The sequence below is a fragment of the Sphingobium sp. CECT 9361 genome (assembly GCF_918741285.1).
Taxonomy (GTDB): Bacteria; Pseudomonadota; Alphaproteobacteria; order Sphingomonadales; family Sphingomonadaceae; genus Sphingobium.
The window spans coordinates 1-57,128 of the sequence record NZ_CAKKNC010000017.1 but is presented as its reverse complement, the minus strand read 5'-3'; the positions used below and the strand labels follow the sequence as shown (position 1 = coordinate 57,128).

Genomic DNA, 57,128 nt, shown 5'->3' with positions numbered 1-57,128 from the left:
GGATACGCAGATCACCGTCGTCGAACCGGAAGGCTGGGACGATTTCGGGGAGTCGCTACGGCAGGGGCATATCGTGCCCGTCGGTCCCAATCCTCCGCCGACACGCTGCGATGCACTTCAAACGCTGCGAATAGCGCCGCTGACCTTCGACATCCTCCACGGGCGCGGCGCGACAGGGGTTGCCGTTACCGAAGCAGAGGTCGCCGCCGCCATGCGCCTCGCCATGACGTCGCTTGGCCTCGTGCTCGAACCCGGCGGCGCGGTCGCGCTGGCCGCCGTGCTGGCCGGAAAGGCGCAGGTCGATGGCACCACCGTGATCACCCTGTCCGGCCGCAATGTCGATCTTCCGACCTACGCAGCGATGATAGGCGCTTGATAAGCTGCCCACCGCCGCTAGTGTTGCGACCGTGAGCACGGCAGAGCCATCATCCGGCCCGGACGCGGCACGCAGCAAACTGATCGACGCGCTGCAGGCGGTCGCGCAACAGGATCGCGCGGCACTCCGCCAAGTCTACGATATGACGTCTGCGAAACTATTTGGAATTTGCCTGCGTATCTCCAATGATCGCGATGCGGCGGAGGACATATTGCAGGATGTGTATATCAAGGTGTGGAACCGCGCGGGGCGGTTCGATGCAGGGCGGGCCAGTCCGATTACCTGGCTGTGCGCGATTGCCCGCAATTCCGCCATTGACTGGCGCCGTGCGTCAGGCCGCGTGGCGACTGCGCCGGAAGAAGCCGCTTTCGCGATTGCCGATACCCGGATGCGTGCGGATCAGACTATCGAACAGGATCAGGAAACCACGCGCATCCATCAGTGCATCGATACGCTCGAAGAGCGGCAGGCGACGGCCATTCGCGCGGCATTCTTCGATGGGCTGACTTATGCGGACCTGTCGGCGCGTATGGACGTCCCCTTGGGGACGATGAAAAGCTGGATGCGTCGCGGCCTGCAGCGGTTGAAAGGATGCCTTGGCGATGACTGAGCCATCCGCCCCGATGACGCCCGAAGAACGCGATGCGCTGGCTAGTGAACTCGCGCTTGGGCTGTTGACGGGTGCGGAGCGCGCAGAGGCGCTGCGGTTGCAACTGTCCGACCCGGCTTTCGCTGCGGACGTGACGGCATGGGAGCGACGCCTCGCGCCCTTGCACCATGATTTTGCCGAACACCGTCCATCGTTGGAAGTCTGGGCAGGCATTGCCGCGCAGATCGAACCGAAGGCAACGGTGGCATCGGGCGTGACACGTCAATTGCGAGTCTGGCGTGCCAGCGCACTTGTGTCGGGTGCACTGGCTGCGTCGCTGGCGTTCGTTCTGCTCTTCCGCCCCCCGGCGTCGCTTCCTCCGCAAATCGTGCAGGCAGCACCCGCCAATCAGATGGCCGTTGCGCAGATGGTCGGACAGGGGAGCAATATGCTCGTCGCCGCGCGCTATGACGAGACGACCGCGCAACTCAACCTGCGTGCGGAAAATCTACCGCAAGGCGATCTGGCCCCGGAACTCTGGGTGATACCTGCAGATGGCAAGCCCCGTTCGCTGGGCATGATTTCCGCGAGGGGCACCACGCGCATGGCCGTCTCGCCCAAGATGCGGGCGATGCTGGAAAACGGAGTCACTCTGGCAATCACGATGGAGCCCGCTGCGACGGCACCTCATGCCGCGCCAAGCAGCGCGCCAGTCGCGGCAGGAAAGATTTCGATTATCTGACCGCCTCTGCATCCTTTCCCACTGTTCGCGCGTAACTGTGCAGCACCCGGCAAACCCGGCGTGCCAATGTAGGAAGGACGCCTCCCGTTATGAAAATCACCCTTTCAAAGCTATCCCTGTCCCTTGCCGGGGCCATGCTGCTCGCCGGCGGCACCGTCGCTTCGGCCAAGAACCCGATGGTCGGTGGTGCAGCAATGTATCCAACCAAGGACATCGTCGATAACGCTGTCAATTCGAAGGACCACACCACCCTCGTCGCAGCGGTGCAGGCCGCTGGTCTGGTCGATACGCTCAAGGGCGCTGGACCGTTCACTGTCTTCGCGCCGACCAATGCGGCCTTTGCCAAGCTCCCTACCGGCACCGTCGAAACGCTGGTGAAGCCTGAGAACAAGGCGACGCTGACCACGATTCTGACATACCACGTCGTCCCCGGTCGCCTGACGGCGATGGACATCGAAAAGCTGGCCAAGGCCAATGGTGGCAAAGCCATGCTGACCACCGTGCAGGGTGAAACCCTCTCGGTCGCCAAGGAAAACGGCGGCTGGTATCTGACGGACGCCAAGGGCGGCAAGTCGAAGATCACCATCCCCAACGTCATGCAGTCGAACGGCGTGATCCACGTTGTCGATACGGTTCTGATGCCCTGAACCTGATCGACGGATTTTCTACCGTAAGATTGCTGCGAGCCCGCCGATCATTCCCCCCGTCGGCGGGCTTTACGGTGATCAGAGTAAAAACCATCCGATGAGTCCGCCGATCTGAGCGACAAGGACCAGAAGTAGGTAGGTGGAAAAGGGTTCTTTTCGCGTTTTATGACGGAACATTTGCCTGGCTAACAATGCTCCCACCGATCCGCCGATAATTGCCAAACCCAGCAAGTCAGATTCCGCAATTCGGCGTCTACCGTTTATCGCTCGCTGCTTGTCTTGCCAGAAACGCAGCATCGTCCATGCGTTCAGTAACAAGAATGCCGGTATAATGGCCCACGCGCTCAGATGACGAGCTTTCGCAATGTCGCAATCATATCCGCCTCCGCTGCTGGCTTGTCGCGCCGGATGCGCGAGATACGCGGAAAGCGCATCGCCAGTCCCGACTTGTGCCGTTTGCTTTCATGGACCGAATCGAACGCGACTTCGAGCACCAGCGTCTTTTCCACCTCGCGCACCGGGCCGAAGCGGTTGACGGTGTTGCTCCGCACGAAACGGTCCAGCCCTTTGAGTTCCTCGTCGGTAAACCCGGAATAGGCTTTGCCCACCGGCAGCAATTCGCCATCCTCTGTCCAGCATCCAAAGGTGTAGTCCGAATAATAGGACGAACGCTTTCCATGCCCCCGCTGCGCATACATCATCACGCAATCGGCGGTCAGCGGATCGCGCTTCCATTTATACCAGAGGCCTGCGCGTCGCCCGGTGACATAGGGACTGTCGCGTCGCTTGAGCATGACGCCCTCGATCGCTGCGTCACGCGCACCTGCGCGGATTTCGCCCAAGGCCTCGAAATCCTTCGCGTCGATCACGGCAGACAGATCGAAACGTGACGGATCCAGTGACGGCATGAAGGCCTCCAGCCGTTTGCGCCGTTCCGTCCACGGCAGCGCCCGCAAATCCTCCTCTCCGTCGAGCAGCAGATCGTAGAGCCGCACGAAGGCTGGGAACTCACCCAGCATCTTGCCCGACACCGCCTTGCGGCCCAACCGCTGTTGCAAGGCGTTGAAGCTCGCCGCCGCGCCACCATGCGCCTCAGCGCCCTGTACATCGCCCTTAACCAGTAGCTCGCCGTCCAGCACGCCATGCCCGCTGAAAGCATCGGCCACGTCGGGGAAGCTGCCGGTGATGTCGTCACCCGCACGGCTGTAGAGCCGCGTCTCGCCCTCCGTGCCGACGATCTGCACGCGGATGCCGTCCCATTTCCATTCGGCGGCATAATCCTTCAGATCGACACTCGCCTCTTCCAAAGGATGAGCCAGCATGAACGGACGGAAGAACGGCGTACCTGCCGGATCGGGCCGGCCGCTCCGCCCTTCGAGCCAGTCGAACAACGTGGCGTAGGGCGGCGTTAGCGCGTGCCAGCTCTCCTCGATATCGTCGACCGGCACATCGAACGCCTGTGCCAATGCGGTCTTGGCAAGCCGCGAAGACACGCCGACGCGTAGCCCGCCCGTCGCCAGCTTAAGCACCGCAAACCGTCCGCTGATGTCGAGATGATCCATCATTTCGGCCAGCATGGCGGATGCCTCTGCGCGTTTCACATTTGATAGCCGCTGCACGACGACATCCAGCGTCAGAGTGCCGTCATCGACATCCGCTGCATCGGACGAGGGCCAGAGCAGCGATACCGTCTCCGCCATATCGCCTACATAATCCCGGCTCATCTCATACAGCACCGGATCGACCCGCCCCCGGATCATTTCGCCAATGGCAGAGGATTTGACCGCTTTCAGGTCGAGGTTTCCGGTCAACGCCGCCAATGCCCAGCCTCGGTCGGGATCGACCGTCCGCTTCATATACTCGCCGATCAGCAGCAGCTTGCCATTGCGCGATGGCGTGTAGACCAGCCCATCGAGCAGTTGCGCAAACTCACGCATCGTCGTCATCCTCACGCCCGACCAGCGCCAGCGCGCGTGCCTTCATCTGGTGCATCTGGCACCAGTGAACGAGTGCCTCTTCCCGCCCATGCGTCACCCATGTCTCGGTCGGCGCGACTTCGCGGATCGTCGCTGTCAGTTCGTCCCAGTCGGCATGGTCCGATATCACCAGCGGCAACTCGACGTTGCGTTGACGCGCGCGCTGCCGCACCCGCATCCAGCCTGACGCCATGGCAGTGATGGGATCGGGCAGCCGACGGCTCCACCGGTCGTTCAGCGCCGAGGGCGGGGATATCACGACATGCCCACGCATGTCCTTCGCCGCGACACCAGCGGCGGGTCGCAATTCGCCCATCTCGACGCCGAAATCCTGATACAGCGCGCACATTTTCTCCATCGCGCCGTGGATATAGATGGCGTCATGATGCCCCCGCGCGCGCAGTTCGCAAATGATCCGTTGTGCCTTGCCCAGCGCATAAGCGCCCACCAGCACGCATCGCTCCGGATGGGCATGAAGTGCGCCCAGCAGCCGGTCCATTTCGCTCCCCGTATCGGGATGGCGGAATACGGGCAGTCCGAATGTGGCCTCGGTCACGAAGATATCGCACGGCACCGGCACGAAAGCGGGGCAGGTGGGATCGCTGCGGCGTTTATAATCGCCCGTCACCACTACCCGCTCGCCTGCATGTTCCAGCACGATCTGCGCTGAACCCAGCACATGCCCCGCAGGCACATAGCGAATGGTCACATCGCCCAGCGTGAACGTCTCGTCATAGGCCAGCGGGGTGCCATCCGCTGTCCCATAGCGCAGACCCATGATCGCCAATGTCTCGCGCGTCGCCCACACATGCCCATGACCGCCGCGCGCATGATCGGCATGACCATGGGTTACCAGCGCGCGATCACGCGGCTGGCTGGGGTCGATCCACGCATCTGCGGGGCGAACATAGATGCCGGTCGGGTGCGGCTCTATCCAATGGGGAACGGATGACATGCCCTCTCAAGATGGGAGAGCAATGTTAGGTTCCGCAAGAGGGGCTGGAATTTAGGCCGCCTCGGCCAGTTGCAATTCCATGCGTGACCAGATTTCCACCAAAGCCGACACCAGATCGCGCATCATCGCTTCATCATGCGCAGGACCGGGCGTAAAGCGCAGCCGCTCCGTGCCGCGCGGGACCGTCGGGTAATTGATCGGCTGCACATAGACGCCATATTCGGCGAGCAGAATGTCGCTGATCTTCTTGGCTTTGATCGGATCACCGACCATCAGCGGAACGATGTGCGTGACCGACGGCATCACCGGCAAACCAGCTTCGCTCATCAGATTCTTGAGCGTCGCGGCAGCCGCCTGTTGCCCGTTGCGCTCTTCGCTCGATGCTTTGAGGTGCCGCACGCTAGCCAGCGCACCGGCCACCAGCACAGGCGAAAGCGAAGTCGTGAAGATGAACCCGGGCGCATAGCTGCGGATCACGTCGATGATCATCTGATCGGCCGCGATATAGCCGCCCATCACGCCGAACGCCTTGCCGAGCGTCCCTTCGATGATCGTCAACCGATGCGCAACGCCGTCGCGATCCGAAATGCCGCCACCGCGCGGACCGTACATGCCCACAGCATGCACTTCATCGAGATAGGTCAGCGCATTGAATTCATCCGCCAGATCGCAAAACGCATCGATCGGCGCGACATCGCCGTCCATCGAATAGACGCTTTCGAAGGCGATCAGCTTGGGCGCTTCGGGGTCCGACGCTTCGAGCAATTCGCGCAGATGTTCGACATCGTTGTGACGGAACACCTGCTTCTCGCAGCCCGAATTGCGAATGCCCGCAATCATAGATGCGTGGTTCAGTTCATCGGAATAGATGATGCAACCCGGAAGCAGCTTGGCCAGCGTCGAAAGCGTCGCTTCGTTCGACACATAGCCACTGGTGAAGAGCAGTGCGCCTTCCTTGCCATGCAGGTCGGCCAGTTCGCCTTCCAGATCGACATGATAATGCGTGTTGCCGCCGATATTGCGCGTGCCGCCAGACCCAGCGCCGACATCGTGCAGCGCTTCTTCCATCGCGGAAACGACCTTGGGATGCTGGCCCATGGCGAGATAGTCGTTGGAGCACCACACCGTAATCGGCTTCGGCCCGTTATGGCCATGGAAGCAGCGCGCGTTGGGGAAATTCCCCTTGTTCCGCAAAATATCGATGAAGACCCGATAGCGGCCTTCACTGTGCAAGCGGTCGATAGCCTGGCTGAAGATATGTTTGTAGTTCACGGCGTCGTCCCGACTGCTGCATTGACTAGGGCCGCCGTTTAGACAGGGTGCGAGCGATTTACCAGCGATAACCGTTCGCAAAAGTGGGAGTTTTCCGATCACTCCAATCGTCCCGGCGCTTTATAGCGCGTCGATACGTGTTAATCCGTATGATAGCAGCGCAGGTCGCAACGCTTCCGTGTCGGCATCGACCCGCGTAAATACGGCGACGCCATCGGGCTGTGCGTCCGGCCATGCCTGTCCCTGAGTAAGATAGGCGATCCGCCGCGCGATGCCCGGTCCGCCATCGACGAAAGCCAGTTCGCGGGGGCTGGCGGCGCGTAGTTCATCCAGCAAAAGCGGAAAGTGCGTGCAAGCCAGCACAACAACGTCCATCCGCTCCCCGCCGGGCTGATCGAGCAATCCCGCCAAGGCATCGCGCGCCACCGCCGGATCGAGCGTCTCTCCTCGCAGCTTCGCTTCGGCAAGCGCCACCAGCGCCGCCGATCCGTGCCTCAGCACGGTACAGTCCGCGCCATGTTCCGCCGCCAGCCGATCCACATAAGGTTGGCGCACGGTGGCGTCAGTGCCAAGCACGCCGATGACGCGCTCGATTGATTGCTCGGCGGCGGGCTTGATCGCCGGGACAGTGCCCACCACCGGCACATCCAGCGCAGCGCGCACCACCGACAGAGCGATGGTCGATGCCGTATTGCAGGCGATTACCACAAGACGCGGGCGATAACGCTCGACAAGGCGACCGAGCAGCGCAGGCACCCGCGCCGCAATCTCCGCTTCGCTCTTCGTCCCATAAGGAAATCCAGCGGAGTCGGCAGCGTAAACGACCGGCATGGTTGGCAGGAGCGCATGGGCGGGCGCAAGAATCGACAAGCCGCCGACACCGGAATCGAAAAAGAGGACAGGGGCGTCAGGCGATACAGTCATGCTCGTTCAATTCCCTTGCCGGGCTTAGGAAGTCAACCGCGTGCCGATGGCGAACCCGTCATCCTGTGCGCAAAACGTGGAAACGCGACTTGCCCCTGCTGCGCTGCCGTTTATGATTGGGACGTACCAAGGGGACCTTTTCATGCCATCGCTCTGGCTCGCGCCAATTCTCTCTGCACTTGTCGGATATGTGTTGGGTTCGATCCCCTTCGGCTTGCTCCTCACCCGCTTTTCGGGCGCAGGCGACCTTCGTCAGATCGGGTCCGGCAACATCGGCGCTACCAATGTCCTGCGCACAGGGCGCAAGGGACTGGCGGCGCTGACGCTGCTTCTGGACCTGGCCAAAGGGGCTGGCGCAGTCGCCATCGGCGGCATGATCGATCCGGCGCACGGCACCGTCGTCGGCGGCGTGATGGCGTTCATCGGCCATTGCTACCCCATCTGGCTACGCTTTGCCGGGGGCAAGGGCGTTGCTACGATGATGGGCGTGGTTCTCGCGCTGCACTGGCCCAGCGGCCTGCTGTTCGCGGCCGTGTGGATCGGCGCGCTCCTGATCCTGCGCTGGTCCTCGGTTGGGGGCATGGCGGCAGCGATTAGCGCCCCTATAGGCGCGCTAGTAGCGGGGCATCCTATGCTTGCTCAGGCCTTCGCGGGAATGGCCGCTATCGTCCTGTGGCGTCACCGCGCCAATATAAGGCGACTGTTGGCGGGCACCGAGCCGAAGGTCGGCAAGAAGGGCTGAGATACGTTGGAGCATTCCCGTCTGGATAGCCTGCGCCTGATCCGCTCGGCGCAGATCGGTCCCATAACCTATCGTCAGCTCATCGCGCGCTTCGGCTCGGCCACAGCCGCGCTGGCGGCGATCCCGGATCTTGCCGCGCGGGGTGGAGGCCGCCCTCCGCGCTTGGCCGAACCCGCTCTCATCCTGCGCGAAGTCGAACGCACCCAATCCCTTGGCGCATTTTACGTCTTCATCGGCGAACCCGATTACCCGGCATTGCTGGCCGAAATGGAAACGGCCCCGCCCGCGCTCATCTATCGCGGCGATCTGTCACTGGCGAAGCGCCGTTGCGTCGGCATGGTCGGCGCGCGCAATGCCTCCGCTGCTGCCTGCCGCTTCTCACGGATGCTGGGGCAGGGGCTAGCGGCGGAGGGCGTCACCGTGGTTTCCGGTCTGGCGCGCGGCATAGACACCGCAGCGCATCAGGGATCGATCGATGGCGGCACGATCGGCGTCATCGCCAGCGGCATCGACATTGCGTACCCTCCGGAAAACGAAGCACTGCAGGAACAGGTCGCTCAGCGCGGCCTGCTCCTCGCCGAACAGCCGCCCGGCACCCAACCGCTCGCGCGCCATTTCCCCTCGCGCAACCGCATCATCGCGGGTCTTTCGGTCGGCACGGTCGTAGTCGAGGCAGCGCCGAAGTCCGGCTCGCTCATCACCGCGCGGCTGGCGGGGGAGGCAGGGCGTGACGTCATGGCGGTCCCCGGCTCCCCGCTCGACCCCCGTGCGCAGGGATGCAATCAACTGATCCGCGAAGGCGCGATCCTCGTGCAATCGGTCGCGGACATTTTGGAAGCCATCGGCCCCATCCACGGATCGATGTTCCGCCAGCCCTCCGATCCCTTCACCGCTGCGCCACCCGCCGACGCCAGCGATTCCGACCGCCGCCGCATCGTCGATCTGCTCGGCCCCGTCCCGGTCCCGGTCGATGAACTCATCCGCCAGTCGGGCATAGCCCCGGCGCTGGTGCAGACCGTCCTCCTCGAACTTGAACTGGCCGGACGTGCCGAACGCCATGCAGGCGGGCGCGTCAGCCTGCGCGAATGACCCATAATGGCCGCTTGACGGTTCTCAATTTCCACACCCAAACTCGCGCGTATACGTGAGAGAACGATTCAACAGGGGTTTTCGACAGCATCATGCAGCTTGTCATTGTAGAGTCGCCGGCCAAGGCGAAGACCATCGAGAAGTATCTGGGCGGGGATTTCCATGTCCTGGCGTCCTATGGTCACATCCGAGATCTGCCGCCCAAGGATGGATCGGTGAACCCCGACGACGGTTTTGCGATGTCGTGGGAAAATTACGGCGACAAGGCGCGCCAGTTGAAGGCGATCACCGATGCCGCCAAGCAAGCTACGCGCCTCATCCTCGCGACTGACCCTGACCGCGAAGGCGAAGCCATAAGCTGGCATGTGCAGGAAGTGCTGCGCGCGAAAAAGGCGCTGCCGCAAGTGGTTGACCGCGTAACCTTCAATGCCATCACAAAGGCGGCTGTGCTCGACGCCATGGCGCATCCCCGCGCGCTCGACGAGGATCTGATCGACGCCTATCGCGCCCGCCGCGCGCTCGACTATCTCGTCGGCTTCACCCTTTCGCCAGTGCTCTGGCGCAAGCTGCCGGGTGCCAAATCGGCGGGGCGTGTGCAGTCAGTTGCCTTGCGCCTCATTGTCGAGCGCGAACGCGAGATCGAGAGCTTCACCGCGCAGGAATATTGGTCCGTCTCCGCCGACATGGAGCAGGGCGGCGTAGCGTTCACCTCGCGCCTCATCCGCTGGAAGGGCGAGAAGATCGAGCGCCTCAGCATCGGCAAGGAAGGCGACGCACTCGCCGCCAAGGCCGATGTCGAAGCGGGCCGCTTCACCGTTCAGACGGTCGAGACCAAGCCGCTCACCCGCAATCCGCCGCCGCCGTTCACAACCTCGACGCTCCAGCAGGAAGCCGCTCGCAAGCTGGGCTTCTCCGCCAGCCACACCATGCGGATCGCGCAGCAGCTCTACGAAGACGGCGCGATCACCTACATGCGTACCGACGGCGTACAAATGGACCACAGCGCCATTTCCGCCGCACGCAAGGCGATATCGGATCGCTATGACGGCGGCTATCTTCCTGAAAAACCACGCATGTATCAGACGAAGGCAAAGAATGCACAGGAAGCGCATGAAGCCATTCGTCCGACCGAATTTACCCGCGACAAAGTCGGCTCCGGCGACCATGCGCGCCTCTACGACCTCGTCTTCAAGCGCGCACTCGCCAGCCAGATGGCATCCGCCCGCATGGAGCGCACCACCATCGACATGACCGACGGCAGCGGCAGCCACACCCTGCGCGCCACCGGGCAGGTCGTAATCTTCCCCGGCTTCCTCGCGCTCTACGAAGAAGGCCGCGACGATAGCGAAGACGAAGACGGCAAGCTGTTGCCCCGTCTGTCGCAAGGCGATGTGCCCGCGAAAAAGGCCGTCAACGCCGAACAGCATTTCACGCAGCCGCCGCCACGCTACAGCGAAGCGAGCCTCGTCAAGCGTCTGGAAGAGCTCGGCATCGGTCGCCCATCGACTTACGCCTCGACGCTCCAGACGCTCAAGGACCGCGACTATGTGCGGATCGAAAAGAACCGCTTCTTTGCCGAAGAAAGCGGACGCCTCGTCACCGCTTTCCTCGAACGCTTCTTCGAACGCTATGTGAGCTACGACTTCACGGCAGGCATGGAAGACGAACTCGATGACGTCTCCGGCGGCCGCGCGCAGTGGCAGGCCGTACTTGAAGCCTTCTGGAAAGACTTCAAGCCCAAGACGCTGGAAGTCATGGAGCAGAAGCCTTCCGACATCACCGCTGAGCTCGACAAATTCCTCGAACCCATGCTGTTCCCGGCCAAGGCGGACGGCACCGATCCGCGCGCTTGCCCGCTGTGCGCCGATGGCAAATTGTCGCTGCGCGGCGGACGCTTCGGCGCGTTCATCGCTTGCTCCAACTATCCGGAATGCAAATTCACCCGTAAATTCGGTCAGCCGGGCAGCGATGGCGCCGCCGATACCGGCCCCGAAGCGCTCGGCCAGCATCCTGAAACCGGGCAGGACATCATCCGCAAAAGCGGCCGCTTTGGTCCCTATATCGAAATGGGCGAAGGCAAGGAGGCCAAGCGTGGGTCGATCCCGAAGGATTTGCCCGATGGCGAACTGACGCTCGACTGGGCGGTGAAGCTGCTCAGCCTCCCGCGCACCGTCGGCGATCACCCGGAAACGGGCCTGCCCATCGTCGCCAATATCGGGCGTTTCGGGCCGTATCTGCTCCATGACGGCAAATATGCGCGGCTGTCCGGCACCGCCGAAATTTTCGAAACCGGCATGAACGCCGCCGTCGCGAAGCTGGCCGACGCCGCCAACAAGGGACCGCGCGCCGCCGGTGGTCGCGAACCGCTCAAGGTTCTCGGCAAACACCCGCGCAGCGAAGCGGAAATCAAGCTGATGGAAGGCCGCTACGGCGCTTACGTCACTGACGGAGAAACCAACGCGACGCTGCCCAAGACCGTCGACAAGGACCAACTGACGCTGGAAGAAGCCGCTCAACTCATCGACGCCCGCGCCGCCGCAGCACCTGCCAAGAAGGGCAAGAAGAAAGCAGCGCCTAAGAAAGCAGCGGCCAAGAAAGCACCCGCGAAGAAGGCCGCTCCTAAAAAAGCGACGGCACCCAAAAAGGCTGCCGTTACTTAACTGACCATTTCAAGCGGCCAGTTGTACCTGATTGCGCCCCTGGTTCTTGGCGCGGTACATGGCGCGGTCGGCGTGCTGCAGTGTTTCCTGGAAGGGGTGCACGCCATTCTGGGTGGCAACGCCTATGCTGATCGTCGGTGCTACGACCTGCTTATTGGGTAGTGCAATCTGCAGTTCACTGACGTTGACCCGCAGTCTTTCTGCCATGTTCAACGCGGTATCGATGTCGCAATTTTGCAGAAGAACGGCAAATTCCTCTCCGCCCAGACGGCCGCACAAATCGGTGCTTCTGGTGGAGGATTTAAGGGTCTCGGCCACCATTTGCAGGACTGTGTCCCCAACATGGTGACCGTATAAGTCATTGATGCTCTTGAAATTGTCGATATCTATCAGAAGGACGGCACCGAACGACGCTTTCGACCGCTCGGAAGCCCACCTTATAAACGTCGCTCTGTTGAGCAGCCCAGTCATTTGGTCGATTTCGGAAAGATGCTTGGCTTGGGCGAAGGCGGCTCGAAGCTCGGTATGTAACATCTGGTTTCGGTCGCCCTGCCGGATCAAGAGGTAACTCACCGGAAATGACACGACCAAGGGGCATGCTGCTCCGAAAATCCACCATTGCAGAGGTACATCCATTCCCGGCAGCCGCGAAAGAAGATACATCGCGATGAGCGTCGCCAGCATGGAAAAGCTGACGGCTATCAAAATGCGGATCGCAGCGGACATTTCGAAGGCGTAACGCTTCGAGGTAAATATCCGCTTACACTCTCGGTTACTCTACCCAATCCAGCCCGATATCCCGATACACGCTGCGGTCGTTTTCCCAGTCTTCCTTGACCTTCACATGCAGGTAGAGGTGCACCGGCTTCCCGATCAGCGCCGCGAGTTCCGCGCGCGCCTGCGACCCGATCTGTTTCAGCCGCTGCCCACCTTTGCCGAGCACGATGGCCCGCTGCGTCGGTCGTCCGATCAATATCTGCTGATGGATTTCCAGCGATCCATCGGGACGCTCGCTATACTTTTCCGTCTCGACCGCCGCCGCATAGGGCAGTTCCGCGTGTAACTGATGATACAATTGCTCCCGCGTGATTTCCGCGGCCAGCATCCGGTCGGTGGCATCCGACACCTGATCTTCGGGGAAATGCCACGGACCTTCTGGCATCATCTTCGCCAGGGCCGCCTTGAACTGCGGCAAGCCATCGCCCGTCGCGGCGCTAACGAAGAATATCTCCTCAAAACCCACGGCGGCATTCAGTTTTTCGGCATGGACCAGCAGCTTTTCCTTGGTCGCGATGTCGACCTTGTTGATGATGAGCAGCTTGGGTTCCTTGCGCTCCTTCAACCCTTCGACAGCACGCTCCAGCTTGGTGCCAAGGCCTGCCTTTCCGTCGATCACCAATGCGATCAGGTCCGCGCCCTGTGCGCCGCCCCATGCTGCCTGCACCATCGCCCGGTCGAGCCGGCGCTTTGGCTCGAAAATCCCCGGCGTATCGACCAGAATAAGCTGCGCATCCCCCTCGATCGCAACGCCCATCACGCGCGTCCGCGTCGTCTGCGCCTTTGGGCTGGTAATCGCGACCTTCTGCCCCACCAGAGCATTGACCAGCGTCGACTTGCCCGCATTGGGCGCCCCAACCACGGCGACAACGCCGCAGCGGGTTTGATTTTGGGCTGTCTCGTTCAAAATTCTAATCTCCGTTCGCCCTGAGCTTGTCGAAGGGCTTACTTCTCTTTGTGTCCGCGCGCGAGTGCGCTGATGAGCGGCCAGTCTTCCCGGATCAACGCCAGCTTCTTTGCACGGCTCCAACCCTTGATCTGCCGTTCGGCCGTTAGTGCCTCGTCGCGGCTGCCAAATGCCTGCGACCAGACCATTTTCACTGGCAACCTTGTGCTGGTATATCCCGGCAACTGGCCGGATTGATGCATGGCAATCCGCTTCTCCAGATCGTCTGTATGCCCGACATAAAAGCTGCGATCCGCGCAATGCAGCATGTAGGTCCAGAAAGCCCTGTCTGAAAATTAAAAGAAACGAGATCCTTCGACAAGCTCAGGATGAACCGCGGTAGGGGTCAGGATAACCGCTCCAGCATCGCCTTCGCTGCTGCTGTCTCGGCTTCCTGCTTCGATGTGCCTTCCGCCGATGCGTCGCCGACGCCGTGGATCGTCACCGTCACCGCAAAGCGCAGGTTGTGATGCGGTCCCGTCTTGCCCGTCATCACATATTCCGGCGGGCGGCGGCGGTTGGCGGCGGCCCATTCCTGCAAGGCGGACTTGGGATGCTTGGGCGCTGAGTCCTGCGTATCCACACGCCCCGCCCACAGCCGCCGCACGAGCGCCTTGGCATTGTCCATGCCTGCGTCGAGGAACAGCGCACCGATGATCGCTTCCATCACGTCGCCCAGCACATTGTCGCTGTCCATCGCGCCATCGTCACGCGCCTGCTTGCCGAGCACCATGTGTTTGGGAACGCCTACGTCGCGCGCAATTTCGGCGCAGGTTTCACCCGACACCAGCGCATTGAAGCGCCGCGAAAGTTTGCCTTCCGGCTCACCCGGAAAATGCTCGAACAGCCATTCGGCCACCACCACGCCCAACACACGGTCGCCCAGAAATTCCAGCCGCTCGTAATTCGCCGCCGCTGCGCTGCCATGCGTCAGTGCCTGCACGAACATATCCGGACGGGCAGGGGAGAGGCCGATCAATGCCTCCAGCCATGCCGCCGTATCGGGCCGCATCAGAAGCCTTCGCCGATCCGGTTCCACCGCGCTGCGGTGAACCACGTCCAGGGAAGCAGCCATTGCGCGCTGCCGTCGGTCGAGAAGACCGAGATCATCGCCCGCCCCACCAGATTTTCCTGCGGGACAAGGCCGATGCCGCCGCCGACTTCGGCGGGGAAGCGGCTGTCCGCGCTACGGTCGCGATTGTCGCCCATCAGGAACAGGCGCCCTTCCGGCACGACGACCGTATCGCGATTGTCCGCCGCGCCATCGGGATCGAGGTCGAGGACGTTGTAGCTTTTACCATTGGGCAGCGTCTCACGGAACTGCGGATAGCGGCACATGCGCGATCCGTCCTTCTCCCGCTCCTCGAACTGCACGCGATAGCAAGGCGAGGGATTACCGTCCTTTTCCGAAGCCGCTATCATGTTCGCCGAGGCCGGGATGACCAAGTCTGCCACCTTCACCTTCGGGATGGCCTGCCCGTTCAGGATGACCGTCCCACCCTGAACCGAGATGAGATCGCCCGGCAGGCCGATCACGCGCTTGATATAATCGTTGCTCTGGTCTGGCGGTGCCTTGAAAACGACGACATCACCGCGCTCGGGCTGAGAGGCAAAGATGCGGCCGGGGATTAAGGGGACGCTGAACGGCAGGCTGTATCGCGAATAGCCATAAGGCCACTTCGCCACCAACAGATAATCCCCGATCAACAGCCGCGGCTGCATCGATTCCGATGGGATGTTGAACGGCGACATGATGAAGCTGCGCAACACGATGACGAATATCGTCAGCTTCGCGAGGAACCATAAAAAGTCCCGCGTCTCCGATTTGTCGCTCATGCTTGTCTGTCGCTTCCTCATCTATGCGCTCGCGGCTTTGCGTCGTCCCATCGCGAAGGTCAAGGGACACCCTATGCAAGCGGCGCTTCCTTTCGCTATGGAGGCGATGATTCCTGGTGTGCAGCCGGGGCAGCGACGCCTTTCCACCCAGCAAGGACTCATTATGACCAGCCCATCCTGGACCGCCATCCATGCACAGCCCATCCCCGAACTGAAAACCATCTTCGACAGGGACGCCGGTCGTCTCGATAAACACACGCTCAGCGTGGGGCCCATCCGCTTCGACTGGAGCAAGACGCACCTGACGGACGACTTGCTGACAGCGTTTCAGACGCTGGCCGTCGAAAGCGATTTTGCGGGCAAGCGCGACGCGCTGTTCGCAGGCGAAGCGATCAACAACACCGAAGGCCGCGCCGCCGAACATCCCGCCGAACGCGGCGAAGGCAATCCGGAGAGCGTCGCCGCAGCCAAGATGTTCCACAACCGGATGCGCGCGTTGATCGACGCCATCGAAGCCGAAGCGCTCGGGCCGGTGCGGCACATCATCCACGTCGGTATCGGCGGATCGGCGCTCGGTCCGAACCTGATCGTCGATGCGCTCGGTCGCGATGAAAAACGCTATGACGTCGCCATCGTCTCCAACGTAGACGGCACCGCGCTGGAAGCCGCGCTGGATCGCTTCGATCCGCACGCAACTATTCTCGCCATCGCGTCGAAGACCTTCACCACCACCGAAACCATGCTCAACGCCGCCAGCACCATCAACTGGATGGTCGAGGCAGGGATCGACGATCCCTATGGCAAGGTCATCGCGCTTACCGCTGCGCCCGAAAAGGCGATGGAGTGGGGTGTCGATGAAACCCGCGTGCTGCCGTTCAACGAAAGCGTCGGCGGGCGCTATTCGCTATGGTCCTCCATCGGCTTCCCGGCGGCGCTGGCGCTCGGTTGGGATGCTTTCGAAAGCCTGCTGGAAGGCGCCGCCCTTATGGACCGGCACTTCCGCCTGGCCGAACCCACCGCCAACGCGCCGCTGCTCGCGGCCTTTGCCGATCTCTATTATGCGCGCGTCATGGACTGTCAGACCCGAGCCGTGTTCGCCTATGACGAGCGCCTGCGCCTGCTGCCCTCCTACCTCCAGCAGCTTGAGATGGAGAGCAACGGCAAGAGCGTGACCGCCGATGGCCAGCCCGTCGACGGCCCGACCGCGCCGATCACCTGGGGCGGTGTCGGCACCGATGCGCAACATGCCGTGTTTCAGCTATTGCATCAGGGCACGCATATCGTCCCGGTCGAGTTCATCGCTTCGATCGAGGCGGGTCACGCGCTTGACCCCGCACATCACCGCACCTTGCTCGTCAATTGCTTCGCGCAAGGTGCCGCACTGATGCAGGGCAAGGACAATGCCGAAGACCCCGCGCGCGCCTATCCCGGCAACCGCCCGTCCACCACGATCCTGTTGGATGACGTAAACCCGCAGGCGCTGGGCGCGCTGATCGCCTTCTATGAACATCGCACCTTCGCCAATGCGGCGCTGATGGGCATCAATCCCTTCGATCAGTTCGGCGTCGAACTAGGCAAGCAGATAGCCAAGTCCATCGAACAGAATGGCCCGACCGGTTTCGACCCCTCGACGATGGCGCTGATCGACCTGGCACTCGGCTGATCCGATCACGGCCATCGGCAAATCCCGTTGGTAATACGCCCGACCCAACGCCATATCGCATCAAACAACGAAAGCATTCTGCATGAGCGATTATGATTACGACCTGTTCGTCATTGGCGCAGGGTCTGGCGGAGTCCGGGCGGCCCGCATATCGGCAGCGCATGGCGCGAAGGTTGCGGTGGCCGAGGAATATCGCGTCGGCGGCACCTGCGTCATTCGCGGCTGCGTGCCAAAAAAGCTGCTCGTCTATGGCGCACATTTCGCCGAGGATCTGAAGGACGCGCGCCGTTTTGGCTGGGACGTTCCCGAATGCGGCTTCAACTGGAAGACCTTGCGCGACAATGTGCTGGCCGATGTCGACCGCCTGAACGGCATCTACCAACAGACGCTCGACACCAACAGCGTCACGACCTTCCACGAACGCGCCACCATCGCCGGCCCGCATGAAATTGCGCTGGCCAGCGGGGAGAAGGTCACGGCCCGCTATATCCTCGTAGCAACCGGCGCATGGCCGATGGTGCCGGACATCGAAGGCGCCGAGCATGGCATCACCTCGAACGAAGTCTTCCACATCGACGAAATGCCCAAGCGCGTCGTCATCGCGGGCGGCGGCTACATCGCCAATGAGTTCGCCGGCATCTTCCACGAATTTGGCGCGCATGTGACTATCGTAAATCGCTCCGACACGATCCTGCGCGGCTACGACACGCAAATCCGCGACCGCCTGCTGCAGATCAGCATGGTGAAGGGGATCAACTTCCGCTTCAACGCGCCGTTTGAGAAGATCGAGAAGAACGAGGACGGCACCTTGTGCGTCCGCATCAAGGGCGGCGATCCCATCGCCTGCGACCTGCTGCTCTTCGCCACGGGGCGTCAGCCGAACAGCAAGGGGCTGGGTCTGGAAAATGCAGGCGTCGAACTGGACGATCAGGGCGCGATCAAGGTGGATGAATTCAGCAAGACCAGTTGCGAAAGCGTCTATGCCGTGGGCGACGTAACCAACCGCGTGCAGCTAACCCCCGTCGCGATCCGCGAAGGCCATGCCTTTGCCGACACCGTGTTCGGCAACAACCCGCGCAAGGTGGACTACACCAACATCCCCTCCGCCGTGTTCAGCCACCCGCCCATCGGCGCCGTCGGCATGACCGAGGCGGAAGCCCGCAACAAGCTCGGCACGGTCAAGGTCTACACCTCAGACTTCCGCGCGATGAAGAACGTCCTCGCCAACCGCAACGAACGCGCGCTCTACAAGATGATCGTGGACGCCGCGACGGACAAGGTCGTCGGTCTCCACATGATCGGCCCGGATGCGCCGGAGATACTGCAGGCGGCAGCGGTCGCAGTGAAAGCGGGCCTCACCAAGCAGGACTTCGACGATACCGTGGCCCTCCATCCGAGCATGGCCGAGGAGTTGGTGCTGCTGAAGTAAACCGATCCCCCGTTTAGTTGTCCCCCGGCGAAGGCCTGGGTCCAGCTCCACGCTCCGAACTGGGCCCCGGCCTTCGCCGGGGAACGCCAAGACCGTTTGGTATAAGCAGACACCTACTCAATCGAATAGGGCACGACCTGCCGATTATCCGGATCGACCCGAATAGGCCGATCCGCAGGCGGAAAGGCGCGCTGGTCGCAACTCTGGCGCGGGCAAAGCCGGCACGTCACACCAATCGGCGTGGCTGCCGCCTCATCATGCAATTGCAGCCCGTCAGCATAGACGAAATTGCCCGCATGTTCGATCTCGCAACCCAGCACCACGGCATAGCGCCGCGGCGCACGGGCGTAGCTGCCCGATGGCTTCACCAACCCTTTCGCCATCGAGACATAGCGCACCCCATCGGGCGTCTCGCCAAGCTGCACCAATATGCGGTCGGGGATCGCCACCGCCTCATGCACGATCCAGAGCGGACAGGCACCACCGAAACGCGCAAACTGCAAGCGCGTGGCGCTGTGCCGCTTGGTGATGTTCCCGGCCATATCGACGCGGCAGAAGAAGAACGGAATGCCCCGCATCCCCGGCCTTTGCAGTGTCGAAAGCCGATGGCAGGCCTGCTCGAAACTCACCCCGAAACGCCGTGCCAACTGATCGATGTCGTGCCGCACTTCCCGCGCCGCCTCGCGATAGCGCGCATAGGGCATCAGCAAAGCACCCGCCGCATAGTTGCTCAGCCCGATGGTGAGCAGCCTGTCCGACCCCGGCGCAGACAATCCCGCACCCGCTGCAATGTCGGCAATCAGCGCCGCGCCTTCCGCCATCACAAGTTGATAGGCCAGCATGAACTTGCGGCTTTCCGGCGGCAACGCCGCGTTGACGAACAGCCGCCGCGTATCGGCATCGTATACACGCAAGGCAGTGTCCCGCGCTTCCTGCACGCGCGTCTCGACGCCATGACGGTCCTGCAACGCTGCGATCAGCGTCGCTTCGGTCAGCCGCCCGCCGTCCGACAGCGCCGCCCACAAATCCTCCGCCATGCAATCGAGCGCATGGACGTAATTACCTTCATTATGGAACCAGTCGCGCACCGCTTCCCACGGCATCCGTGCCTGCGTCGCCATGTCGTTGGCGATCGCTTCCTCCATCATGTTCAGCCGCTCATTCGCACGGTTATAGGCGCGGTGAAGGTCCACAAAACGCGCCGCAAATTCCGGAAATTGCAGATGCAGTTTCTCGGTCCGCTCTGCTTCCAGCGGCCCACTCGCGACATCGGGATGCGCCAGCGCGAAGGTGAACGCACCGAGCAACTGCTCATCCTCCCGCGCATCGAATGCTGCCCAGTCCAGCGGGAACGCGCTCGCCAACGCCGCCTTGACCTTCGCGGTCAACGGCCGGTCGTCATTCTCCAACTGACTGAGATAGGATACGGATATAGCCAGCACCGCCGCCATCGCGGCCTGATCCATCCGTTGATCGAGCCGAAGCTGTCGCAGCTTCTGCCCAGCGAAAATGCGTGCGCCTCGTGCCATCGCTTCGCAATAGTTTGCAAAATCGGCTTTTGCAAATCCGCAAATTCACATTTGCCCTTTGTCGCAAAGACTGAAAAGGGGAAAAGCCTGCACAATTCCGGGAAGAGGATCTTCATGTCGAAACTGGCCGTAGTCGAGAAGCTGGAGACCATGCGTGAGGCGGCCCGTATGGGCGGCGGCGCAAAGCGGATCGCGGGGCAGCACGCCAAGGGGCGCCTTACGGCGCGCGAACGGCTCGACGTTCTGCTCGACGAGAACAGCTTCGAAGAGCTCGACATGTATGTCGAACACAACTGCACCGAGTTCGGCATGGAAGAGACGAAGATCCCCGGCGATGGCGTCGTCACAGGATCGGGCACGATCAACGGTCGTCTCGTCTTTGTATTCAGCCAAGATTTCACCGTGTTCGGCGGATCGCTGTCCGAGCGCCATGCGCAGAAAATCTGCAAGATCATGGACATGGCGCTGAAAGTCGGCGCGCCCGTCATCGGCCTCAACGACAGCGGCGGCGCCCGCATTCAGGAAGGCGTCGCGTCGCTTGGCGGCTATGCCGAAGTGTTCCAGCGCAATGTGCTGGCGTCCGGCGTCGTGCCGCAGATCAGCCTCATCATGGGGCCATGCGCGGGCGGCGCAGTCTATTCGCCGGCGATGACCGACTTCATCTTCATGGTGAAGGACAGCAGTTATATGTTCGTCACCGGCCCTGACGTGGTGAAGACCGTCACCAATGAGATCGTCACGCAGGAAGAGCTCGGCGGGGCCGTGACGCACACCACGAAGTCCGGCGTTGCGGACGTTGCGTTCGAAAACGATATCGAAGCCTTGCTCGCCACCCGCGATTTCATTGATTTCCTGCCTGCTTCCAACCGCGAATCCGCGCCCGAGCGCCCTACCGCCGACGAATGGGACCGTATCGAAGAAAGCCTCGACACGCTGATCCCGGCCAACGCCAATCAGCCCTACGACATGCATGAGCTGATCCGGAAGGTCGTCGACGAAGGCGATTTCTTTGAGGTGCAGCCTGCCCATGCCGGCAATATCCTGTGCGGTTTCGGCCGGATCGAAGGCCGCACAGTAGGCATTGTCGCCAATCAACCGACGGTGCTGGCCGGATGCCTTGACATCGGCGCGTCGAAAAAGGCCGGTCGCTTCGTCCGCTTCTGCGACGCCTTCGACATTCCCATCCTCACTTTCGTCGATGTGCCGGGATTCCTGCCGGGCGTGGGGCAGGAGCATAACGGCATCATCAAGAATGGCGCGAAGCTGCTGTTCGCTTATGCCGAAGCTACCGTACCAAAGATCACCGTCATCACGCGCAAGGCTTATGGCGGCGCCTACGACGTTATGGCGTCAAAGCACCTGCGCGGCGATTTGAACTACGCATGGCCCACCGCTGAAATCGCCGTGATGGGTGCCAAGGGCGCAGTTGAAATCATCTTCCGCGGCAAGACGCCCGAAGAAATCGCCGAGCGCACCAAGGAATATGAAGATCGCTTCGCCAACCCCTTCGTCGCCGCCTCGAAGGGCTTCATTGACGAAGTGATCCAACCGCATTCCACACGCCGCCGCATCGCGCTGGGCCTGCGCAAGTTGAAGAACAAGGCGCTGGAAAATCCGTGGAAGAAGCATGACAATATTCCGCTTTAAGCCGGATCGTCACCCCAGCGAAAGCTGGGGTCTCGGGTGGTTGGTCACAACCCAGAGGCATGCGATCCCAGCCTGCGCTGGGATGACGGAACAATTTCTGACGGAAGTCTGCGTATGAAACTCGGTCGCCTCAACCATATCGGCGTAGCTACGCCGTCCCTCGCCGCCAGCATCGCCTATTACCGCGACGTGATGGGCGCGACGCATATTCATGAGCCTTTCGACCTGCCTGCGCAGGGCGTAAAGGTGTGCTTCGTCGACACCCCCGGCGAAAACGGCACGAACGGCACCCAGATCGAACTGATCGAACCGCTTGGCGAAAACTCGCCGATTCACAGCTTCATTGCCAAGAACCCGGCGGGCGGTCAGCACCATATGTGCTACGAAGTCCCCGATATCCACGCCGCAAAGGCATGGTTCGAGAGCAATGGCGCCAAGGTACTCGGCGAACCCCGCATCGGCGCGCACGGTACGCTGATCTTCTTCGTCCATCCCAAGGACATGAATGGCGTTCTTACGGAAATCATGGAAACGCCAAAGGGTGCGGGGCATTGATGCACGGTCCCGCCCATGCACTTAAGTGCTCCTGCGAAGGCAGGAGCCCAGGGGTTCTGGGTACAGACATTGATGCTTGCCGCTCTGGCTTCCTGCCTTCGCAGGAACAAGGCGTAGAACGGGCTGTGGTAGCGCGAACAAGGAATGCTTCATGACTTATGAAACCATCCTCACATCGGTCGTCGATACCGTCGGTATCCTTTCCTTCAACCGGCCCGAGCGTCTCAACGCGCTCACGCCGCAGATGTTCTATGAGATCGTCGACGCCGTCGAAGCCTTCCCTGCGCAGGGCGCGCGCGCGATCCTCATCAAAGCCGAAGGGAAAGGCTTCTGCAGCGGCACCGATCTTCAGGCCGATGGCGGCTTGCCGGAGGATGTCGGCGAGATACTGGAAAAAGACTACAACCCCTGCATGGAGCGCTTAATCGCGTCCAAGCTGCCGATGGTGGCGCAGGTGCACGGTGCCTGCGCAGGGATCGGCGCATCCCTCGCGCTGGCATGCGATTTCGTGGTCGCTGCCAAATCGGCCTATTTTCTTCAAGCATTCGTGAATATCGGCCTCGTGCCGGATGGCGGCGCGACATGGACGCTGCCCCGTCTGGTGGGCAAGGCGCGCGCCACGCAGATGATGATGCTGGGCGAACGCCTCCCCGCGGAAAAAGCAGAAAGCTGGGGCCTGATCTACAAGGCGGTCGACGATGCGACATTATCGGACGAAGCGCAGGCATTGGCCGCGCGCCTCGCCGCCATGCCGACTGTCGCGCTTGGGCTGATCCGTCAGGGGATCGCCACAACACAGACATCGAGTTTCTCGCAGGGGCTTGCGCTAGAACGCAAGCACCAGCGAGACGCGGGACGTAGCGCGGATTTCGCGGAAGGCGTGCAGGCCTTCCTCGCAAAGCGTCCCGCCAAGTTTGAAGGCAAGTAATGACCGATAAACCCACTCTCGACCAATGGTCCGCCGCCGCGACGAAGGAAGTCAAAGGCAAGGATCTGAGCTGGCAGACGCCCGAAGGCATCGCCGTCAAGCCGCTTTACACGGCGGAGGACGTCACCGTCGAACCCGGCCTTCCCGGTTTCGCGCCCTTCACGCGCGGCGTGCGCGCCAGCATGTATGCGGGTCGCCCGTGGACGATCCGTCAATATGCGGGCTTCTCCACGGCCGAGGAATCCAACGCCTTTTACAAGCGTAACTTAGCCGCCGGGCAAAAGGGTCTGTCGGTTGCCTTCGACCTCGCCACTCACCGCGGCTATGACAGTGACCATCCGCGCGTCACCGGCGACGTGGGTAAGGCGGGCGTCGCCATCGACACGCTCGAAGACATGAAAATCCTGTTCGACGGTATCCCGCTCGACAAGATGTCGGTTTCCATGACGATGAACGGCGCGGTCATCCCGATCCTCGCTTTCTTCATCGTGACGGGTGAGGAACAGGGCGTCGATCGCAAATTGCTCGACGGAACCATTCAGAACGACATTCTGAAGGAGTTCATGGTCCGCAACACCTACATCTACCCGCCCGAACCTTCGATGCGGATCATCTCCGACATCTTCGGCTATACCTCGCGTGAAATGCCCAAGTTCAACAGCATTTCCATCTCCGGCTATCACATGCAGGAAGCCGGTGCGACACAGGTGCAGGAGCTTGCCTTCACCATCGCCGACGGCATGGAATATGTGAAATACGGTGTCGCGTCCGGGCTGGATATCGACAAGTTCGCCGGTCGCCTCAGCTTCTTCTTCGCCATCGGCATGAACTTTTTCATGGAAATCGCCAAGCTGCGGGCCGCGCGCGTGCTGTGGCATCGCGCCATGACGACGCTGGGCGCACAGGATGAGCGGAGCAAGATGCTGCGCACCCACTGCCAGACATCGGGCGTGTCGCTGACCGAGCAGGATCCCTACAACAACGTGATCCGCACTACCGTCGAAGCTATGGCCTCGATGCTGGGCGGCACCCAGTCGCTCCACACCAACGCGCTGGACGAAGCGATCGCTTTGCCGACCGACTTCTCCGCCCGCATCGCTCGCAATACGCAGATCATCATCCAGGAAGAAACCGGGATGACCAAGGTCGTGGACCCTCTGGGCGGCTCCTATTATATCGAGGCGCTGACGCAGGAACTGGTCGACAAGGCACAGGAGATCATCGACCGCGTGCAGGCCGAAGGCGGCATGGCAAAAGCCGTCGCCGCTGGCTGGCCCAAGGCAATGATCGAAACCGCGGCAGCAGCGCGGCAGGCACGCGTGGACCGCGCCGATGACGTAATCGTCGGCGTGAACAAATATCGCCTCGCGACCGAAGATCTGCTCGAAACGCTCGACATCGACAACGCCAAGGTCCGCGAAGGCCAGATCGCCCGCATCGCCAAGACCAAGGCAGAGCGTGACAGTGCCAAGTGCGAAGCCGCGCTTCAGGCCTTGCGCGAAGGTGCGGCTCGCCCATCCAGCCTCGAAAACAATCTCCTCGCACTGGCCGTAGAATGCGCCCGCGCCCGCGCGACGCTGGGCGAAATCAGCGCCGCCATGGAAGAGAGCTTCGCCCGCTACGGCACCACGCCGACGCCGGTAAAGGGCGTTTACAGCGCGCCTTATGACGGCGATGCACGCTGGCAGCAGGTTCTCGATGGCGTCGCCGCTGTCGAACGCCGCCTTGGCCGCAAGCCCAAGCTGATGGTCGCTAAGATGGGACAGGACGGCCATGATCGCGGCGCAAACGTCATCGCTTCGGCGTTCGGCGACATGGGTTTCGATATCGTCTCCGGCCCGCTGTTCCAGACGCCGGAGGAAACCGTCGTGCTGGCGCTGGAAAGCGATGTCGATGTCGTCGGCGCGTCGTCCTTGGCAGCGGGTCACAAGACGCTGATCCCCGAGTTGATCAAGCTGCTTCGGGAAAAGGGCCGCAACGATATCAAGGTGATCGCAGGCGGTGTGATCCCGCCACAGGATTACGACTATCTGCGTGACGCAGGGGTGCAGGGCATTTATGGTCCGGGGTCCAACGTCGTGGAATGTGCCGCCGATGTGCTGCGCCTCCTCGGCCACAACATGCCTCCAGCAGGCAATGCGCTGCATGAAGCAGCAGAATAGGAAATTATAATGGCTGAAAATCCTTGGGCTGCTTGGGAAATGGCAGCGGTCGATGGCAAGTTTATGACTTATTTGGTCCAGCTCCTTCTAAGCAAAGAGGTTATCAGCCATTCTGAGATCCAAAACCTTTGTAAACAGCTGGTTGAAAATATGGAGAGAACTGGCTCGGAAAACGCGGCACTTTACGCACGTGCTTTGATCAAGGGTATTCCTGGCGTAGAGCTATGAGCGACGATTTAACGACAGCCCGCACAGACTGGACCCGCGAAGAAATCGCGACCCTCTTCGACCTTCCCTTCAACGACCTGTTGTTCGAAGCGCAAACGATCCACCGCGCCCATCACCCGCGCAATCAGGTCCAGCTTTCCACATTGCTGTCGATCAAGACCGGCGGCTGTGTCGAGGATTGCGGCTATTGCAATCAATCCGTCCACGCGGAAACGGGCCTCAAGGCCGAAAAGCTGATGGACGTGCGCGCCGTGCTGCAATCGGCGGCGCAGGCAAAGGACGCAGGCTCTGGCCGCTTCTGCATGGGCGCGGCATGGCGCAGTCCCAAGGATCGCGACATGCCCGCCATCATCGAAATGGTGAAGGGCGTCCGCGCCATGGGCCTCGAAACCTGCATGACGCTTGGCATGTTGACTGAAAAACAATCGCAGCAACTCGCCGCAGCGGGCCTCGATTACTATAATCACAACATCGATACCTCGCCGGAAAACTACGCGAACGTCATCACGACAAGAACCTTCGCCGACCGCCTGGAAACTCTGGATAATGTACGCGCGGCAGGCATCAACGTATGCAGCGGCGGCATAGTCGGTATGGGCGAGCTTCGAGAAGATAGGGTCGGCTTCCTCCACGCCCTCGCGATGATGCCGCACCCCGAAAGCGTCCCCATCAACGCCTTGGTCCCGGTCAAGGGTACGGTGCTGGGCGACATGCTCGCCGACACGCCGCTTGCGAAGATCGACGAAATCGAGTTCGTCCGCACCGTCGCCGTCGCGCGCATCATCATGCCGCTCAGCATGGTCCGCCTCTCCGCGGGTCGCGAAAGCATGAGCGAAGCCTGCCAGGCGCTCTGCTTCATGGCCGGCGCCAACAGCATCTTCACCGGCGACCGCCTCCTGACCACGGCGAATGCGGGCGACGACAAAGACGCAGCACTGTTCGCCAAGCTGGGCGTGGAACCGATGCAGGCATCCACCAACGCGCATCTGGAAGCTGCGGAGTGAGCAATTTCCTCCCGCGTCATGCTGAACTTGTTTCAGCATCCATCGTGCCTCCGGGAGCGGCGGTGTGCGTGGAGAGATGGACCCTGAAACAAGTTCAGGGTGACGGTTGCAGCAGTGGTATCGTGAGATGATCGGGTTGATAATAGCTGCTGCAACTGCTGCGGCGAATCCGTTTTGCGATGATCGCGCGGGAGACTTGCCGGTTGCGCAGTGCTGGAGCCGCGCCTTCAATGCAGCAGATGTCGAGCTCAATGCGGTGTGGCCGAAAGTCCGCGATGCCGCGCGTGGCGCTGACAGACGGTTCAGGTCTACGCCGAGGAGAGACAAGCCATCGGCTGAATCCGATCTATTGAAAGCACAGCGGACTTGGCTTGCTTGGCGAGATGCCGAATGCGCAGCCCGCTCCGATTGGGCGCAAGGTGGCTCACTTCAGAATGTCATAATCAGTCGATGCGCTCATGATCTGACACGTGCCCGCATCGATCAGCTTCAACAACTGCTAAAAGATTTCACGGAGCCATAATGACAATCAAGAAAATCCTCATCGCGAACCGTGGCGAAATTGCCTGCCGGGTCATCCGCACCGCGCGCAAGATGGGCATCGCCACCGTCGCGGTCTATTCCGACGCGGACTCGCGCGCTCCCCACGTCCTGATGGCAGACGAAGCCGTCCACATCGGCCCGTCGCCCGCCGCCCAATCCTATCTGATCGCTGAAAAGATCATTCAGGCGTGCAAGGATACCGGCGCGGATGCCGTACATCCCGGCTATGGCTTCCTGTCGGAACGCACCAGCTTTGCCGAAGCGTTGAAGGACGCTGGCATCGCCTTCATCGGCCCGCCCCCCGGCGCGATTGCCGCGATGGGCGACAAGATCGAGTCCAAGAAACTGGCGCTGGAAGCAGGCGTCAACGTCGTCCCCGGCTTCGTCGGAGAGATTGACGACACCGACCACGCTGTCCGCATCGCGAACGACATCGGCTATCCGGTGATGATGAAGGCGTCCGCTGGCGGCGGCGGCAAGGGTATGCGCCTCGCATATTCCGAAACCGACGTGCGTGAAGGGTTCGAAGCCACAAAGCGCGAAGGTCTTGCCAGCTTCGGCGACGACCGCGTGTTCATCGAGAAGTTCATCGAAAGCCCGCGCCACATCGAAATTCAGGTGCTGGGCGATCAGCACGGCAACATCGTGTACCTCAACGAACGCGAATGCTCGATCCAGCGCCGCCACCAGAAGGTCGTCGAGGAAGCGCCGTCGCCTTTCGTCACGCCCAAGATGCGCAAGGCAATGGGCGAGCAGGCCGTCGCTCTCGCCCGCGCGGTCGGCTATTACAGCGCAGGCACGGTCGAACTGATCGTCAGCGGCGCGGATACGACGGGGGAGGGGTTCTACTTCCTCGAAATGAACACCCGGCTTCAGGTCGAACATCCCGTGACCGAGCAGATCACCGGCCTCGACCTCGTCGAGCAGATGATCCGCGTCGCCAATGGCGAGAAACTGGCCTTCGGTCAGGACGATGTGCAGATCAATGGCTGGTCCATCGAAAACCGCGTCTATGCAGAAGATCCCTATCGCGGTTTCCTGCCCTCCACGGGCCGTCTCGCGCGCTACAACCCGCCGACGGTGGTCGAAGGCGTCCGCGTTGACGATGGCGTGACCGAAGGCGGCGAAGTCAGCATGTTCTACGATCCGATGATCGCCAAGCTGGTGACCTACGCGCCCACGCGTCTGGAGGCCATCGACAAGCAGATCGAGGCGCTGGACCGCTTCGAGATCGAAGGGCCGGGCCACAATATCGATTTCCTGTCCGCGATCATGCAGCATGAGCGCTTCCGCTCCGGCAACATCACCACAGGTTTCATCGCGGAGGAATATCCCGACGGTTTCCATGGTGCGCCCGCTGCGCCCGAACTGCTCCGCCGTCTCGCTGCAATCGCCGCATTTGCGGGCATGGCGCAGGCAGATCGCGCGCGCCGCATCGATGGGCAACTCGGACGCCGCCTCAAACCGCCAACGCAGTGGCAGGTCCGCCTGGGCGATGCCCTGCACGACGTCATGATCGCGCTCGACGAAGTGACCGTCGATGGCGAACTCCTCGACATCGCACTGGAATACACACCGGGCGACCGGATCGTGGAGGCAGAGTTCGGCGATGAAACGCTTGCCGTCCGCATCGCTCCGGTGCGTGGCGGCTTCCGCCTGACCAGTCATGGCGCCGCGCATGTCGCGCGCGTCCTGCCCGGTCATATCGCGCCGCTCGCGCAGCATATGATCGAAAAGGTGCCGCCGGATCTTTCCCGCTTCCTGATCTGCCCCATGCCCGGCCTGCTCGTGACGCTCAACGTGGGCGAAGGCGACAAGGTCGAGGCTGGCCAGCCACTCGCCGTGATCGAAGCGATGAAGATGGAAAACATCCTGCGGGCGCAGAAGACCGGAACCGTCAAATCGGTGCTGGCAAAGGCAGGCGAAAGCCTTCCTGTCGATGCCGTCATCCTCGAAATGGAATGACGGTCGACTGACGGCTTGCCTCCTCTTCCAGCGCACCGTAATCGCTACCCGCTGGGCAGAACGGGTAGCGAGGTGCAATGATATCATGCGGATAGCGAAGTTGGCCTGCGCGCTCGGCGCTCTTGTAGCAGTAACTCCAGCACAGGCAGCGCCATCGCAGGACGAGCAGTTCTGGTTCCTCACGCTGGCGCAAGGCAGCGTGAAGGACGACATCCTCTATATGCTAGAGGTGCAGCCGCGTTTTGGCGGCGATGGCTCAAACCTAAATCAGATACTCCTGCGTCCGGCGGTCGGCGTTAAGCTCAATGATCGTCTGAGCGTCTATCAGGGATATGCCGCTGTCCGAAGCCCGCGTTCGAGCGGTGCCGATGTTACCGAAGATCGTTCGTTTCAGCAGATCAACTGGTCGATAGGTAAAGTCGCCGGGGGTGCACTGACATCGCGAACGCGCCTTGAGCAACGCTGGATTTCCACGGGCGACGACACGGGATGGCGCGCGCGGCAGATGTTGCGCTATGCCTTACCGCTGTCGAACAAGCCGCGCCGTCTGGCGGCCATCGCTTCGGTCGAGGCCTTCGTCGCGCTCAACGATACCGATTGGGGTGCACGCAGCGGTTTCGACAGGGTCCGCAGCTTCGCGGGACTTGAGGTGCCACTGTCCGGCAAGTCCACTGTGGAGTTCGGTTATCTCAACCAATATGTCGACAACCGTGGACGGCGCGATGCGATGAATCACGTGATGGCGATCAACCTTATGCTGAGGCAATGATATGCATCTGACCCATGACCCTTCGGCGCCGTCGGCAACGGAAACGGATTTCGATACCTTCCTTAAGGTCGATATCCGGATCGGCACGATCCTCTCCGTCGAGCCTTTTCCCGAGGCGCGCAAACCGGCCTTCAAGCTGCTGATCGACTTTGGCGAGGGCATCGGCACGCGCCGCAGCAGCGCGCAGATAACTGAGAATTACGATCCGGAAGCCTTGGTCGGGCGTCAGGTTGCGGCGGTGGTCAACTTTCCACCGCGACAGATCGGCAAGTTCATGTCGCAAGTGCTGACGCTGGGATTTCCCGACGCGGATGGGGCCGTTACACTGTTTGCGCCGGACAAGGCTGTGCCTAATGGTGCAAGGCTGTTCTGACAGGTTGCCCGACTCGCCAAAAGTCGCCAAAGGGTGCACGAAAATGCCTTGATACCGGGCACGATATATGGGGATGAGATGGCAACTGCGGGCGCGAAGACCGGCGAATACAAACTGGATGTGAAGCGCGACCGGCTGGTCATTGCCGCATCCTCGCTCGGCACCGTTTTCGAATGGTATGATTTCTTCATTTACGGAACGCTCGCCGCAATCATCGGCCGCACCTTTTTCCCCACCGACAATGCTTCGGTCGAACTGCTTTACTCGCTCGCGGGGTTCGCCGTGGGATTCGGCTTCCGGCCATTAGGTGCTGTGTTATTTGGTTATTTCGGCGACCGGCTCGGCCGTAAATACACCTTTCTCGCCACAATCATCATGATGGGCATTGCGACCGCAGGTGTAGGCCTGGTCCCCTCCGCCGCGTCGATAGGCGCTGCCGCCCCCGTCATCCTCATCATCCTGCGCATCATGCAGGGACTGGCGCTGGGCGGGGAATATGGCGGCGCAGCGATCTACGTGGCCGAACACGCCCCGGTCGAGCGTCGCGGCTTTTACACCAGCTTCATTCAGGCGAGTGTCGTCGGCGGTTTCATCCTTTCGCTCATCGTCGTGCTGGGAACGCAATGGATCGTCGGCCCGGAAGTATGGGACGCATGGGGATGGCGCATTCCGTTCGTCTTTTCGCTTGTCCTGCTTGGAATATCGCTCTGGATACGCCTGAAGCTCAACGAAAGCCCCGTGTTCAAGGCGATGAAGGATGCCGGGGAATGCGCGCGCAATCCCCTGAAAGAAACCTTCACCTATCCGGGCAACAAAAAACGTCTGTTCGTCGCGCTGTTCGGGATTGCGGCAGGCCTGACAGTCATCTGGTACACCGCCATGTTTCAGGTGTTGTATTTCCTGCAGAACGCCTTGCGGGTCGAGCCGGTCACCGCCCAGATACTCGTTGGGATAGGGGCGACCAGCGGCCTGTTCTGGTTCCTGTTCTTCGGGCATCTTTCCGACAAATATGGGCGAAAGAAACCCATCGTTCTGGGCTACGCGGCAACATTGCTGCTGCTCTTCCCGATCTTCCACCTGATCGGCGGCGCGGCTAATCCCAGCCTTGCCGAAGCGGCCCGCCGCGCTCCGGTGGTCGTGATGGGTCCGGACTGCGGCTACGATCCCTTTGCCAAGGTGCAGGCCAGCGACTGCTCCCGCCTGCTCGATTATTTCTCGAAAAAGGGTGTTCATTATAGCAAGGCGGCTGCGCCCTCTACGCAGGTGTCCATCGCCGGTGTGGTGCAGACGGACACCAGTCCAGCCGCCCTCGACAAGACTTTGGCCGATGCCGGATACAATCTCGAGAAGGTGAAGCCGTCATTCGTCGACTCGCTCAAGATCCTGCTTGGCATCCTGACCCTTGGCGCATTGTCCGGTGCGACCTACGGTCCCGTTGCGGCGCTGTTGTCGGAGCTTTTCCCCGCGCGCATCCGCTACAGCTCGATGTCGATCCCCTATCACATCGGCACCGGCTATTTCGGCGGGTTCCTGCCGCTGGTCAGCCAGTATATCGTCGCGCGCACGGGTGATCCTTATTCCGGCCTCTGGTACACGATGGCGGTCGTGGCGATGGCGCTGGTCGTGACGATGTGGGGATTGCCCGAAACGCGCGGCGCAAGGCTCGACGCGAAGGGATGACCGGGCTATCGGCGGAACATGCCCACCGGTTTTTCTTCCCCCGCGCCACTCCGTCTCTCGCTCGACACCGCAGCGCTGGAGCATAACTGGCGCTGGCTCGCGCAGATGAGCGGGCGGGCCACGTGCGGAGCTGCGATCAAAGCAAACGGCTACGGTCTGGGTGCAGCCGAAGTTATGGGCCATCTTTCCCAAGCGGGCTGCCGGGATTTCTTCGTGGCAACATGGGCAGAGGCACGCGCGCTATTGCCGCTCGCCGATGGTCTCTCGCTCTCGGTCCTGCACGGTATTCGTAACGAGGATATCGCCGAAGCGCTCACCGGTCCTGCACGCCCCGTACTTTCGACCCCCGACCAAATCGCGCGTTGGCGCAATGCCAATGGTGGCCCCTGCGACGTCATGGTCGACACCGGCATGAACCGGCTAGGCCTGGATTGGCGCAGCGATGTGGCGCGGGCAACCGAAGGCCTGACCATCGCTACCCTGATGAGCCATCTCGCCTGCGCCGACGATGACAATCCGCTCTCCGCGATCCAGCAGCGGCGTTTCGCCGCAATCGCGCAGCAGGTGCCCGCAGAACGCTACAGCCTGTCGAACAGCGCAGGCATATGTCTAGGCTCGGATTATCACTTCGGCGTGACGCGCCCCGGCCTTGCTCTCTATGGCGGTGTGCCCCGTCCGAACGCCGCCGGACATATCCGGCAGGTGGTGACCCCCCAGGCGCAAGTGCTCCAGCGCCGCACGGTGCGAGCCGGTGACACTGTTGGCTACAACGCCACGTTCACCGCGACGCGCGACATGGCCGCTGCGATCCTCAACATCGGATATGCGGACGGCTATCTCCGTGGTTTCTCGGGCAGGGGCATGGTGCTCGCAGGCGACCGGCCTTTACCCGTCCTAGGCCGAGTCTCGATGGACCTGCTGATCGTCGATGCCTCGCTCGCGCCGGGCGTTTCAGAGGGCGACTGGCTCAGCATCGACTATGACCTCCCGCGCGCTGCCGCTGCGTCCGGCCTGTCGCAATATGAGCTGCTCACAGGCCTGGGCCAAAGGTTTGACCGCATCTGGACCTGATATGAAAAAGGCCACACCTCGCGGCGTGGCCCCTCCCAAAATCAGCGTGCAAAAAGCGTTACCGCTCGATGCACATGGCGATGCCCATGCCGCCGCCAATGCACAAGGTCACGAGACCCTTCTTCGCATCGCGCCGTGCCATTTCATAGAGCAGCGTTGTCAATACGCGCGCGCCCGACGCTCCAATCGGATGGCCGATAGCGATCGCGCCGCCATTGACGTTCACCTTCTCCGGATCGAGACCCAGTTCCTTGCCCACCGACAGCGCCTGCGCCGCAAAGGCTTCATTGGCTTCGATCAGGTCGAGATCGCCAATCGTCCAACCGGCCTTCTCCAGCGCCTTGCGGCTGGCCGGGGCAGGGCCAATGCCCATGATCGAAGGATCGACGCCCGCCGTCGCCCACGACGCAATACGACCCAGCACCTTTGCTCCGCGCTTTTCCGCTTCCGCCGCCGACATTAGCACGATAGCTGCAGCGCCGTCGTTCAGGCCGCTTGCATTGCCTGCCGTGACCGATCCGTCCTTCTTGAACGCAGGCCGCAGCGCGGTCATCGCTTCCAGCGTCGCACCGGCGCGGATATATTCGTCCTGATCGACGATGGTGTCGCCCTTACGACCCTTGATCGTGACCGGCGCGATTTCATCCTTGAAACGTCCTGCCGACCGCGCCGCTTCGGCCTTGTTCTGGCTGGCGGTGGCGAACGCATCCTGATCGCCGCGCGTGATCTGATATTGCTCGGCCAGATTTTCGGCCGTGATGCCCATGTGATAGCCATTGAACGCATCGGTCAGGCCGTCATTCACCATCGTATCGACCAGGCTGACATTGCCCATCTTCGTGCCGCCGCGCAGGAATTGCGCGTGGCCGGACATCGACATGCTCTCCTGCCCGCCTGCGACCATGATCGTGGCGTCGCCATTCTGGATCGCCTGCGCCGCCAGAGCGACTGCGCGCAGGCCGGAACCGCACACCTGATTGACACCGAAGGCCGTCTTTTCGACCGGCACACCGGCGTTCACGGCTGCCTGACGTGCCGGGTTCTGCCCCTGGCCAGCGGTCAGCACCTGCCCCAATATCACTTCATCGACTTCGCTCGGCGCCACGCCGGCCTGTGCCAGCGCCGCTTCGATGGCTATGCGGCCAAGCTCATGCGCCGGGGTGTTGGCGAATGCACCCAGGAAACTACCAACCGGCGTGCGCTTGGCGGCGGTGATGACGATATCGGTCATGAGACGTTTCTCTCCAGTGGGGAAAATATGTACGCGCCTCTAGCATCAGCCTCCGTGCTTGAACAGCCACTGGGATAGCGGCTCCCATAGTCTTTTGGGTCCACGACTGCCCACGATCATGCCGACATGCCCCATATCCAGCGTCCATTGCTCGGCAAGGGGCGGGGTGGACGCTGCCGGCACGATGGTGTCTGTCGTCGAAGAAATCGCCAGCGTGGGCATCGCGAAATCCGCCGGTCGAATGGCTGCGTCGCCAACACGCCATTCGGCACGTCCAGTCACATCGTCGACATATAGCGCTTCAAACAGCTCCCTGCCCGCCGCAAAAGTAAGCGGCGCTCCTGCATTCGCCCAGTCTTCCACTACCACAAAGGCATCCACTGCCTCACTGTCATCGGCCAAATCTGCGAAATCGGCATATTTGCAAATCGTCCGCGCAGAATCGAGCGCCCAGAATCCAGACTGCAGCACTTCCATCGGTACATATCCCAACCGGTCGCACATAGGCTTCGCCTCCGCCCATAGCTTCGCGATGCTCTCCCGCGTTTCGTCGGGGAAGCCATCGAATTGCCACGGCGCCGCAATCGTCGCCAGTGCCGCGACGGGTATCGATGCTGCGGCCCCGATGGCCAAAGTACCGCCCAGGCAATAGCCTACCAGTATAGGCGCACGCTTTGGGTCCAGGCTTTGGAGCAACGGCACCAGTCGCTGCGCAATATGTCCGCCCAGATCCATCATACTGTCGCCCGCACCGGGATGGCCCCAATCCACCAGATATCCATCATGCCCCTGGTCGACCAACCACCGGATCAACGACGTCCGTGCCGAAAGATCGAGCACATGGGGCGGGTTGATGAGCGACGGGATCAACACGACCGGGGCTCGGTCATCACCCTCGACTGACCCAAAGTGTGACAATGTTGCCGATCCAACTTGGGCATGCACGCGTGCAGGGGTGGGGCGGGGTGGTCGCACCGCTTCCTGATAGCGCCGCAAACCGGCGAGTGCGCGCGCGCGCAGCACGGGATCGTGGCGTGTTTGTGCCATAAGAATGTTGAGAAACAACGGAAGTGGACGCGGCCCATGTTGCGGCGCGGCATCTTTTGGTGCTATCGCAGCATTATCTTGGGTTGGAGCGGTGTTCATGGCTAAATCTAAAGCTTCCGGTGAGTCGGATACGGTCATCATTAAGAAATATGCTAATCGGCGTCTCTACAACACCGAAACCTCCAGTTACATCACGCTCGACCTGTTGTCTCAGATGACACGCGAGGGGCGTGAGTTTGTCGTGCTGGATGCCAAGACCAACGAAGACATTACCCATAATGTCCTGACCCAGATCATCATGGACGAGGAACAGCGGGGCAAGAACATGCTGCCCGTCAACTTCCTGCGTCAGCTTATCTCGATGTACGGGGATTCGATGCAGTCGATGGTGCCCCAATATCTCGAAGCGTCGATGGAAGCCTTCCGCAAGAACCAGCTTCAGTTCCAGGAAGCGATGCAAGGCGCATTTGTCGGCGGGCCCCTCGCCGAAATTGCCAAGCGCAACATGGAAATGTTCGAAGCGGCGGCTACGGCATTGAAAGTCAAGGGCTTGCCGGGTTTCGATGTCCCTGGCGCAGCGAAGCCCGCTGCCGATAAGGACGACGAGATCGCCCAGTTGAAGGCGCAGTTGGCATCGCTGAATGCGAAGATCGAAAAGCTGGTCGAATAAGCCATAGGCCTATCCATTTACGCCTATCGATTGACGATGGTCTGATCGCGGCACTCGACACCCGCCGCGCCTATGCTCTATTGCGCGCGCAACATATCCCTAATGCAGGCGCATATTCTCTGTGAAACACGCTCTCTCCGTTACCCGCGATCAGGATTTCGCAGCCTGGTATCAGGCCGTCATTTCCGAAGCCGATCTCGCCGAGGAATCCGGCGTGCGCGGCTGCATGGTCATTCGCCCTTGGGGCTATGGCATATGGGAACGGATACAGGCGCTGCTCGACGCGGAAATCAAGCGGACGGGCCATGAAAACTGCTATTTCCCGCTGTTCATTCCCCTGAGCTATTTCGAAAAGGAAGCCGAGCATGTCGACGGCTTCGCCAAGGAAATGGCGGTCGTCACGCATCACCGCCTGATCCAGAAGGATGGGCGGCTTGTCCCCGATCCCGAAGCGAAGCTCGAAGAACCCCTGGTAGTCCGGCCGACTTCGGAAACAGTGATCGGCGCAGCCTTCTCGCGCTGGATTCAGAGCTGGCGGGATCTGCCCGTGCTCATCAACCAATGGGCCAATGTCGTCCGCTGGGAAATGCGGACCCGCATGTTTCTGCGCACCAGCGAATTTCTCTGGCAGGAAGGGCACACCGCCCATGCCAGCGAAGCCGAAGCACGCGAAGAAACCTTGAAGATGCTGGAAGTCTATCGCACCTTTGCCGAAGACTGCCTCGCGCTTCCCGTCATCGCCGGTGAAAAGCCGGAAAACGAACGCTTTCCCGGCGCAGTCTCGACCTATTCGATCGAAGCGATGATGCAGGACGGCAAGGCGCTGCAGGCAGGCACCTCGCACTTCCTCGGCACAACATTCTCCTCCGCGCAGAACATTCGGTTCCAGAACAGCGAAGGCGTGCAGGAACTCGCGCAGACGACAAGCTGGGGCGTATCGACCCGCATGATCGGCGGCGTCATCATGGTGCATGGCGACGACGACGGCCTGCGCGTACCGCCGCGCATCGCGCCGCATCAGATCGTCATCGTACCGATGTTGCGCGACGTCCCCGAAGACGATGCCATCATCGACTATTGCATGGACCTGCTCGGCGAGCTGCAGAAACTCGACGTGTTCCGCGAACCCGTCCGCGTCCTGCTCGACCGTCGCCCCGCCAAGGCCGCAAACAAGCGCTGGGGCTGGGTCAAGAAAGGCGCACCGATCATCGTCGAAGTCGGCGGCCGCGATGTGGCTGGCGGCAAAGTCTCCGTGCTGCGCCGCGACCGTCTCTACAAGGACGACGGCAAGCTCGACAGTGCGATCGTCGCGAAGGCCGATTTCGTGGCCGCTGCAACAGGCATCCTGACCGAAGTGCAAAGCAATCTGCACGCGCAAGCCACCGAACGCCTGCACAGCAACATCGACCGCAGCATCGCAACCCTCGACGCGCTGAAAGCCCATTTCAACGCCAGCAACAAACCCGGCTGGGCCGAAGTCCAGTGGAGCAAGCCGACTGGCGAGGCACTCGATAAGGTTGTTCAGTGGCTCAAGGGTGAGAAGCTGACCCTGCGCAATGTGCCGCTCGATGCCGCTGCTGCGGATGGCGCCTGCATCTTCACGGGCGATAGCGCCGTGGAGCGGGTTCTGGTCGGGCGGTCTTATTAGAGGCATCGCGATCGCTCGGGCTGGCCAGTCCCGGTCCGAGCGACTATGCCCAATGATATGAATTCTCCCCCAAAGCCCGCCCGCGTCAAACCTGCGCGTTCCAAACCCTCGCGCGTCAGACCGGCAGGCTTCCCGAACCGCCAGCAAATCCTCGACTTCATCGCCCAGTCCGACACCCCCGCAGGCAAGCGCGAAATCGCCCGCGCCTTTGGCCTGAGCGGTCAGGAGAAGATCGCGCTCAAGGCGCTGCTCAAGGACATGGCCGACGAAGGCCTCATCGACATCGGCCCCGCCCGGGCGTTCCATAAAATGGGCGGCGTGCCCAAAGTCACCGTCCTGCGCATCGCCGATGTGGATGGCAGCACGCTCATCGCGATCCCTGAACGCTGGGAAGCCGAAGGCATCCCGCCACCGCGCCTGCGCGTCATCGAACGCGGCAAGCGCAGCGCCCTGACCGTAGGCGACCGCATCCTTGCCCGCACAGAGGAAGCAGGCGCAGGCTGGGTCGCGCACCCCATGAAGAAGCTGGCCAAGGGCGAAGAACTGCTCCTTGGCGTCGTCGAAAAGGCGGAAGGCGGCGCGCTCCTGCTACGCCCCGTCGACAAGCGCAACCGCAACGTCACTCGCATCACCGACCTAGGCACTGCCAAGCCGGGCGACCTCGTCCTCGCCGAAGCCGCCGGACGCGCGCCGAAGATGACCGCTCGCGTGACGGACGTGCTGGGCGATCCCTTCGCGGCCAAGAGCTTCAGCCTAATCGCCATCCACAAATTCGGCATCCCCTTCACCTTCCCCGACCGAGTCGAGGAAGAAGCCCTAACCGTCGCCAAACTCCCGCTGCACGAGGCGAAGCGCGAGGATCTGCGTCACCTCCCCATCGTCGCCATCGATCCCGTCGACGCACGCGATTTCGACGATGCCGTCTGGGCCGCGCCTGACGAGGACGAAGCCAATGCTAGCGGCTATCGCGCCATCGTCGCCATTGCCGATGTCGCTTATTATGTCCGCCCCGGCAGCAACCTCGACCGCGAAGCGCGCAAGCGCGGCAACAGCGTCTATTTCCCTGACCGCGTCGTGCCGATGCTCCCCCATCAATTGTCGTCCGACATGTGCTCGCTCCGTGCCGAACAGGATCGCGCGGCCATGGCCTGCCATCTGGTCATCGATAAGCACGGCAAGGTGACGTCATGGCGCTTCACACGCGCCGTCATCCGCGTCGCCGCCAACATCCCCTATGAGCAGGCGCAATCCGCCATCGACGGCGAGACCGAGAACCCGCTGCTCGAAACCGCGCTGAAGCCGCTATGGGCCTGCTGGGCGCTGCTCGCCAAGGCCCGCGACAAGCGCGAACCACTCGACCTCGACTTGCCAGAGCGCCGCGTCGTGCTGGACGATGCGGGCAAGATCGTCAGCGTAGCGGTCCGCGAACGGCTCGACGCGCATCGGCTGATCGAAGATTACATGATCGCCGCCAACGTCGCCGCAGCGAAGGCGCTGGAGGCGAAGAAAGCCCCGGTCATGTACCGCATCCACGAACCACCCAGCCGCGAAAAGCTGATCGCGCTCAAAGACTATCTAAAGACCTTCGACGTCGAATTTGCGATGGGCCAAGTAATCCGCCCCGCCACCTTCAACCGCCTGATTGCCAAGGTCGGCGACAGCGACGTCAAGCCCCAGATCATGGAACAGATCCTGCGCACCCAGACGCAGGCCTATTACTGCCCCCAAAACGCCGGGCATTTCGGCCTCGCGCTGGGCAGCTACGCGCATTTCACCTCGCCGATCCGACGCTACTCCGATCTTCTCGTCCACCGCGCGCTGGTCGGTGCCTATGGCCTCGAACTGCCTGCGCCAAAGGACAAAGACCTCCCCGAAAAAACCTCGCTCTCCGGCGAAGACCTCACCAACATGGGCCGTGTCGGCGAACTCATCAGCCAGCACGAACGCCGCGCGATGGAGGCGGAGCGCGAAACGGTCGACCGCTATGTCGCCGCGTTCCTCGCCCTTCGCGTCGGCGAAGTGCTGGAGGCTCGCATCACCGGCGTTCAGAATTTCGGCTTCTTCGCGACGGTCGATGGCCTTGGCGGCGACGGACTGGTACCAGTCTCCACCCTCGGCGCGGAACGCTTTTATTATGACGAAGCGGGCAGGGCGCTGGAAGGAATGACCACCGGCACCCGCTTCACCCAGGGCCAGCGCCTGCCGCTCCGCCTTGTCGAAGCCGACCCCATCAACGGATCGCTGCGCTTCGAACTACCCGAAGGGGCAAGCCACTTGCCGTTCCGCGGCGGACCCAATCGCGGTCCCGGTCGTCCCTCGGGCGGCCTGCATCGCCGTGGCCGTCCCGCCAACATCCGGCACAGCAACAATCCCAAGGGCAAGCACCGGAAGTAACTTAGCTAAGCCGGTCGACCGCATCCCGGTCCAGCGATCCGGGGATCACCATGATGGGGCAGGGGAGGCTCCCCGCCTCACTCCCCGCGAAATGCGTCACCAGCGGACCGGGCGCACCGGTTGCGGCGGCGCCCAGCACCAAAGCGGCAATGCCGTCATTCTCGTCCAGCGTCTTGCGCACGAGCGCCACCGGCTCGCCTTGCTTTACCGTGATGGTGGGGCGAATGCCCGATTCCTGCATCAGCGTTCCGGCGGCCCCCATCACCAATGCTTCGGCGCGCTGCCGTGCCTCTTCCTCAATCGTTGCCTGCACGCCGCCCCACTGCACGAATTCGGTCGGCGGGATCAGCGCAAGAATCTGCACGGCACCGCCTGTTTTCGCGGCTCGGCGTGCGGCAAAGCGCAGCGCCACTTCAGCTTCGGGGGTCTCATCGACCACCACCAGATACGTCCGCATGTTTTATCGCGCCTTTGCCATGAGCGCCGAATCTGATCGATAAATGCGCGCGACGCAAGGCTTTCCCCGCTGAACCGCTGCGGCCCCCTTGACCCTAGCGGCCAAAGCGTCAAGTAACGGCTTCGCTCCCCACGGAATCACATATCGAAAAGGGCTGTTCCCTCATGGCGATCAACATCCAGATGCCGGCTTTGTCTCCCACTATGGAAGAAGGCTCGCTGGCAAAGTGGCTGGTGAAGGAAGGCGACACGGTTAAGTCGGGCGACCTGCTGGCGGAAATCGAAACCGACAAGGCGACGATGGAGTTCGAAGCCGTCGACGAAGGCGTGATTACCAGCATCCTGGTTGCCGAAGGCACCGATGGCGTGAAGGTCGGCACGGTCATCGCGACTCTCACCGTCGAAGGCGAGGAGGCCGAAGCGCCTGCCGCAAAGGCGGCTCCAGCCAAGGCAGAGGCACCCAAGGCTGATACACCCGCAAAGGCCGAAGCGGCCCCTGCGCCCAAGGCCGATCCTGTCCCGGCAAAAGCATCGACCGATAGTGGCGACCGCGTAAAGGCCAGCCCGCTGGCCCGCCGCCTTGCGCAAGCGAGCGGTCTCGATCTGGCATCCGTTCAGGGCAGCGGCCCCAATGGCCGTATCGTCAAGGCCGATCTGGAGGGCGCCAAGCCTGCTGCCGCCGCGCCTGCCGCGTCGCCTGCATCGGCACCAGCACCCGCCGCTGCCCCCATCGTCGCACAGGATTACGGCATCCCACACGAAGCGGTAAAGCTCAGCAACATGCGCAAGACGATTGCGCGTCGCCTGACCGAATCCAAGCAGACAGTGCCGCATATCTACCTCACCGTGGACATTCGCCTCGACAAGCTGCTGAAACTGCGCGGAGAGCTGAACGCCGGCTTGGAATCGCGTGGCGTAAAGCTGTCGGTCAACGATCTGCTGATCAAGGCGCTGGCCGTCAGTCTGCTTCAGGTGCCGGAGTGCAACGTCCAGTTCGCGGGCGACACGCTCCTGAAATTCCAGCGCGCCGATATCTCGGTCGCCGTCTCTATTCCTGCAGGCCTGATCACGCCGATCATCGTTGACGCAGGCAGCAAGGGTGTCGCCACCATCTCCACCGAGATGAAAGACCTCGCCACCCGCGCCAAGGACGGCAAGCTGATGCCTGAAGAATATCAGGGCGGCACCGCTTCGCTCAGCAACATGGGCATGTTCGGCATCAAGCAGTTCGAAGCGGTCATCAACCCGCCGCAAGGGATGATCATGGCCATCGGCGCAGGTGAAAAGCGCCCCTACATCGTCGACGATGCACTGGGCGTCGCCACGGTCATGAGCGCCACCGGCAGCTTCGACCACCGCGCCATCGACGGCGCAGACGGCGCACAGTTGATGAAGGCGTTCAAGGAACTGGTGGAAAATCCACTGGCCATGCTGGCTTGATTTAATAACCCCTCTCCCCTTGAGGGAGAGGGAGGGGCCCACCGCGAAGCGGTGGGAGGGTGAGGGGACGTTGGCGGGATACACGCAACACACTCTTGAAAATGCCAAACGCCTCAGACGTCATATGACGGATGCTGAAAAACTTTTGTGGCACCATTTGCGAAATGCGCAGATTTGTCAGGTTAAGTTTCGGCGCCAACAGCCCATAGGACGATATATTGCAGATTTTGTCTCCCAGGAGAGGCGACTGATTGTCGAAGCTGATGGCGGGCACCACATGGGGTCCGACCATGATTTAGAAAGGGATGCTTGGTTGCAGCGGACGGGATACACCGTTCTTCGTTTCAGCAATATCGACATCTTGACTAATATAGAGGGGGTTGTCGCCCGACTGGTGTCCGTTTTGGACGCTTCCCCCTCACCAACTACGCCTAGGCCGCAAGCGGCCAAGGCTTCGTATCCTCTCCCTCCAGGGGAGAGGGGAACAACAGGAGATACCCTTGGCTGACCAATTCGACCTTATCGTCCTCGGCTCCGGCCCCGGTGGCTATGTCGCCGCGATCCGCGCGAGCCAGTTGGGTCTCAAGACCGCTATCGTAGAGCGCGAGAGCCTGGGTGGCATCTGTCTCAACTGGGGCTGCATCCCGACCAAGGCGCTGCTGCGCTCGTCGGAAATCTATCATTACATGCAACAGGCCGACAAATATGGCCTGTCGGTGGAAAAGCCCGCGTTCGACATCGAGAAGGTCGTCGCCCGGTCGCGCGGCGTCGCCAAGCAACTCAATCAGGGCGTCACTGGCCTGATGAAGAAGAACAAGATCACCGTCTATTTCGGCGATGGCAAGCTAACCGGCAAGGGCACGCTGTCCGTTACGAAGGATGGCAAGGCAACCGATCTGGCAGCGAAGAACATCATCATCGCCACCGGTGCCCGCGCCCGCGACCTGCCTTTCGCAAAGGCTGACGGCAAGCGCATCTGGACCTATCGCCATGCGATGGTGCCGCCCGAAATGCCGACGAAGCTGCTTGTCATCGGCTCGGGTGCCATCGGCATCGAATTTGCCAGCTTCTATAACGACATGGGTGCCAAGGTGACGGTCGTCGAAATGCTCGACCGCATCCTGCCTGTCGAGGATGCCGACGTCAGCGACTTCATGATGAAGAACCTGACCAAGCAAGGCATGGACATCCGCGCATCGACCGGCGTCCAAAAGATCACCGACACCGGCAAGGGTATCAGTGCCGAAATCAAGGACAAGGACGGCAAGGTCACGACCGAAGAGTTCAGCCATGTGATCGTCGCGGTCGGCATCGTGCCGAACAACGAAGGCATAGGTCTGGAGCAACTCAAGATCGCGAAGGACCAGCGCGGCCACATCGAAGCCGATGAATTTTGCCGGACCAACGTCGAAGGCATCTACGCCATTGGCGACATCACCGGCGCACCGTGGCTGGCGCATAAGGCAAGCCATGAAGCGATCATCGCGGTCGAACATCTGTCGGGCGGGCATCCCCATGCGATGGACAAGCTCAACATCCCCGGCTGCACCTATTGCCATCCGCAGGTTGCGTCCGTGGGCCTGACCGAAGCCAAGGCGAAGGAAGCCGGGTACAAGGTGAAGGTCGGCAAATTCCCCTTCATCGGCAACGGCAAGGCAATTGCCCTTGGCGAGACCGACGGTTTCGTGAAGACCGTGTTCGACGAAGCCACCGGCGAACTGCTGGGCGCGCATATGGTCGGCGCGGAAGTCACCGAGATGATCCAGGGCTATGTCATCGGCAAGACGCTGGAAACGACCGAAGCGGAACTGATGGAAACCGTCTTCCCGCATCCCACCATTTCGGAATCGATGCACGAAAGCGTGTTGGGCGCCTACGGACGGGCTATCCACATTTAAAATATTGAAAGACTTCGCCATTCTGTAGATTCCCTACAGAATGGCGAATGCCTGTGCGGTGGCGCATATGGGCGATGTTAGAGAAGTTATGAAAAGCTTAGGGGAGCATCCAATGTTCAAAGCAGCATCTATCATAGCCATCGGCGCTGCGCTGATGAGTGCCCCCGCATCGGCTGAAACCGTAGTCGTCACCGCCGATCACATGGTCGACGTGCTCGGCGGCAAGACGGTCGATTACCCCGCTGTCTTCATCACCGACGGACGCATCACCAGCGTCGCCGACGCGCGCACCGTTCGCCGGGGCAACGACGTCCGGCACATCGACATGTCCGGCAAGACGCTGGTGCCGGGCCTCATCGACATGCACGTCCATCTCGACAGCCTTGCTGAAGTGGGCGGCTATAACAGCCTCCAATACACTGACAGCTTCTGGACCGTCGTCGCGGCGGACAACGCGCGTAAGATGCTCCGCGCCGGATTCACCACCGTCCGCAATGTGGGGTCCAGCAATTACAACGACGTGGCCGTAAAACAGGCGATAGACGGCGGCTATGCCACCGGCCCTCGCATCGTTCCCGCAGCCCATGCGCTGGGTGCGACAGGCGGCCATTGCGACGAGACCTACCTCCCACCCAGCTTCAAGGCCAAAGGCGACGCCGTCGGCGACGGCCCCCAGGAACTGCGCACCCGCGTCCGCGAACAACGCAAATATGGTGCCGAAGTCATTAAAGTCTGCGCAACCGGCGGCGTCTTCTCCCGCAACACCGAACCGGGCCAGCAGCAACTCTCCGAACTCGAACTCGCGGCCATCGCCGACGAAGCGCACCAATGGGGTCTGCGCGTCGCGGCCCACGCCCACGGCGCGGCAGGCATCAAGGCCGCCATCCGTGCAGGGATCGACACCATCGAACATGCCAGCCTCGTCGACGATGAAGGCATCAAGCTCGCCGTCGCCCGCAAGCAACCGGTCTGGTTCTCGATGGACATATACAATACCGACTACACTCAGGCTGAAGGCGCAAAGAACGGCGTATTGGAAGACAATCTCCGCAAGGATCGCGAGATCGCACAAATCCAGCGCGACAACTTCCGCAAGGCGAACGCCGCCGGTGTCCGCATGATCTTCGGCTCAGACGCAGGCGTCATGCCGCACGGGCAGGTGGGCGGTCAGTTCAAGGTCATGGTTCAATATGGCATGACCCCGCTGCAAGCCATCCAGGCCGCCACCCGCAATGCCGCCGAAGCATTGGGCCGCGAGAAGGATGTCGGCGCCATTGCCGTGGGGCGCTACGCCGATATGGTCGCCGTGTCAGGCGATCCGTTGTCCGACGTGCGCCTGCTCGAAAAGCCGGACGCTGTGATTAAGGGCGGCGTAGTCGTTACCGACTAATCTATTTCTTGCAGGGATACGCATCGTTAAGCGCGACACTGACCGTGAGCGACGCCGGAAAAGACCGCTGATCGGCATAGGTGCGAAGATACTTCACCACCAGATCGCGCACCTGATCTGCCCCTAGTTGGTCCGGCCAGCAATTATCGGGCGCGCGTCCCAGAAAAATGTCCTTCTTAATCCCGTCGACAACGCCCACGATATAGGCTGTGCAGGCAAGCGCATATTCCGGTGCCTTATTCTGGCATTTGGCCAGTAATGTAGTGCCCGTCTCGAACATGAATGTCTGCGCGACCGCAGACTGCGGCGCCGCAAACAGCATTGGAAGGCAAATGAGCGGGGCAAGGCAGCGTAGATTCATGCCGACTATATGGAGCATATTCAAAGCCGATCCCACTGCTATAAATGGCTAATCCACCGCTAAGCGCGATTGTGCTGGCGACCGATGGAACAGGCTTGGCATGTTCAACGATATATTCATGGCGCTCACAGCGCAGGGGGGTGTCGAGCCCGTTGAACAATGCCCATGGCGCTAAAAAGCCGTCCTAGCGAATTTTGATCACAACCCATCACATGAAAGGACGGCGTCTGATTTTCCAGACCGATCGTTTGCTTAAGGAGAGAGGTCGCATCGGTTCGTCGCAACCAGCGCCCGACGCAGCGGTACAATCAATAGTGCCAGCGATGTGTTCATCTGCGCGAAAGGTTAGTTTGAACAGGCGAGACATTCATGGTGGTCGATGCGGCTCCAGGTCGCCGACATCATGAAGCTAAATCGAGGGTTCCGACAGCTAAATACGCATCGCGCGAATGGCCATCGGATGAAAACTGCGGTCGCAGGCCCAACTGTTCGAATTTGAAGGATAGTCCAAATGAGTATCATTTCCAAAGGTGCTAGAGTTATCTTACTACCAGCCATGTTAGCCAACGTAGCGTCGGGCAGCGTGTCTGCGCAGACGCAACAGCCAGCCGAGCCACCCCTTGCCGTGACCGTTTCCGACACAAGTGCGCCTGAACGGTCGGAAATGTCCGAAGGGCCAGAGGTCAAGGGCATCATTTCCGCACGCAGTGGCGACAAGGTGCAGGTCACGGCCGAGGATGGCACCAAAACGGTAGTCACCGTCAATGACGCCACTAAAATTAGCGCGAGCAAGGGCTTTTTGGGCCTGAATCGCGCCAGGCTCCCTGCGACTTCGCTGCTCAACGGACTGCCCGTTACCGTGAAGACCCTGCAGTCGGCTGACGGTCTGGTGGCAAGCCAGCTCAAACTTCAGAATAAGGATCTGAAGACTGCCTCTATGATACACAACGCTACTGACCAACGCTTTGGCGAACAGACTGCAGCAACGGAGGCGCTGCGCGGCCGCATGGCGGATATTGGCCAGTACAACATCAAGGGTACTACCAACGTGAATTTCGACACGGGTAAGGCTGTACTCGCGCCCCAGGCGAAGAACGACCTCTGCGCCGCGGCGGCCGCTGCTGAGGGGATGGATAACGCGCTGCTGCTTGTCGTGGGTTACACCGATTCCACCGGGAGCGAAGAACTCAATCAAGCGCTCAGCGAAAAGCGCGCCACTCGAGTCGTCAATCATCTCCAGCAGGCATGCCACTGGAAGCCCTACCGCATGCTCACCCCGGCCGGAATGTCCGAAGCGGACCCATTGGCCGACAACAGTACCGACGAAGGCAAGGCACAGAACCGTCGTGTTGCTGTGAACATCCTCGTGAGCAAAGGCCTCGACGGCCTTTGATGTGGACGGGGCGGGCATAGCCCGCCCCGCGAACGTCGAGGAGCAGGTTGTAGGACCGAAACTGTTACGCAAAGCAGACGGCGGGCGTACTCACGCTGGGCTCACAGAAGGGCACGTATCCCGGTATAGCGAAGAACCGCGCGATCCGCACCCATGTGATGCGCTTGGGGGACTCTGCGCTCTCGGTTAGGTCAAGAGGTTCATTGGCGAGGATGCGGTACGTCGGGCAAGAGCATCCACTCGCTCACATCCGGGTATGGGTTTCTGCAAATCCCATAAAATATGCACGTAGTGTGGGATCCGTAATTGGTGCGATAATAGCGTACACTTGCTCTTCCAGCGATGCCGATGCCGATGCCACGCCACCTTGCTCACACCCCATGGCCCATGATCCAAATGCCCTTATTGGGACCTCCTTGTCATGAAGCTTGACCAGCGCGACATGGCGGGGGTCACGACTTATTCGCACATATGTCTCGGCCACGGCTTCATCGGGGCCTTCGAGAACTTGCAGAAAGCGGCGTCCGCCTACCACAAGCAATCCGGTGATATCCGCCATGGCGTTTGCCTTTCGTGACTTGGTAAGCAGCTCGTCAAGTTCCGATGGCGGTAAGATGGATCGAGCTGTGCTGATATAGAGCAGGCGTTTCATAGTGAGTATCTCCGACTGGATGCCAACTCTATGAAACAAGAGGAAAAAAAATATTAACGAGCGCTTTAACTTAAGTTGCATCGCTTCATGCAAGCCCAATGCGACTTATGTGAGACGTGTAATCTGCAGCGCTACAGCGGCGCACCACTTAGCGTCGTTTCAGGCCCATTCCTTTGTAGCTGGAAGCGAGCACAGGCAGGCCATGACATTGTCTGAGGCAATATTTCTTGCCGCCTGCGCGGTTCGGGCAGAGGTGCCTGCCCACTGCCTCGAACCTATAGTCTGCACCGCCGGCCGTAAGTTCCAGGAGGTGACCGACCAGATCATCTCCGAGCGCATGTGGGTCGACGAAGTGGGTAGCGCCCATGCGTAATGCTACAGCGCCTTTGTCAGCATTTGAGATCCACGCCGATAATCATCTTTGCGCCAGCCATGCGTGCGCCCCGAATGATATGGAGGCAGATTCCGCCAAGGCCGAATATGATGAAGGTCGGCGGGTTGTCTGGTGCCATAGCGCACAACATCGCGCCATAGCGTGCAATCGACGGGAAATGGCGGACAGGGTGGGATTCGAACCCACGGAGAGCTTGCACCCTCGGCGGTTTTCAAGACCGCTGCCTTAAACCACTCGGCCACCTGTCCGTTGGCGGCTTCATTATCGCCCCGCCGCGCAAATCCAAGGCAAATCTTTCGATGAGCCGAAGGAAACATGAAAATAAAGGGATTCACGCGCCCGTCCATCTATGCGACAATCGGCTTCAGCGAATAAGGGGAACGCACATGACACGATCCGCGGTACTCGCCATTGCTCTGCTCGCCAGCGCAATGTGGCCCGGAAACGCCCTTGCGCCACCTGCCGTGGCGCAAACGGACGACGGGTTTCAATCCTATCTTGCCAGCCTTCGTCCAAAGGCTCGGGTCATGGGGATCAGCGAAGCAACGATGAACAGCGTCTTCCCGACACTGACCTCCAATCCTCGCGTGGTGCAACTGGATCAGTCGCAACCGGGCGGGAGCACAGACTCGCCAATTCCTGCTTTCGAACCCTACCGTCGGCAGCATGTCGATTCGGCGCGGATCAACCGTGGCCGTGTCGCCTATCAGAACAATCGCGCGAGGCTGTCGCGGATCGAGCGCGAAACCGGCGTTCCCGAAGCGATCATGGTCGCGATCTACGGCCATGAGACGAACTATGGCTCTTATACCGGGGACTTCGACTTGCTCCGGTCGCTCGCTACTCTGGCGCATGAAGGGCGTCGGCGCGCGCTGTTCGAACCGGAGTTCCTTGCGACGCTCAAAATGCTCGACAATGGCGTCCCTCGCTCGCAATTGGTGGGCAGTTGGGCAGGGGCCACAGGCTATCCCCAGTTCCTGCCCTCGGTCTATCTGCGCGTGGCGAAGGATGGCGACGGTGACGGTCGCGCAAATATATGGTCGAGCGAAGCGGACGCGCTGGCGTCCATCGCCAATTATTTCGTCGATGCGGGATGGCGCAAGGGCACCCCGTGGGGCGTCGCAGTTGCCGTACCCCCTGGGTTCGACCGGTCGAGTATCGCCAATCGCACCAACGCGGCCCGATGCCCCCGCGTCATGGAACGGCACAGCCGCTGGCTCACCATGGCGGAATGGCGCAGTCGCGGCATCACGCTAACGGGGTCGACACGGCTGGCAGACAGCGATCTGGCGACATTGATCGAACCGGACGGCCCCGGACAGACGGCCTATCTGCTCACCGGCAACTACCGCGTGATCCTCGATTACAACTGTTCGAATTTCTATGCTTTGTCGGTCGGATTGTTGGCGGATGCAGTGGCGGGTTAGTCATCTCGGTATATCCGGGGCGTTGCTGCTGTTTCTGGGCTCCTGCGGCATGGTTGACGGCACACGGGACGGGAATTTCCGTGCCGGTCAATCCCGCAACGACCGAAAGGCGGTCTCCGATCTCCCCGTCAAGATAGGTGCGCCTTATACGGTGGGCGGCGTCACCTACATCCCGGCCGACACGCCAAACTATGAAGCCGTCGGTTATGCGAGCTGGTATGGCGAAGAACTGAGCGGCAATCGCACCGCTAATGGCGAGCGCTTCGATCCCTCCGGCATAACCGCCGCGCATCGCACTTTGCCGTTGCCCAGTTATGTGGAAGTCACCGCATTGACGACGGGGCGAACGATAGTGTTGCGGGTAAACGATCGCGGCCCATTCACTCAGGCGCGTGAGATAGATCTCTCGCGCGGTGCGGCGGACCAATTGGGACTGCTCGGCCAGGGTGCCGCACCGGTCCGTATCAAGCGCGTATCGCCACCGGAGGCTGAGCGCGCAATCCTGCGTTCCGGACGAAGAGTCGCCGAACGCCGTGCCATATCTGGCCCGACTCTGGCTGATTTACGCAACCGCCTTTCCGTTCCGATAAAAACGGCCAGCCTGGAGACCGCGCGCACGCTTCCGAACAATGGCTTATACACTGTTCAAATCGCCGCCTTTTCGGACAAGGATCGGGCCGAATCGCTTGCCGCCAGAACGGGCGCAAGAATGTCGCTGACCGATCGCGTCTGGCGGGTATACTTCGGACCCTATCGTCGTGCCGAAGATGCGCGCGCCGGTGTAACATATGCCGCATCGAAGGGGTTCCGCGATGCCGCCATTGTGGCTAATGACGATATATCCATAACGCCATCGCGTTGAAATGGCGGGTCCGAATTTTCGAGAGTCTAGATGAAAAAAACCTTTGCCGCCGCTCTGCTCCTGCCGCTTCTGGCGCAGCCCCTTGCTGCCGAAGCGCCTCCCTATACCAGTGCAGCGCCCATCGCGTTCATGCAGGATTTGTCGTCAGGCGCTATCCTGTTCGACAAGGACGCAGATAAGCGAATGCCACCTGCGTCGATGGCGAAGATGATGACCGTGCATGTCGCGTTCCGTCTGATCCAGCAGGGCCAGTTGAAGCTCGACACGAAGTTCACTGTCCGCCCCGAAACGTGGAAGAAGTGGCATGGCCCCGCTGCAGGCTCCACCATGTTCCTTTCGGTGGGGGAGCAGGTTTCCGTAGAAAACCTGCTGCACGGCATCGTGACGCTTTCCGGCAATGACGCCTGCGTCGTGCTGGCGGAAGGCATTTCGGGAACCGAGCAAGCCTTTGCCGCCGCCATGAATCAGGAAGCGGCGCGTATGGGGCTGAAAAATAGCCATTTCGGCAACAGCAATGGCTGGCCCGATGAAGGCGTGACCTATGTCACGGCCCGCGATCTGGCGACGTTGGCAGCGGCAACCGTTCAGGAAACGCCCGACCTCTACAAGAAATTTTATGACACCCCGTCGTTCACATGGGGCAAGACGATGGGCGGAAGCGCAATTACGCAAGCGAACCGCAACCCCATACTTGGTCGTATACCCGGAGCCGACGGTCTCAAGACCGGGCACACCGAGGAAGCAGGCTATGGCTTTACCGGGTCGGCCGAACAAAATGGCCGTCGCCTCGTAATGGTCGTGGCGGGCCTCGATAGCTTCAACGGCCGTGTCGAAGAATCGGTGCGGTTCATGGACTGGGGTTTCAAGGCTTGGCGGGCGCAGCCATTGTTCAAAAAGGGCGCGCTGGTGGAAACGGCCGACGTGCAGCTTGGCAGCGCGCGTACAGTCGGTCTGGTCGCTCCCCGCAATCTCGCGGTAACGATGCCCAGCACCGCGACCAGCAAGATGCAAGTCAAGGTCGTCTATACCGGCCCGATCAAGGCACCGATCGCAAAGGGGCAGCAGATCGCGCAACTGGTCGTCACTACCCCCGATACCGGAGCGCAGACGATGCCGCTGGTAGCCGCCGAAGCTGTGGCGGAAGCCGGAATCTTCGGACGTCTATGGAACGGATTGATGTCATTCTTCGGGTGATGGGCATAATCGGATGACAACGAAGGGCCGTTTCATCACGCTGGAAGGTGGTGAAGGCGCCGGCAAATCGACGCAGGTCAAGGCGCTTGCCGCCGCGCTGCGAGCGCGCGGCGCGACGGTGCTGGAAACGCGCGAGCCGGGCGGCAGCCCCGGGGCGGAGGCTATACGGGCTTTGTTGCTCACCGGAAATGCCGACCGCTGGACACCGCGCGCAGAGGCACTGTTGTTTGCGGCAGCGCGCGCCGATCATGTGGCCCGTATCATCAAGCCTGCGGTGGACCGCGGTGAATGGGTCATTGCCGACCGGTTTCTCGACAGCAGCAGAGCCTATCAGGGTGGCGCGAGCGGTTTGGAAGATGCCGATATTCTGACACTGCATCGTATCGGCAGCGATGGCTATCTGCCGGACCGGACGCTGATCCTGACCCTGCCCGAAGACATTGCAGAGGCTCGCACAGCGGTGCGGGACGGCAATGACGTGGATCGGATCGGCGGACGGGATCGAAGCTACCACCGCAAGGTGGCATCTGCCTTCGCACGATTTGCGCAGAACGAACCTGATCGCTTTCGGATTGTGGATGCCAGCGGCACTGCACCCGATGTGACTGCGCAGTTGCTCGACGCATTAAGCGACATGCTGCCATGACGTCACTTTTGGGTCAGGATATGCAGGTCCGCACCCTGCTCGAAGCCGCGCGTGGCGAACGAATGCATCATGGCTGGATACTCGCCGGACCACGTGGGGTAGGGAAGGCGACCTTTGCGCGTATGGCCGCGCGACGATTGCTTGCCGAAGCTGCAGGTGCATTGAAAGCCGGAGATGGCTTCGATCTTCCTCCAACCGAATCCAATGCCTGTTTGTTCGATGCGGGGACGCATCCGGATTATGCTGAACTTTCCCGGTTGGAAAAGGATAATGGCGATCTGGCGAGAAACATCAGCGTGGATCAGGTGCGCGGCCTGCAGCGATTGCTGAATAAAGTCCCGTCCTTGTCCGACCGCCGGATCATAGTGATCGACAGTGCCGACGACCTGGAACGCAGCGCTGCGAACGCGCTCCTGAAAAATCTTGAAGAACCGCCGGTCGGCACGCTGTTCCTTCTCGTTTCTCATGCCCCTTCGCGCTTGCTGCCGACCATTCGATCCAGATGCCGTATGCTGCGCTTCCAGTCGCTGGACGACGAAGCGATGCAGGTCGTCGTGCGCCGGCATAAGCCCGACATATCACCCGATGAACTGGCGGCGCTCGTTCTTGCCGGAGCAGGGTCGCCCGGTCGCGCTTTGGGTTATGCCGGCCTCGATCTGGGTGACATCGAGCAAACCTTGTTAGCGATTGCTGCGAGCGGCGATCCGACCAACAAATTGCGGCTCGATATATCCAGACGGTTGGCGACAAAAGCGGCTCGTCCACGATATGAGGCTTTCCTTGAACGCGCACCGGCGTTTCTGGCCGCGTCAGCCAAGTGTGCGGAAGGGTCTACGCTCAAATCTACGCTGACAACTTGGGAGCAGGCAAAGCATCTTGCATCGGGCGCGGTGATATTATCGCTGGACCCCGCAACGGTCGTTTTTGAACTATGCAGCCATGTGGCAACGCTTGCTTCCCTGCGTCGCGCCGTCTGACTGTCGACAAATCGCCTTTGCCTGACGTTCGACAGCCGCTAGAGAAGCGGCCTCACGCCATTTGAAGCGAGCTTATGTCCAAGCCTTTTACCATCACGACCGCGATCAGTTACCCCAACGGAAGGCCGCATATCGGGCACGCTTATGAAGCGATCGCCACGGACGCTATCGCACGCTTTCAGCGGATGATGGGGCGCGACGTATTCTTCCAGACCGGCACTGACGAACATGGCTTGAAAATGGACCAAGCCGCGCGGGCGCGGGGCATAACACCACGCGAGCTTGCCGATGAGATGGCATCCTATTTCAAACAGATGGATGACATTCTTAAGATCAGTTATGATCGGTTTATTCGAACGAGCGAGCCCGATCACCACGCTGCAAGCCAGGCCTTGTGGAAGGCGATGGAAGCCAATGGCGACCTATATTTGGGCCGCTACGAAGGCTGGTACTCCGTCCGCGACGAAGCCTTTTATGACGAGAAGGAACTGATCGAAGGTGGGGAGGGGGCAAAGCTTTCTCCGCAAGGCACGCCTGTCGAATGGACGGTGGAAGAAAGCTGGTTCTTCAAGCTCTCCAAATATGAACAGCCTTTGCTGGATCTTTATGCGGCACAACCTGACTTCATCCGTCCGGACAGCCGCCGCAACGAAATCATGCGTTTCGTGGAAGGTGGCCTGTCCGATCTGAGCATTTCCCGAACCAGCTTTGACTGGGGGGTAAAGGTGCCGGGCAGCGATGGCCATGTCATGTATGTGTGGGTCGACGCACTGACCAACTACCTGACCGGCTGTGGCTATCCCGACGACAGCGAACGTATGGCCCGATATTGGGCCGATACTGGCGATATCATCCACATAATCGGGAAGGATATCGTTCGATTTCATGCTGTTTACTGGCCAGCTTTCCTGATGAGTGCGAAGTTGACGTTGCCTAAGCATGTTTTCGGACATGGGTTCCTGCTCAATCGCGGGGAAAAGATGTCCAAGTCCGTGGGCAATGTCGCCGACCCCATCGCGCTTGCCGAGCGCTTCGGCGTCGATCAGTTGCGGTACTTCCTATTATCCGAAGTAACGTTCGGAAATGATGGCAGCTATAGCGCAGAAGCCATTGTACAAAGGGCAAATAGTGATCTGGCCAACAGCTTCGGCAATCTGGCGCAGCGCACTCTCAGCTTCATAGCCAAGAACCTTGAAGGCAAGCTACCACATGGCGGCACCGCTGCTGCCGCCGACGATGAATTGCGCGCCTTGATCGGCACCGCAACCAACGATTTCGTTGCCGCGATGAGCGATCTGGCACCCTCACAAGCCATCGAAACCTGGATGCGCGCCGTCTTCGCCTGCAACCAGTATATCGACGCGCAGGCGCCCTGGGCCTTGCGGAAGACCGATCCTGACCGGATGATCGCCGTGCTGGCAACGCTGTACGAAGCCATCGGGAACCTCGCCCTCATGATCCGACCCGTTATTCCCACCTCGTCCGACGCGCTGCTCGATCAGATGGGAATAGGTTTTACGTGTCGACTTATTCAGGATATCGGATCGTCATGGTACGGCCCACTGGTAGCCAGCGGCTTTGTCCTTTCGCCGCCCAAGCCGCTATTTCCCCGCCTCGAACTGACCGAAGCGGATGCCTGACCCATGCTGATCGATAGTCATTGCCACTTGAATTACAAAGGCTTGGTCGAAAATCAGGCAGCCGTGCTGGAGCGCGCAAGACTTTCAGGTGTCGAGTTAATGCTCAACATCGCTACCCGAGAGAGCGAATGGGACGCCGTTCTGGCAACCGCGATACGGGAACCCGACGTCTGGGCAACGGTCGGAATCCATCCCCATGAAGCGGACGAACATCCGCACATCGACACTGCCAAACTCGTCGATCGCGCGGCCCATCCGCGGATCGTCGGGATCGGTGAGACCGGCCTCGATTACTATTACGACCACAGCGATCGCGACCGGCAGCAGACATCCTTCCGTGCCCACATCGCCGCCGCCAGGGAAACGCAACTCCCCCTGATCGTCCATACCCGCGATGCAGAGGATGACACCTTGGCGATCTTGCGCGATGAAATGGGGAAGGGGGCTTTCCCCGGCGTCATTCACTGCTTCACCGCGAGCGGTGCGTTCGCCGATGCTGCGATGGAGATCGGCTTCTACATCAGCATTTCCGGCATTGTCACTTTTCGTAACGCCAAGGATTTGCAAGAGACGGCCAAACGCCTCCCTGCCGATCGCATTCTGATCGAAACGGACAGCCCGTTTCTCGCTCCCGTGCCGCATCGCGGCAAGCCGTGTGAGCCGGGCTATGTCGCGGACACGGCACGCTTCCTCGCCAATCTGCGCGGGGAAACTATCGAAGAGCTCGAAGCCAATACCACAGCGAACTTCAGGAAGCTGTTCGCCAAGACCGCTTCGTGACATTCAAGGTCACTATCCTTGGGTGCGGCACCTCTTCCGGGGTTCCGCGCATCGGAAACGATTGGGGCGATTGCGATCCGCTGGAACCCAAAAATGCGCGCACCCGAGTGTCAATTCTCGTCGAGAGCCCTACCACACGTATTCTCGTGGATACCTCGCCAGACATGCGCGCCCAATTACTGGCGGCGGGTGTCGTCCATATCGATGCGATCCTGTGGACGCATGATCACGCCGATCACTGCCATGGCATCGATGATGTCCGCCAGCTGTTCCACCATGCCGGATCCCCAATCCTCGGCTTTGCACGCCGGCCGACTTTGAATCTGCTGAAAATGCGGTTCGGCTATGCGTTTGAAGGGCGGGACGGATATCCTTCTACGATTGATGGGCAGATCTTGCCCGATGCGCTGTCGATCGGCGACATTCAGATTCGCTGCGTCGACCAGCCCCACGGATCGATTTTCTCCACCGGGTTTCGCTTTACGCATCGAAATAGATCTATTGGCTATGCCACTGATTTTCATGAAGTCACGACTGATATGCTGAGTCTATATGATGGTCTGGATGTTTGGGTTGTCGATGCCTTGAGACAGCGTCCGCATCCCACACACCCACATCTTGCGCAGACGTTAGCAGCGATTGGGTCGGTAAAGCCGGGCAGGGCGATCCTCACCCATATGGACAACAGCATGGACTATTCGGCTCTGCGCAAAACGCTCCCGGACAACGTCGAGCCGGCCTTTGACGGCATGATGGTAACTTTATGATGGACGGACCAACCGACGCCGCGAGCATCATATGGTATCTTGCCGTGCTGGTGTTGGTGGGTTCTTCGCTACTATACAGGCGCATAGCGTGGCGTTCCGCCATCGGCATGGCTGCGGCGTGGGTCGCGCTATTTGCCATAATATTTACCATAGTCAGCTATCGGAACGGAATTGCTTCCATCGCCCACCGTGTAAGCGGAGATATACTGGGAAGACCGCGGCAAAATGCGGATGGCAATGCTCTGCGCGTAGCTTTGGCCGAGGACGGCCACTATTGGGTAGACGGCACGGTGGACGGTGCACCAACCCGATTTCTGATCGACAGCGGCGCGACATTTACCGCCTTGTCAGGAGCGGCAGCCACTGCATCCGGGTTACAGATGGACACTCGTCGAATTCCGGTCACAATAGAGACCGCAAATGGCCAAGTGCAAGCGGCGCGATCTATGGTTTCTTCTATGCAGGTCGGCCCCATAAAAATGGATGATCTGCCTGTAGTGGTGTCACCGGCATTCGGAAAAACGAATGTGCTAGGTATGAACTTTTTATCGCGCCTGAAAAGTTGGCGAGTTGAAGAAGGTGAGATGGTGTTGGAGCCTTAATCGCCCGACCGACACAGTTCGCATTTAACATAATATATATTATCGGACTTAAATATTGTAGCAGCAACGTTCAAATGTCACAGTTGCGCAAAGTAGAGATGTCTCACTTGGGCTACCGTGCCCTCCGGCTGTTCGGAGGTATTGAGCATGGCGGTGTTGCGTATGAGTACCGAGGAGCTTTC

55 protein-coding genes and 1 tRNA gene (1 of these 56 running past the window's edge) are annotated in these 57,128 nt (G+C 60.9%); 39 read left to right on the top strand and 17 right to left on the bottom strand.

Annotated elements, in window-relative coordinates; all coding sequences use genetic code 11:
* The 4 genes from LQ220_RS19035 to LQ220_RS19020 form a co-directional block, all read left to right on the top strand.
* Positions 1–376, top strand: the final stretch of a protein-coding gene (locus LQ220_RS19035; RefSeq protein WP_230189725.1) for a pyridoxal-phosphate dependent enzyme. It extends 599 nt beyond the left edge of the window; only the last 376 of its 975 coding nucleotides appear in the window; its start codon lies off the left edge, out of view; the stop codon is at positions 374–376.
* A gap of 31 nt (positions 377–407) precedes the next feature.
* Positions 408–986, top strand: a complete 579-nt coding sequence (locus LQ220_RS19030) for a sigma-70 family RNA polymerase sigma factor (protein WP_230189724.1) — start codon at positions 408–410, stop codon at positions 984–986.
* On the top strand, positions 979–1,707 hold the full coding sequence (locus LQ220_RS19025; protein WP_230189723.1) for an anti-sigma factor: 729 nt from the start codon (positions 979–981) through the stop codon (positions 1,705–1,707). The genes LQ220_RS19030 and LQ220_RS19025 overlap by 8 nt, the downstream gene beginning before the upstream one ends.
* Positions 1,708–1,796: 89 nt before the next feature.
* Positions 1,797–2,354 carry a fasciclin domain-containing protein gene (locus tag LQ220_RS19020; RefSeq protein WP_230189722.1) on the top strand — a complete coding sequence of 186 codons (558 nt, stop codon included), beginning with the start codon at positions 1,797–1,799 and terminating at the stop codon, positions 2,352–2,354.
* 78 nt (positions 2,355–2,432) lie between these two features.
* Here LQ220_RS19020 and LQ220_RS19015 read toward each other — a convergent pair whose 3' ends face one another.
* The 5 genes from LQ220_RS19015 to murI all read right to left on the bottom strand — a co-directional run bounded on the left by LQ220_RS19015 (position 2,433) and on the right by murI (position 7,481).
* Complete coding sequence (locus LQ220_RS19015; RefSeq protein ID WP_230189721.1) at positions 2,433–2,651, bottom strand: DUF1294 domain-containing protein; 219 nt, start codon at positions 2,649–2,651, stop codon at positions 2,433–2,435.
* Positions 2,652–2,698: 47 nt separating this feature from the next.
* Positions 2,699–4,291, bottom strand: a complete 1,593-nt coding sequence (locus LQ220_RS19010) for a cisplatin damage response ATP-dependent DNA ligase (RefSeq protein ID WP_230189720.1) — start codon at positions 4,289–4,291, stop codon at positions 2,699–2,701.
* Positions 4,284–5,285: a ligase-associated DNA damage response exonuclease gene (locus LQ220_RS19005; protein ID WP_230189719.1), complete on the bottom strand. Its 1,002-nt coding sequence runs from the start codon at positions 5,283–5,285 to the stop codon at positions 4,284–4,286. Before LQ220_RS19005 ends, LQ220_RS19010 begins: the two co-directional genes overlap by 8 nt.
* Positions 5,286–5,336: 51 nt before the next feature.
* A complete protein-coding gene (gene hemA / locus LQ220_RS19000; protein ID WP_230189718.1) occupies positions 5,337–6,557 on the bottom strand; it encodes a 5-aminolevulinate synthase in 1,221 nt (406 codons plus the stop codon).
* Between the two features lie 120 nt (positions 6,558–6,677).
* On the bottom strand, positions 6,678–7,481 hold the full coding sequence (murI, locus tag LQ220_RS18995; protein WP_230189717.1) for a glutamate racemase: 804 nt from the start codon (positions 7,479–7,481) through the stop codon (positions 6,678–6,680).
* 142 nt (positions 7,482–7,623) lie between these two features.
* Here murI and plsY point away from each other — a divergent pair, with 142 nt between their 5' ends.
* From plsY to topA, 3 genes are all read left to right on the top strand, one after another.
* A complete protein-coding gene (gene plsY / locus LQ220_RS18990) occupies positions 7,624–8,223 on the top strand; it encodes a glycerol-3-phosphate 1-O-acyltransferase PlsY (protein WP_230189716.1) in 600 nt (199 codons plus the stop codon).
* A 6-nt stretch (positions 8,224–8,229) separates the two neighbouring features.
* Positions 8,230–9,312, top strand: a complete 1,083-nt coding sequence (gene dprA, locus LQ220_RS18985; protein WP_230189715.1) for a DNA-processing protein DprA — start codon at positions 8,230–8,232, stop codon at positions 9,310–9,312.
* A 92-nt stretch (positions 9,313–9,404) separates the two neighbouring features.
* Complete coding sequence (gene topA / locus LQ220_RS18980) at positions 9,405–11,972, top strand: type I DNA topoisomerase (protein WP_230189714.1); 2,568 nt, start codon at positions 9,405–9,407, stop codon at positions 11,970–11,972.
* Between the two features lie 9 nt (positions 11,973–11,981).
* Here topA and LQ220_RS18975 read toward each other — a convergent pair whose 3' ends face one another.
* From LQ220_RS18975 to lepB, 5 genes are all read right to left on the bottom strand, one after another.
* Positions 11,982–12,698, bottom strand: a complete 717-nt coding sequence (locus tag LQ220_RS18975) for a GGDEF domain-containing protein (protein WP_230189713.1) — start codon at positions 12,696–12,698, stop codon at positions 11,982–11,984.
* 46 nt (positions 12,699–12,744) lie between these two features.
* On the bottom strand, positions 12,745–13,656 hold the full coding sequence (gene era / locus LQ220_RS18970; RefSeq protein WP_230189712.1) for a GTPase Era: 912 nt from the start codon (positions 13,654–13,656) through the stop codon (positions 12,745–12,747).
* Between the two features lie 38 nt (positions 13,657–13,694).
* Positions 13,695–13,964 carry a GIY-YIG nuclease family protein gene (locus LQ220_RS18965; RefSeq protein ID WP_230189711.1) on the bottom strand — a complete coding sequence of 90 codons (270 nt, stop codon included), beginning with the start codon at positions 13,962–13,964 and terminating at the stop codon, positions 13,695–13,697.
* 77 nt (positions 13,965–14,041) lie between these two features.
* A complete protein-coding gene (gene rnc / locus LQ220_RS18960) occupies positions 14,042–14,707 on the bottom strand; it encodes a ribonuclease III (protein ID WP_230189710.1) in 666 nt (221 codons plus the stop codon).
* Positions 14,707–15,531 carry a signal peptidase I gene (gene lepB, locus LQ220_RS18955; RefSeq protein ID WP_230189709.1) on the bottom strand — a complete coding sequence of 275 codons (825 nt, stop codon included), beginning with the start codon at positions 15,529–15,531 and terminating at the stop codon, positions 14,707–14,709. The genes rnc and lepB overlap by 1 nt, the downstream gene beginning before the upstream one ends.
* A 163-nt stretch (positions 15,532–15,694) precedes the next feature.
* On the opposite strand from lepB, the gene pgi reads away from it, so the two are divergent.
* Complete coding sequence (pgi, locus tag LQ220_RS18950) at positions 15,695–17,194, top strand: glucose-6-phosphate isomerase (protein ID WP_230189708.1); 1,500 nt, start codon at positions 15,695–15,697, stop codon at positions 17,192–17,194.
* A gap of 82 nt (positions 17,195–17,276) precedes the next feature.
* Positions 17,277–18,623, top strand: coding sequence for a glutathione-disulfide reductase (gene gor, locus LQ220_RS18945; protein ID WP_230189707.1), 1,347 nt, complete (start codon positions 17,277–17,279; stop codon positions 18,621–18,623).
* Positions 18,624–18,736: 113 nt separating this feature from the next.
* On the opposite strand, the gene LQ220_RS18940 is transcribed toward gor, so the two are convergent.
* Complete coding sequence (locus tag LQ220_RS18940) at positions 18,737–20,152, bottom strand: helix-turn-helix transcriptional regulator (protein ID WP_230189706.1); 1,416 nt, start codon at positions 20,150–20,152, stop codon at positions 18,737–18,739.
* Positions 20,153–20,266: 114 nt separating this feature from the next.
* On the opposite strand from LQ220_RS18940, the gene LQ220_RS18935 reads away from it, so the two are divergent.
* The 12 genes from LQ220_RS18935 to alr all read left to right on the top strand — a co-directional run bounded on the left by LQ220_RS18935 (position 20,267) and on the right by alr (position 33,077).
* Positions 20,267–21,799 carry an acyl-CoA carboxylase subunit beta gene (locus tag LQ220_RS18935; RefSeq protein WP_230189705.1) on the top strand — a complete coding sequence of 511 codons (1,533 nt, stop codon included), beginning with the start codon at positions 20,267–20,269 and terminating at the stop codon, positions 21,797–21,799.
* Positions 21,800–21,913: 114 nt separating this feature from the next.
* Complete coding sequence (gene mce / locus LQ220_RS18930) at positions 21,914–22,354, top strand: methylmalonyl-CoA epimerase (protein ID WP_230189704.1); 441 nt, start codon at positions 21,914–21,916, stop codon at positions 22,352–22,354.
* Between the two features lie 151 nt (positions 22,355–22,505).
* Entirely contained in the window at positions 22,506–23,282 is a 777-nt protein-coding gene (locus LQ220_RS18925; RefSeq protein ID WP_230189703.1) for an enoyl-CoA hydratase-related protein, read from the top strand.
* Positions 23,282–25,444 carry a methylmalonyl-CoA mutase gene (gene scpA, locus LQ220_RS18920; RefSeq protein ID WP_230189702.1) on the top strand — a complete coding sequence of 721 codons (2,163 nt, stop codon included), beginning with the start codon at positions 23,282–23,284 and terminating at the stop codon, positions 25,442–25,444. The genes LQ220_RS18925 and scpA overlap by 1 nt, the downstream gene beginning before the upstream one ends.
* Positions 25,445–25,453: 9 nt before the next feature.
* Entirely contained in the window at positions 25,454–25,672 is a 219-nt protein-coding gene (locus tag LQ220_RS18915; RefSeq protein WP_230189701.1) for a hypothetical protein, read from the top strand.
* Positions 25,669–26,676, top strand: a complete 1,008-nt coding sequence (gene bioB / locus LQ220_RS18910) for a biotin synthase BioB (RefSeq protein WP_230189700.1) — start codon at positions 25,669–25,671, stop codon at positions 26,674–26,676. Before LQ220_RS18915 ends, bioB begins: the two co-directional genes overlap by 4 nt.
* 127 nt (positions 26,677–26,803) lie before the next feature.
* Positions 26,804–27,199 carry a lysozyme inhibitor LprI family protein gene (locus tag LQ220_RS25075; protein ID WP_354958181.1) on the top strand — a complete coding sequence of 132 codons (396 nt, stop codon included), beginning with the start codon at positions 26,804–26,806 and terminating at the stop codon, positions 27,197–27,199.
* Positions 27,199–29,184 (top strand): acetyl/propionyl/methylcrotonyl-CoA carboxylase subunit alpha, encoded by a 1,986-nt coding sequence (locus LQ220_RS18905; RefSeq protein WP_230189699.1) that lies wholly within the window; start codon positions 27,199–27,201, stop codon positions 29,182–29,184. Before LQ220_RS25075 ends, LQ220_RS18905 begins: the two co-directional genes overlap by 1 nt.
* Positions 29,185–29,269: 85 nt before the next feature.
* A complete protein-coding gene (locus LQ220_RS18900; protein ID WP_230189698.1) occupies positions 29,270–29,953 on the top strand; it encodes a DUF2490 domain-containing protein in 684 nt (227 codons plus the stop codon).
* Position 29,954: 1 nt separating this feature from the next.
* The gene (locus LQ220_RS18895) at positions 29,955–30,326 is read left to right on the top strand and encodes a tRNA-binding protein (RefSeq protein WP_230189697.1); all 372 of its coding nucleotides are present in this window, start codon (positions 29,955–29,957) and stop codon (positions 30,324–30,326) included.
* Positions 30,327–30,404: 78 nt separating this feature from the next.
* A complete protein-coding gene (locus LQ220_RS18890; RefSeq protein ID WP_230189696.1) occupies positions 30,405–32,006 on the top strand; it encodes an MFS transporter in 1,602 nt (533 codons plus the stop codon).
* An 18-nt stretch (positions 32,007–32,024) separates the two neighbouring features.
* Positions 32,025–33,077 carry an alanine racemase gene (alr, locus tag LQ220_RS18885; protein ID WP_230189695.1) on the top strand — a complete coding sequence of 351 codons (1,053 nt, stop codon included), beginning with the start codon at positions 32,025–32,027 and terminating at the stop codon, positions 33,075–33,077.
* 58 nt (positions 33,078–33,135) lie between these two features.
* Here the strand turns inward: alr and LQ220_RS18880 are convergent, their stop codons facing one another.
* Both LQ220_RS18880 and LQ220_RS18875 read right to left on the bottom strand, forming a co-directional pair.
* Positions 33,136–34,308 (bottom strand): acetyl-CoA C-acetyltransferase, encoded by a 1,173-nt coding sequence (locus LQ220_RS18880; protein ID WP_230189694.1) that lies wholly within the window; start codon positions 34,306–34,308, stop codon positions 33,136–33,138.
* Between the two features lie 45 nt (positions 34,309–34,353).
* Positions 34,354–35,454 (bottom strand): alpha/beta hydrolase, encoded by a 1,101-nt coding sequence (locus tag LQ220_RS18875; RefSeq protein WP_230189693.1) that lies wholly within the window; start codon positions 35,452–35,454, stop codon positions 34,354–34,356.
* Here LQ220_RS18875 and phaR point away from each other — a divergent pair.
* The 3 genes from phaR to rnr all read left to right on the top strand — a co-directional run bounded on the left by phaR (position 35,453) and on the right by rnr (position 40,067).
* The gene (gene phaR / locus LQ220_RS18870) at positions 35,453–36,025 is read left to right on the top strand and encodes a polyhydroxyalkanoate synthesis repressor PhaR (protein WP_230189692.1); all 573 of its coding nucleotides are present in this window, start codon (positions 35,453–35,455) and stop codon (positions 36,023–36,025) included. The genes LQ220_RS18875 and phaR overlap by 2 nt on opposite strands.
* 121 nt (positions 36,026–36,146) lie before the next feature.
* Positions 36,147–37,673 carry a proline--tRNA ligase gene (gene proS, locus LQ220_RS18865; RefSeq protein WP_230189691.1) on the top strand — a complete coding sequence of 509 codons (1,527 nt, stop codon included), beginning with the start codon at positions 36,147–36,149 and terminating at the stop codon, positions 37,671–37,673.
* A gap of 57 nt (positions 37,674–37,730) precedes the next feature.
* Positions 37,731–40,067, top strand: a complete 2,337-nt coding sequence (gene rnr, locus LQ220_RS18860; protein ID WP_230189690.1) for a ribonuclease R — start codon at positions 37,731–37,733, stop codon at positions 40,065–40,067.
* Between the two features lies 1 nt (position 40,068).
* Here rnr and LQ220_RS18855 read toward each other — a convergent pair whose 3' ends face one another.
* The gene (locus tag LQ220_RS18855) at positions 40,069–40,524 is read right to left on the bottom strand and encodes a universal stress protein (protein ID WP_230189689.1); all 456 of its coding nucleotides are present in this window, start codon (positions 40,522–40,524) and stop codon (positions 40,069–40,071) included.
* A gap of 164 nt (positions 40,525–40,688) precedes the next feature.
* Here LQ220_RS18855 and LQ220_RS18850 point away from each other — a divergent pair, with 164 nt between their 5' ends.
* The 4 genes from LQ220_RS18850 to LQ220_RS18840 all read left to right on the top strand — a co-directional run bounded on the left by LQ220_RS18850 (position 40,689) and on the right by LQ220_RS18840 (position 45,251).
* Positions 40,689–41,963 carry a pyruvate dehydrogenase complex dihydrolipoamide acetyltransferase gene (locus tag LQ220_RS18850; protein ID WP_230189688.1) on the top strand — a complete coding sequence of 425 codons (1,275 nt, stop codon included), beginning with the start codon at positions 40,689–40,691 and terminating at the stop codon, positions 41,961–41,963.
* Positions 41,964–41,982: 19 nt separating this feature from the next.
* Positions 41,983–42,471: a DUF559 domain-containing protein gene (locus tag LQ220_RS25070; RefSeq protein WP_354958175.1), complete on the top strand. Its 489-nt coding sequence runs from the start codon at positions 41,983–41,985 to the stop codon at positions 42,469–42,471.
* Complete coding sequence (lpdA, locus tag LQ220_RS18845) at positions 42,464–43,861, top strand: dihydrolipoyl dehydrogenase (RefSeq protein ID WP_230189687.1); 1,398 nt, start codon at positions 42,464–42,466, stop codon at positions 43,859–43,861. Before LQ220_RS25070 ends, lpdA begins: the two co-directional genes overlap by 8 nt.
* A gap of 112 nt (positions 43,862–43,973) precedes the next feature.
* The gene (locus LQ220_RS18840; RefSeq protein WP_230189686.1) at positions 43,974–45,251 is read left to right on the top strand and encodes an amidohydrolase family protein; all 1,278 of its coding nucleotides are present in this window, start codon (positions 43,974–43,976) and stop codon (positions 45,249–45,251) included.
* A gap of 1 nt (position 45,252) precedes the next feature.
* Here LQ220_RS18840 and LQ220_RS18835 read toward each other — a convergent pair whose 3' ends face one another.
* Positions 45,253–45,630: a Rap1a/Tai family immunity protein gene (locus LQ220_RS18835; protein ID WP_230189685.1), complete on the bottom strand. Its 378-nt coding sequence runs from the start codon at positions 45,628–45,630 to the stop codon at positions 45,253–45,255.
* Positions 45,631–46,123: 493 nt separating this feature from the next.
* Here LQ220_RS18835 and LQ220_RS18830 point away from each other — a divergent pair, with 493 nt between their 5' ends.
* Positions 46,124–47,005 carry an OmpA family protein gene (locus LQ220_RS18830; RefSeq protein ID WP_230189684.1) on the top strand — a complete coding sequence of 294 codons (882 nt, stop codon included), beginning with the start codon at positions 46,124–46,126 and terminating at the stop codon, positions 47,003–47,005.
* A gap of 244 nt (positions 47,006–47,249) precedes the next feature.
* On the opposite strand, the gene LQ220_RS18825 is transcribed toward LQ220_RS18830, so the two are convergent.
* Complete coding sequence (locus tag LQ220_RS18825; protein WP_230189683.1) at positions 47,250–47,657, bottom strand: BLUF domain-containing protein; 408 nt, start codon at positions 47,655–47,657, stop codon at positions 47,250–47,252.
* 202 nt (positions 47,658–47,859) lie between these two features.
* On the opposite strand from LQ220_RS18825, the gene LQ220_RS18820 reads away from it, so the two are divergent.
* Positions 47,860–48,030 carry a hypothetical protein gene (locus LQ220_RS18820; protein ID WP_230189682.1) on the top strand — a complete coding sequence of 57 codons (171 nt, stop codon included), beginning with the start codon at positions 47,860–47,862 and terminating at the stop codon, positions 48,028–48,030.
* Positions 48,031–48,209: 179 nt separating this feature from the next.
* On the opposite strand, the gene LQ220_RS18815 is transcribed toward LQ220_RS18820, so the two are convergent.
* Positions 48,210–48,299, bottom strand: a tRNA-Ser gene (locus tag LQ220_RS18815).
* 183 nt (positions 48,300–48,482) lie between these two features.
* Between LQ220_RS18815 and LQ220_RS18810 the strand changes: the two genes are divergently transcribed.
* From LQ220_RS18810 to LQ220_RS18770, 9 genes are all read left to right on the top strand, one after another.
* Positions 48,483–49,478 (top strand): lytic murein transglycosylase, encoded by a 996-nt coding sequence (locus LQ220_RS18810; protein ID WP_230189767.1) that lies wholly within the window; start codon positions 48,483–48,485, stop codon positions 49,476–49,478.
* Entirely contained in the window at positions 49,462–50,340 is an 879-nt protein-coding gene (locus tag LQ220_RS18805; protein ID WP_230189681.1) for a septal ring lytic transglycosylase RlpA family protein, read from the top strand. Before LQ220_RS18810 ends, LQ220_RS18805 begins: the two co-directional genes overlap by 17 nt.
* 30 nt (positions 50,341–50,370) lie before the next feature.
* Positions 50,371–51,534: a D-alanyl-D-alanine carboxypeptidase family protein gene (locus tag LQ220_RS18800; RefSeq protein ID WP_230189680.1), complete on the top strand. Its 1,164-nt coding sequence runs from the start codon at positions 50,371–50,373 to the stop codon at positions 51,532–51,534.
* A 13-nt stretch (positions 51,535–51,547) separates the two neighbouring features.
* Positions 51,548–52,180: a dTMP kinase gene (tmk, locus tag LQ220_RS18795; RefSeq protein ID WP_230189679.1), complete on the top strand. Its 633-nt coding sequence runs from the start codon at positions 51,548–51,550 to the stop codon at positions 52,178–52,180.
* Positions 52,177–53,157: an AAA family ATPase gene (locus LQ220_RS18790; protein ID WP_230189678.1), complete on the top strand. Its 981-nt coding sequence runs from the start codon at positions 52,177–52,179 to the stop codon at positions 53,155–53,157. Before tmk ends, LQ220_RS18790 begins: the two co-directional genes overlap by 4 nt.
* A gap of 74 nt (positions 53,158–53,231) precedes the next feature.
* Positions 53,232–54,797 carry a methionine--tRNA ligase gene (gene metG, locus LQ220_RS18785; protein ID WP_230189677.1) on the top strand — a complete coding sequence of 522 codons (1,566 nt, stop codon included), beginning with the start codon at positions 53,232–53,234 and terminating at the stop codon, positions 54,795–54,797.
* Between the two features lie 3 nt (positions 54,798–54,800).
* Positions 54,801–55,577, top strand: coding sequence for a TatD family hydrolase (locus LQ220_RS18780; RefSeq protein ID WP_230189676.1), 777 nt, complete (start codon positions 54,801–54,803; stop codon positions 55,575–55,577).
* Complete coding sequence (locus LQ220_RS18775; RefSeq protein WP_230189675.1) at positions 55,574–56,344, top strand: MBL fold metallo-hydrolase; 771 nt, start codon at positions 55,574–55,576, stop codon at positions 56,342–56,344. Before LQ220_RS18780 ends, LQ220_RS18775 begins: the two co-directional genes overlap by 4 nt.
* Positions 56,341–56,946, top strand: coding sequence for a TIGR02281 family clan AA aspartic protease (locus LQ220_RS18770; RefSeq protein WP_230189674.1), 606 nt, complete (start codon positions 56,341–56,343; stop codon positions 56,944–56,946). The genes LQ220_RS18775 and LQ220_RS18770 overlap by 4 nt, the downstream gene beginning before the upstream one ends.
* The last annotated feature ends 182 nt before the right edge of the window (positions 56,947–57,128 follow it).

Bases quoted from the DNA above. Each gene is read 5' to 3' on its own strand.
- LQ220_RS18800 (WP_230189680.1), top strand. From the start codon at position 50,371: ATGAAAAAAACCTTTGCCGCCGCTCTGCTCCTGCCGCTTCTGGCGCAG.
- LQ220_RS19010 (WP_230189720.1), bottom strand. From the start codon at position 4,291: ATGCGTGAGTTTGCGCAACTGCTCGATGGGCTGGTCTACACGCCATCG.
- LQ220_RS18895 (WP_230189697.1), top strand. From the start codon at position 29,955: ATGCATCTGACCCATGACCCTTCGGCGCCGTCGGCAACGGAAACGGAT.
- LQ220_RS19005 (WP_230189719.1), bottom strand. From the start codon at position 5,285: ATGTCATCCGTTCCCCATTGGATAGAGCCGCACCCGACCGGCATCTAT.
- LQ220_RS18925 (WP_230189703.1), top strand. From the start codon at position 22,506: ATGACTTATGAAACCATCCTCACATCGGTCGTCGATACCGTCGGTATC.
- pgi (WP_230189708.1), top strand. From the start codon at position 15,695: ATGACCAGCCCATCCTGGACCGCCATCCATGCACAGCCCATCCCCGAA.
- LQ220_RS18905 (WP_230189699.1), top strand. From the start codon at position 27,199: ATGACAATCAAGAAAATCCTCATCGCGAACCGTGGCGAAATTGCCTGC.
- LQ220_RS18855 (WP_230189689.1), bottom strand. From the start codon at position 40,524: ATGCGGACGTATCTGGTGGTGGTCGATGAGACCCCCGAAGCTGAAGTG.
- LQ220_RS18850 (WP_230189688.1), top strand. From the start codon at position 40,689: ATGGCGATCAACATCCAGATGCCGGCTTTGTCTCCCACTATGGAAGAA.
- tmk (WP_230189679.1), top strand. From the start codon at position 51,548: ATGACAACGAAGGGCCGTTTCATCACGCTGGAAGGTGGTGAAGGCGCC.
- LQ220_RS18900 (WP_230189698.1), top strand. From the start codon at position 29,270: ATGCGGATAGCGAAGTTGGCCTGCGCGCTCGGCGCTCTTGTAGCAGTA.
- bioB (WP_230189700.1), top strand. From the start codon at position 25,669: ATGAGCGACGATTTAACGACAGCCCGCACAGACTGGACCCGCGAAGAA.
- LQ220_RS18875 (WP_230189693.1), bottom strand. From the start codon at position 35,454: ATGAACACCGCTCCAACCCAAGATAATGCTGCGATAGCACCAAAAGAT.
- LQ220_RS18810 (WP_230189767.1), top strand. From the start codon at position 48,483: ATGTGGCCCGGAAACGCCCTTGCGCCACCTGCCGTGGCGCAAACGGAC.
- gor (WP_230189707.1), top strand. From the start codon at position 17,277: ATGAGCGATTATGATTACGACCTGTTCGTCATTGGCGCAGGGTCTGGC.
- topA (WP_230189714.1), top strand. From the start codon at position 9,405: ATGCAGCTTGTCATTGTAGAGTCGCCGGCCAAGGCGAAGACCATCGAG.
- LQ220_RS18820 (WP_230189682.1), top strand. From the start codon at position 47,860: ATGACATTGTCTGAGGCAATATTTCTTGCCGCCTGCGCGGTTCGGGCA.
- LQ220_RS18915 (WP_230189701.1), top strand. From the start codon at position 25,454: ATGGCTGAAAATCCTTGGGCTGCTTGGGAAATGGCAGCGGTCGATGGC.
- alr (WP_230189695.1), top strand. From the start codon at position 32,025: ATGCCCACCGGTTTTTCTTCCCCCGCGCCACTCCGTCTCTCGCTCGAC.
- LQ220_RS18770 (WP_230189674.1), top strand. From the start codon at position 56,341: ATGATGGACGGACCAACCGACGCCGCGAGCATCATATGGTATCTTGCC.
- LQ220_RS18975 (WP_230189713.1), bottom strand. From the start codon at position 12,698: ATGTCCGCTGCGATCCGCATTTTGATAGCCGTCAGCTTTTCCATGCTG.
- LQ220_RS25075 (WP_354958181.1), top strand. From the start codon at position 26,804: ATGATCGGGTTGATAATAGCTGCTGCAACTGCTGCGGCGAATCCGTTT.
- LQ220_RS18830 (WP_230189684.1), top strand. From the start codon at position 46,124: ATGAGTATCATTTCCAAAGGTGCTAGAGTTATCTTACTACCAGCCATG.
- metG (WP_230189677.1), top strand. From the start codon at position 53,232: ATGTCCAAGCCTTTTACCATCACGACCGCGATCAGTTACCCCAACGGA.
- LQ220_RS18880 (WP_230189694.1), bottom strand. From the start codon at position 34,308: ATGACCGATATCGTCATCACCGCCGCCAAGCGCACGCCGGTTGGTAGT.
- LQ220_RS18965 (WP_230189711.1), bottom strand. From the start codon at position 13,964: ATGCTGCATTGCGCGGATCGCAGCTTTTATGTCGGGCATACAGACGAT.
- mce (WP_230189704.1), top strand. From the start codon at position 21,914: ATGAAACTCGGTCGCCTCAACCATATCGGCGTAGCTACGCCGTCCCTC.
- plsY (WP_230189716.1), top strand. From the start codon at position 7,624: ATGCCATCGCTCTGGCTCGCGCCAATTCTCTCTGCACTTGTCGGATAT.
- lepB (WP_230189709.1), bottom strand. From the start codon at position 15,531: ATGAGCGACAAATCGGAGACGCGGGACTTTTTATGGTTCCTCGCGAAG.
- rnc (WP_230189710.1), bottom strand. From the start codon at position 14,707: ATGCGGCCCGATACGGCGGCATGGCTGGAGGCATTGATCGGCCTCTCC.
- LQ220_RS18940 (WP_230189706.1), bottom strand. From the start codon at position 20,152: ATGGCACGAGGCGCACGCATTTTCGCTGGGCAGAAGCTGCGACAGCTT.
- LQ220_RS18780 (WP_230189676.1), top strand. From the start codon at position 54,801: ATGCTGATCGATAGTCATTGCCACTTGAATTACAAAGGCTTGGTCGAA.
- LQ220_RS19025 (WP_230189723.1), top strand. From the start codon at position 979: ATGACTGAGCCATCCGCCCCGATGACGCCCGAAGAACGCGATGCGCTG.
- rnr (WP_230189690.1), top strand. From the start codon at position 37,731: ATGAATTCTCCCCCAAAGCCCGCCCGCGTCAAACCTGCGCGTTCCAAA.
- LQ220_RS18790 (WP_230189678.1), top strand. From the start codon at position 52,177: ATGACGTCACTTTTGGGTCAGGATATGCAGGTCCGCACCCTGCTCGAA.
- LQ220_RS19020 (WP_230189722.1), top strand. From the start codon at position 1,797: ATGAAAATCACCCTTTCAAAGCTATCCCTGTCCCTTGCCGGGGCCATG.
- scpA (WP_230189702.1), top strand. From the start codon at position 23,282: ATGACCGATAAACCCACTCTCGACCAATGGTCCGCCGCCGCGACGAAG.
- LQ220_RS19015 (WP_230189721.1), bottom strand. From the start codon at position 2,651: ATGCTGCGTTTCTGGCAAGACAAGCAGCGAGCGATAAACGGTAGACGC.
- LQ220_RS18840 (WP_230189686.1), top strand. From the start codon at position 43,974: ATGTTCAAAGCAGCATCTATCATAGCCATCGGCGCTGCGCTGATGAGT.
- LQ220_RS18835 (WP_230189685.1), bottom strand. From the start codon at position 45,630: ATGCTCCATATAGTCGGCATGAATCTACGCTGCCTTGCCCCGCTCATT.
- LQ220_RS18825 (WP_230189683.1), bottom strand. From the start codon at position 47,657: ATGAAACGCCTGCTCTATATCAGCACAGCTCGATCCATCTTACCGCCA.
- LQ220_RS18935 (WP_230189705.1), top strand. From the start codon at position 20,267: ATGTCGAAACTGGCCGTAGTCGAGAAGCTGGAGACCATGCGTGAGGCG.
- phaR (WP_230189692.1), top strand. From the start codon at position 35,453: ATGGCTAAATCTAAAGCTTCCGGTGAGTCGGATACGGTCATCATTAAG.
- murI (WP_230189717.1), bottom strand. From the start codon at position 7,481: ATGACTGTATCGCCTGACGCCCCTGTCCTCTTTTTCGATTCCGGTGTC.
- LQ220_RS18890 (WP_230189696.1), top strand. From the start codon at position 30,405: ATGGCAACTGCGGGCGCGAAGACCGGCGAATACAAACTGGATGTGAAG.
- LQ220_RS18805 (WP_230189681.1), top strand. From the start codon at position 49,462: ATGCAGTGGCGGGTTAGTCATCTCGGTATATCCGGGGCGTTGCTGCTG.